The sequence below is a fragment of the Dyadobacter crusticola DSM 16708 genome, from assembly GCF_000701505.1.
Lineage (GTDB): Bacteria > Bacteroidota > Bacteroidia > Cytophagales > Spirosomataceae > Dyadobacter > Dyadobacter crusticola.
Genome location: NZ_JNJB01000001.1, coordinates 576,120 through 633,790, shown reverse-complemented (window position 1 = coordinate 633,790; position 57,671 = coordinate 576,120). Strand labels below are relative to the sequence as shown.

Sequence of the window (57,671 nt, the reverse complement as noted above, 5' to 3'; positions counted from 1 at the left end):
GTTGGTAACTATGATACCAACTTTTCTGAAAACATTGATGCAGACCGCAAAATCCCATTGCCTTTTTTGCCCGACTACTTTGTGGGACTGCGCAGTTCGTGGGAGATTGATATCTGGGGAAAATTGCGTGCGCAGAAGAAAGCCGCTTACCACAGACTGCTCTCCACAGAAAAGGCGCGTCACGCTATTATTACGGGCTTAATTGCACAAATCGCAAGCTCTTACTATGAGCTTGTTGCACTGGATACGGAGCTGGATATTATTCGTAAAAACATCAGCCTGCAACAAACGGCTGTGGAAACGGTGAAGATCCAGAAAGAAGCCGGCCGCGCGAATGAACTGGGCGTGCGCCAGCTTACCGCGCAGCTTCTGAATACGCAAAGTCTTGAATTCGAAGTTCAGCAGAAGATCATTCAGGCAGAAAACAATCTGAACCTTTTGCTGGGCCGGTTTCCACAGTCCATTGTGCGCGGAAATGCATTGGACCAGGTTTTCCCTGAGACGATCAGCGCGGGTATTCCTGCCACAATGCTGAGGAGAAGACCCGATATCCAGCAGGCACAGCTCGACCTGCTCGCCAACTACTCGGAGCAGCAGGCCGCCCAGCTGGCTTTTCTGCCTTCGCTGAACATCACTGCATTCCTCGGTTACAGCGCATTCAAAAGCAGCTTGCTTTTCGCTCCCGGTTCGCTGGCATACAGCGCATTGGGCGGACTGGCTGCGCCACTTGTAAACAGAAAGGCATTAAAAGCCGGACAAAGAAGGGCCGAGGCAGCGAGCCGGGAAGCTCTGCTAGCGTATAATAAATCTGTATTAACCGGATTTCAGGAAGTAAGTACCAGCCTGAAAAAGATTGAAAATACCAGAAAGATCAGTGATTTGAAGAAGCAGGAGGTAGAGGTACTGCAACAATCCATTACCACGTCAAAAGATCTTTTTCAGACCGGGTACGCATCTTACCTGGAAGTGATCACAACGCAAAGAAGTGCGCTGGAAGCCGAATTGAGCCTCACAAATGTTCAGAAAGAGCAGTTTCTTGCATTGATCGAGCTGTACCGCTCGCTAGGCGGGGGATGGGAATAGATATAAAAATTAAGGCTATCGATGCTGCCACCGATAGCCTTAATTTTTATATCTAAGCTGACTTACCTACTGCATTCACGAAGCAACTTCGATCTTAACTTTCAGCAGGAATTCATCCATTTCAATCTCAGTAGCTTCTCCGTTCAGGTCTCCTACCAAATTCAGGTCGAGCGCCTGCACTTCCTGGCAGATGTATTCCTTGTTGGCAGTTACTGCACTTGCGAGCAGTGAGTCGTTGTTTTGCAGCGTGATGCGGATTTTGTCGGTAACCTCAAAACCGCTGTCTTTCCGCAGGTTTTGAACGCGGTTTACAAAATCACGTGCAATACCTTCCAGCCGGAGTTCATCGGTTACGGTAATATCCAATGCGACCGTGAGGCCGCCTTCACTTGCTACTAGCCAGCCCGGAACATCTTCTGCAATGATCTCCACATCGGTCAACGCGATGTCGAGCGGACCACTTGCGCCTTGCAACGTGATCGTTGAGCTGCTTTCGATTGTCTTTATTTCTGCTTCGTTCATCGCCGATATAGCCGCAGCGACTTCCTTCATTTTTGGTCCGAACTTGGGTCCCAAAGTTTTGAAGTTTGGCTTGATCTTCTTTTTCAGGATACCGCTGTCGTCGTGCACGAACTCGATCGTTTTCACATTCACTTCAGTCAAAATAATACCCGATACCTGCTCGATTTGGCTCTTGGTTTTTTCACTCAAAACCGGGATCAAAATTTTCGAGAGTGGCTGACGAACTTTCAGCTTGTGACCTTTCCGGATTGAATGCACCAGTGAGCTGATCCGCTGTGCCAGTTCCATCGACTCTTCAAGGTCTGCGTCAACAGATTCAGTCTCGATCTTAGGCCAGTAAGTCAGGTGAACTGAATCGTACTTATAGGCAGAATCGTGCTGCACTGCCAGCTCACGATCTCCGTCAGTAAGGTTCTTGTACAACCATTCGCCAAAGAATGGAGCGATCGGCGACATTAACTGTGCGACAGTTACCAGGCAATGCTGCAAAGTTTCGTAAGCAGCCAGTTTGTCGTCGGTGAGTCCCGTACCTTGCTCCTGCGACGGGTTCCAGAAGCGGCGGCGGTTAAGACGGATATACCAGTTGGACAGCTGATCTGTTACAAAATCCTGCACCAGACGGCCCGCTTTTGTCGGGTTATAATCGTCAAATTGCTCGCCTACTTCTTTAATCAATGTATTTAGTTTGGATAGAATCCAACGGTCGAGCTCAGTTCTTTTTTCAATTGGAACCGAGTTTACTTCGTGGAATTCGTATCCGTCCAGGTTCGCGTATAATGCAAAGAAGTTGTAAGTATTAACGAGCGTACCGAAAAATTTCCGCTGTACCTCGCCGATCCCGTCGATATTGAACTTCAAATTGTCCCAAGGCTCTGCATTAGTGATCATGTACCAGCGCGTCGCATCGGGACCGTATTGTGCCAATGTTGAGAATGGATCAACTGCATTCCCGAGGCGCTTGGACATTTTGTTTCCATTCTTGTCCAAAACCAAACCCGTCGAAACCACATTCTTGAATGCAACCGAATCGAAAAGCATTCCGGCAATCGCGTGCAGGGTAAAGAACCAGCCACGCGTCTGGTCCACACCTTCCGAAATGAAATCAGCAGGGTAGCTTTTGTTAAATATCTCCTGATTTTCAAACGGGTAATGCCACTGTGCATAAGGCATTGCACCCGAATCAAACCAAACATCGATTAAATCCGGCTCGCGGTGCATGACGTGGCCTTGCTTGGAGACCAGTACTACATTATCCACATAAGGTCTGTGCAGATCCGCTTCTCCGTTTTCCAGTTTCAGCAGGTACTCGGAGTTATGCCAGGCTTGTTCCTTGGTCAAATGGCCCGAGATAGTCGCTTCTTCCAGCAGATCTTTCAACTCTTCTACCGATCCTACACACACTTCATCGCCGTAATCGTTCCGCCAGATCGGCAGGGGAGTACCCCAGTAACGCGAGCGCGACAGGTTCCAGTCAACCAGGTTTTCGAGCCAGTTGCCAAAGCGGCCGGTGCCGGTACTTTCCGGTTTCCAGTTGATCGTTTTATTCAGTTCTACCAGGCGGTCTTTCAATGCGGTAGTCCGGATAAACCAGCTGTCGAGCGGGTAGTAGAGCACTGGTTTATCAGTCCGCCAGCAATGCGGGTAGGGGTGTTCGTACTTTTCGACCTTGAACGCTTTTCCTTCTTCTTTGAGCTTGATCGCGATCAAAACGTCAGTAGCCCTGAATTCAGGATCGTCCTGTTCTTCCTGCGAATAGTATTCGGGTTTTACAAAACGACCTGCGTAATCGGTAATTTCTTTTACAAACCTTCCTGTGCGGTCAACAATAGGTACTTCCTTTCCATTCTCATCTTTTACCATGATCGCCGGTATTCCATTAGCCTGCGCCACCCGGAAGTCATCTGCACCGAAAGTAGGTGATGTATGTACGACGCCCGTACCATCTTCCGTCGTCACAAAATCGCCGAGGATCACACGGAATGCCGGTGCGGCGGGTTGTATGTACGGCATCAGTTGCTTGTACTCCACTCCTTCAAGCTCCTTGCCTTTGAATTCTTTCAGAATGCGCCAGGGAAGCAGCTTTTTGTCGCTTGCTGTATAACCGTCAAAATCTCCGTTCTGACCTTTTTCACTGAAATATTTCCCCAAAAGATCCTTCGCCAGAACTACGGAAACGGGCGCGTGGGTGTAGGGATTGAATGTTTCAACGAGCACGTAGTTGATGTTAGCACCAACAGTCAATGCGGAGTTCGCTGGCAAAGTCCAGGGTGTGGTTGTCCAGGCTAGTATCCGGATATCCTGGTCAGGAAATTCATTCAGAAGCTGCCCGGTTTTCACCTTGAACATCGCCACAATGGTGGTATCCTTTACATCTTTATAGGTACCCGGCATATTCAGCTCATGCGAGGAAAGTCCCGTTCCGGCTGCTGGTGAATAAGGCTGGATCGTGTAACCTTTATAGAGCAAACCTTTGTCATACAGCTTTTTAAGCAAATTCCAGAGGCTTTCGATGTACTCGCTTTTGTAGGTAATGTAAGGATCGTCCAGATCCACCCAGTAGCCCATTTTTTCAGTCAGATCATTCCATTGATCTGTGAATTTCATAACCGTCTGGCGGCATCTTTCATTGTATTCTTCAACCGAAATGGTTTTTCCGATATCTTCTTTGGTGATCCCAAGCTCCTTTTCAACCTGCAACTCAACCGGCAGCCCGTGGGTATCCCAGCCGCCTTTGCGTTTCACCTGAAATCCCTGCAATGTTTTGTACCGGCAAAAAATATCCTTGATCGCCCGCGCCATCACATGGTGAATACCCGGCGTTCCATTGGCCGACGGCGGTCCTTCAAAAAAGGTGAAAGTAGGCGCGCCTTCGCGGGTTTTTACAGACGCTTCGAAGATCTCCTGGTCTTTCCAGAATTTCAGTACTTCGTCACCGATTTGCGGATAACTCAGATTTTTATATTCGTTATATTTCATATAAGCTGTTAGCGTCCGGCCTGAGCCCTGGCTGTTCAAGTAAATGGCATTATTATAACCCTGTACGGATTTTAAGAGTGCAAAATTACTACTTTTTTCTGCTAAAAGGATGTGGCATTTGGAATGAAGCCTTACCTTCGTATCTTGATTCAGTCTAATTAAGATCGCAGGCGTCTATGAAAAAACTGTTAGGCAAACTTCACCTTTACCTGGGACTTGTTTCGGGAGCTCTTGTTTTTGTGATTTCAGTTACCGGATGTATTCTCGCGTTTGAGCATGAAATCAAGAGTTTTACCCAACCTTACATGTTTGTTGACGCTCCGAAGCAGGGCAAGTTGCTCCCGCCTTCGGTACTGGCGGCTGAGGCTGAAAAGTTGCTTCCCGGCAAAAAAGCCAATGGCGTGCTTTATGATGTTCCTGGAAAAAATGCGCAAGTAGGCTTCTATAATCTTGATCCTGAATACTATTACGTCGTTTATCTCAACCCGTTTACCGGAAAAGTAGCGAAGGTCTGGAATGAAGACGGCGACTTTTTCCACTTTATACTGCACGGACATTACTATTTGTGGCTGCCTGAAAAAATCGGCCAGCCCGTTGTGGCGTCGGCTACTTTGGTCTTTTTTGTAATGATGATTACGGGGCTGGTTTTGTGGTGGCCTAAAAACAAAGCGGCTTCAAAGCAACGCTTTTCTATCAAGTGGAATGCAGCCTGGCGCCGGAAAAACTATGATCTGCACAATGTGCTTGGTTTTTACATTATGGCGATCGGTGTAATCCTTTCGCTGACGGGGCTAGTCTGGGGTTTTCAATGGTTTTCTCAGGGTGTTTATACTGCCACAGGCGGAGAGGGTTCTGCCATGTATTACAACCCTACCTCTGATACAACAGCAGTTTCAGCGGTCGATGCACCTGTGCAGGCGGTGGACCGGGCCTGGAACAAGCTGCAAGCGCAATATCCCAAATACGCCAGCCTAAACATTTCCATTCCGCATTTCAGGTCGGAGTCTATTTTCTCTTATGTGAATTTCCGGGAGGGTACTTATTATAACGTAGATTACCATTATTTTGACCAGCATACCTTGAAGGAAATCAAGGCTACCGGGCCTTATTCGGGTAACTATAAAGATGCCAATTTCGGGGAAACGCTGCGGCGGATGAACTACGATATCCATGTAGGCGCCATTCTTGGGTTACCCGGCAAAATTCTGGTGTTCTTCGCCAGCCTTATTTGTGCATCGCTGCCGGTTACCGGCTTTCTGATTTGGTGGGGTAGAAGAAATAAGGCTCCGAAACCTGTGAAGCGGAGCCTGAAAAGAGTAAAACCTGACCTGGTAAGCAGGTAATTCACTTCTGCTGATAAACCCGCACATAGTCGATCTCGTACCTGGCAGGAAATTCGGTGCCGGCGGGATCACCTCCATTGTCGCCACCAACCGCCATTCCGACCAGAATGTAATGCGGCTGGTGAAAAGGCGCCACCTGCTTGTTCGCGAGGTTCATTTTCGGGTCGGTATCCTGTGAAGCCAGCAAATTATCATCCACATACAGCTTGATCGATTTCTCGTCCCAGTCCATTCGCCAGGTGTGAAATTTGGTTGACCAATCCGGATCATTGAACTCCTTAATTGGCTTCTTAACTGAATTCCAGATTGGCTTGTACCTTTCCTTGGAGCCCCAGGCAATGTTTGCCAGCAACATACCACGGTAATATTCCATAATATCAATTTCCCCATTGTCAGGCCACTCACCGGCTGTTCCCAGTGTCCAGAATGCCGGCCACAAGCCAGCTCTTGTATCTATCTTTGCGCGCATTTCGAATCTCCCGTACTGGAAGCTTTGCTTTCCTCTTGTGATCAGACTAGCCGAAGTATACTCAGAAACCTCGCGACTTTCGTTCCATTTCTTGCTGCCTGCCTTGTAAGCAGGGTTTTTCACCTGTTCTTTCTTGGCTTCAATGATGAGATACCCGCCTTTGCAATAAGCATTCTGCGCCTGGTAGAATTGCAGCTCATGGTTCCTGACAAAACCTTCTTCCGAACTCCAGTTCTTATCATCGGGGGCCCCTTCGCTGTCAAATTCATCGGCCCAGACCAGCTTCCATTGGGCAAAACAAGGTGCAGTTAGCAGGAGGAAAATGGCGCTGAGAAGTATATTTTTCATAATTGAATGGAGTTTGGAACCAGTAAGGCCGGCCTGGACGTAAATCTAATAACCAGAGGCGGGATTTTGTTTAATCAACTTTTATCCTTCTTTTGCGGGCAGCGCAGGAGGTCCGGCGAAAGCCTGGAATGAACAACCACACGATGAATAAAATACTTTCAACAGCTAAAAAGGCCGGATTAGATGGTTTCATGCTCGCATTGCTCAGCATGATATTTCTCGCATGGCTCTGGCCCGCGCCGGGGATGAAAGATAGTCCGGTACCACTTTCGGATATCTCCACGTACGCAGTGTCCATTATTTTCTTCTTCTACGGACTCCGGTTAAGTCCCGAAAAACTCCGTGAAGGATTGACCAACTGGCGGCTGCATATCATTGTGCATTTGTCCACTTTCGTCCTTTTTCCATTGGTTGCGCTGGCGTGCCGCCCATTGTTCGTCACCGACGAAAGCCGCACGCTCTGGCTGGGTATCTTCTTTCTGACTTCCCTACCTTCCACGGTATCCTCTTCTGTGGTAATGGTTTCCATTGCGAGAGGAAATATCCCTGCGGCGATATTCAATGCAAGTATTTCAAGTCTGATCGGCGTTTTCATCACCCCGCTTTGGATGGGGGTGGTTATGGATACAGGTTCGGGACAATTTGACCTGCTTTCGGTAGTAGGAAAGCTCGCGCTGCAAGTATTGTTACCGGTATTCGCAGGGATTTTGTTAAATAAACGTTGGGGAGGTGTTGCCGAGAAAAACAAAAAGTACATCCGCTATTTCGACCAATTCTCTATTTTGCTGATTGTTTATACCTCGTTTTGCGAATCTTTCGGAGAGCACCTGTTTAGTTCGCTGGGATTGAAAGAAATCGTATTTTTAGGAATAGGAATGCTGGCGCTCTTTTTCGCAATTTATTTCCTGTTAACATTCATCAGTAGCCTGCTGAAGTTCAACCACGAGGACCGGGTTACTGCTGTTTTTTGCGGATCAAAGAAATCGCTTGTGCAAGGCGCAGTAATGTCCAAAGTGCTGTTTGCTGGTCCACAAGCGGGCATAATGCTGCTTCCGATCATGATTTATCATGCGTTACAACTGATTGCCGCCAGCATTATCGCACAGAAAATGGCGAAAGCGGCTGAGGATCAAGAGAAATTACGAGTGTCGAGATAAAAACAGAATGAAATGCGATTGATATCCTGGTTAATACGATTGTTGGTTTTAGTCTTGTTGATAGCCGGAGTTCAATCATTATGGTCAAATTTCCGCTCAGGCCATTGGGCTCCTGACTGGTTTGGTTTTAAAACGGAAGACCAGACTGAAACAACGCATACGCTCGTCTTGCAGGAGATCAGCGCAATGGGGAAGCTGGAATTGGTGAAGTATAATTTCAAGGATGTAGTGGAGCGGGAAGTGGTAAAAACCTTTCTGCCTAATGCGAAAGCGGTTTTGATCGTGCAAGGCGAGGCGATCGGATGCGTGGATTTGACGCAGGTGGAGATTGCCGATATATCTTCCGAAGACGAAACACTGGTCGTGAATATGCCAGAACCTGAACTTTGTGTTTTCAAGATTGATCATAGCAAGTCCAGGATCTACAATACCGAATTTGCATTCAGTGAAGAAGGGAAGCTGGTGGAAGAGGCTTATAAAGAGGCTGAGAAACAGATCCTGAAATCGGCGCAGGATATGGGTATTTTGGAACAAACGAAAGAGAATGCCCGCAAAATACTGACCCCGGTTTTGGAAAAAGCTTCGGGTAAAAAGGTGGTGTTAAAATTCCCGATGAGTGCAAAGATTGATAAATTACGCTAGCTGATCGCTTAACCCTTTCCAATGGAAAAACGCGGATATCTTACAACGGACGAACTGAGGGAGAAAATTGGTGAGGGCTCGATAGAGACGGTTATTGTAGGTTTTACAGACCATTATGGGCGATTGATGGGAAAGCGCGTCGACGCGGAATATTTCCTCGATTCAATGCTGGAAGATGGTACCCACGCCTGTAACTATCTGCTCACAACAGACGTGACAATGGAGCCGGTACCAGGATATCAGTATGCCAATTGGGAGCTTGGTTACGGAGATTTCCACCTTGTCCCCGACTTTAATACCCTGCGCATCGCCGACTGGCTTGAAAAAACTGCGCTGGTAATCTGCGATGTGTATAATGAAAAGTCGCACATTCCCGAAAGCATAGCCCCGCGATCTATTCTCAGAAAACAGCTGGACCGGCTTGCAAACGACGGAATGCAATGCTTCGCGGCTTCCGAGCTCGAATATTATCTGTTGGAAAATACCTATAAGGAAGCCTTTCAAAAGGGTTACCAAAACCTGTCGCCTGCCGGATATTACCTGGAAGACTATCACATTTTGCAGGGAACACGGAATGAAAAATTTACATCCGTAGTAAGAAAGCACCTTAAAAACTCGGGAATCCCGGTTGAAACATCCAAAGGAGAGTGGGGACTAGGACAGCACGAGCTTAATGTGAAGTATGCGGATGTACTTTCAATGGCCGACAACCATGTGGTATATAAGCAATGCATGAAGGAAGTGGCTGATGCAATGGGACTTTCGGTGACTTTCATGGCCAAGTTTGCGACAGATCAGGCGGGATCAAGCAGCCATATTCACATGAGTTTATGGCAAGATGGCGAAAATGCATTTGCGGGAGATCAGGAGTTTGGGCCGGTAAAAGGATCGGATCTGTTCCGCTGGTTTCTGGGCGGTTGGATCAGGCACGTACCGGATGTAATGCCATTTTATGCGCCTACTGTCAATTCGTACAAACGTTTTGTTGACGGATCCTGGGCACCGACTCGGCTGGCGTGGAGTTACGATAACCGGACAGCCGGGTTCAGAGTAGTAGGGAGCGGGAAGAGTTTGCGTATTGAATGTCGCATTCCCGGCGCCGACTGTAATCCTTATCTGGCATTTGCAGCCTCGCTTGCTTCGGGCCTGGACGGAATCAAAAACAAGATCGAGCCGCCTGAATGCTTTGTCGGGGATATTTATGCAGCGGCGCATTTACCGCGGGTAGCCCATACTTTAGCAGAAGCAGTAAACATGTTTGAGCATAGTGAATTTGCCAAAAATGCTTTCGGAGAAGAAGTAGTGGCACATTACACGCACTTCTTCCGCAACGAACAAAGAGCGTACGATACTTCGGTCACCGACTGGGAACGAAAGCGGTATTTTGAGCAGATATAAAAACTATTATCCGGGCGTCACACCGGTGCGGGAATACAACAAGATCAAAGCAAGCCCCATCAGGGCGACACACTGGTAAAGGAATAAAAGAATATCAAAGCAAGCCCCATCAGGGCGACACACTGGTAAAGGAATAAAAGAATATCAAAGCAAGCCCCATCGGGGCAACACACTGGTAAAGGAATACAAGAATATCAAAGCAAGCCCCATCGGGGCGACACACCGGTAAAAACACAAATCCGTAAATACACAAACCAATGCGTTTAGAAGGTAAAGTTGCCCTTATCACAGGCGGAAGCGGCGGAATTGGCCGAGAGACTGCCATTTTATTTGCAAAAGAGGGTGCCAAAATCGTGGTTACCGATGTGAATGACCAGGGTGGTCAGGAAACTGCCGATGCGATTGTAAGTGCAGGTGGCGAAGCATTTTTCCTTCATTCCGATGTGTCCAAAGCTGCTGATTGCGAGTCCGCTGTGGCTTTTGCAGAAGAAAAATTCGGTAAGCTGAACATTATCTTCAATAACGCGGGGATTATGCACAGTGATGATGACAATGCGATGACAACAGAAGAATCTGTGTGGGATCTTACGATGAATATCAATGCGAAGGGCGTGTTTTTAGGTTGTAAATATGGTATTCCTGCATTGCAGCGTGCCGGCGGCGGATCCATTATCAACACTGCATCCTTTGTCGCAATTCTGGGCGCGGCTACTCCCCAGGTGGCTTACACAGCTAGTAAAGGGGCGGTGCTTGCATTGACCCGCGAACTCGCGATTATTCATGCCCGGGAAAATATCCGCGTCAATGCATTGTGTCCGGGACCGCTTCGTACGGAGCTTTTGATGAAATTCCTGAATACTGAAGAGAAGAAACAACGTCGCCTCGTACATATTCCAATGGGCCGGTTCGGTGAGGCGAAGGAAATGGCCTACGCCGCATTGTTCCTGGCTTCCGACGAATCCTCATTCGTCACCGGCACCGACTTCCTGGTAGACGGTGGAATCACATCTGCTTACGTAACCCCTGTTTAAAAGGGAGGAAAGGGAAGAGGGAGGAAGGGGAGGAAAGGGGAAATTATATATTGAAGTTCAATTTTCCCTTTCCTCCATCCTCCCTTTCTTCCTTCCTCCATTTCGCCCCTTTAAAAAAAATGATTCAAAAAACAATAAGTCCGATTGATGGTTCGGTGTACGTGGAACGTGCATTGGCCGATGATGCTGCGGTTGAAAAAGCGTTGGAAAGCGCGGTTGCGGCACAGAAGTCCTGGCGTCAAACGTCGCTGCAAGAGCGGGCGGCGATTTGTATGAAAGCTGTTGAATACTTCCTGGAAAATGCAGACGAAATCGGACTGGAACTTACCTGGCAAATGGGCCGGCCAATCCGGTATACGGCCAATGAGATCAGAAAAGGTTTTCAGGAACGCGCTAAATACATGATTTCTGTTGCTGAAACTGCATTGGCTGACGTAGAAGTGGAGCAATTACCCGGCTTCAAAAGATTTATCCGGCGTGATCCGCTGGGTGTTGTGTTTGTAGTGGCACCCTGGAATTATCCATATCTTACTTCTGTCAATTCGGTGATACCTGCCATCATGTCTGGTAATGCGGTTATCCTCAAACACGCACAGCAAACACCGCTTTGCGCGGAACGTTATGCGGCTGCATTCGAATATGCCGGACTGCCGCAGGGTGTTTTTCAGTTCTTGCATTTAAGCCACCCGCAGGTAGCGCAGGTGATCGGCGACAGCCGCATTGATTATGTCGCATTTACCGGCTCTGTGGAAGGTGGACATGCAGTACAACGGGCTATTAACGAAAGGTTTATAGTAGGCGGACTCGAATTGGGCGGAAAAGATCCTGCCTATGTTCGCGCTGATGCAAACCTGGCCGATGCTGTCGAAAACCTGGTCGATGGATCCTTTTTTAACTCCGGTCAATCCTGCTGCGGTATTGAGCGCATTTATGTGCATCAGGATGTATATGATGAATTTGTAAGTGAGTTTGTAAAACTGACCAAGACCTACACCCTTGGGAATCCCGCTGAGCAGGATACGACACTGGGCCCGATGGTCCGTACAGCGGCGGCCGAATTTGCTCAAAAGCAAGTAGATGAAGCAATAGCGCAGGGAGCTACTCCGCTGATTGATACTGCATTATTTTCTGCTCACCAAAAAGGAACGCCTTATTTTGCACCACAGGTACTGGTCAATGTGGGTCATTCCATGGAGATTATGACGGAGGAAACCTTTGCTCCGGTGGTCGGGATTATGCCGGTGAGTGGTGATGAAGAAGCAATCAAACTGATGAATGACAGCCAATACGGACTCACTGCTTCTATCTGGACGAGCGACATCGACGCGGCTCTGGCGATAGGAGAGCAGGTGGAGACGGGTACCTGGTTTATGAACCGATGCGATTATCTGGATCCTGCGCTCGCGTGGACAGGCGTGAAAAATTCGGGACGCGGCTGCACCTTATCTAAGATCGGCTACGAAGCATTGACCCGCCCGAAATCATTCCATTTGAAAATTAACAGCTGAATAAATGAAGGTTGGCTTGCTTGAATGCGACCACGTCAGGGAAGATCTCATGCACATTGCCGGGGATTACCGGCAGATGTTTCCTGCATTGTTTTCGCAGGTTGCACCGGAATGGGAGTTCGTTTTCTATGACGTTTGCAATGGAATTTTCCCCGACTCCGTTCATGAATGCGACCTGTATATTTCTACGGGCTCCAAGTTTTCTGTTTACGATCAGGAAGACTGGATATTGCGTTTGAAAGTTCTTGTAAACGACGTCTACGAATCCGGGAAAAAGTACGTCGGGATCTGTTTTGGTCACCAAATGCTCGCAGAGGCGCTTGGTGGAAAAGTGGTACAAGGAAGCCCGGGCTGGCGCGTGGGAGTGCATTCATTTTCATCAATTGAAAACGCAGAATGGATGCAGCCTGAAATGCAGGAATTTAATCTTTTGATGATGTGCCAGGATCAGGTTGTTGCAATGCCGCCAAACAGTACTTTGCTCGCCAAAACGGCCGATTGTTCCGTGGGTATGTTCCAGGTGGGTCCGCATATGCTGGGTATACAGGCACACCCGGAATTTCCCGGGATCTACAACAAGGCGTTGATGGAGCTGAGATTGGAGCGGATCGGGCAGGCGAAAGTGGATGCGGGTATTGCCAGCCTTGCCTTACCTACCCACGAATTCGTAATTGCAACGTGGATAAAGAATTTTGCGATGCTATGAACTCGACTCTTGTATGCTTATTTTTACCTGACATTCCTGTTACGAATCGTATTTTCAATGACAAACAGTACTAATACCCCCCGCCAGATACTTAGTTCTCACCAGACAAATCAGAAGATCAGGAGAATCGCCTTTGAGATTTATGAACATAATTTCGAAGAACAAGGCGTGATCCTGGCGGGTATAGCAGGCGAAGGTTACGCATTTGCCGGCCGCCTCGCTGCTGAACTGTCCACCATATCCCCTTTAAAAATAGACTTGATTGAGCTTCGGTTTGACAAACACCTGCATCACCAGAGTCCGGTTGTTTTTGACAAAGACATTAACATCGAGAACCAAGTGATTATCCTGGTCGATGATGTGCTGAATACAGGACGCACGCTTGCGTTTGCATTAGAGCCTTTCCTGAAAGTACCCATGAAGAAGGTGCAGGTAGCAGTGATCGTCGACAGAAGTCACCATTTATTTCCTGTTCATGCAGATTACGTAGGCTACTCGCTCAGTACCACGTTGATGGAGCATGTGGAGGTGGTTTTGAGCAAAGAAGGAGAGGAGGGGGTGTTTTTGAAATAGCTATCGGCAGTTGGCAGTCAGCTTTCGGCTTTCAGGTATTCTTAACTTTAAGGAATCTTTATACTTGCTTAGAGTAGATAATTGACTTTGCATTTTTCATAAAAGCCGACAGCCGACAGCCGACAGCCGACAGCCGACAGCCGACAGCCGACAGCCGACAGCCGACAGCCGACAGCCGACAACCGACAACTAAGTATAAACTCTCCTCAGCTTCACATTCTCCACTGGTCTGATAATCAGCGGGACTTTCTCGATTTTTACGGAGCTGCTGTCCAAGCCAAACCATTTGTCTTCGGGGGTTGTGAAATCTTTGACGAAGAAGTAGGTTTTCATAACGAGCTGCTCAAATAGCGGCAAGTCATTTTCGAATGAAAGGAATCTTTCCAGAACTACAAACCGGAAGTCGCCCGTGATATTCTGCTTGCTCAGCGATTCGTAGCGGCTGGTAATGTCCACTTCCTTGTTCATTACCATGTCTTCAACCACTTTGCGGAAAAACATATTAATCCGCTGATCAACCCGGAAGCCCAGCCTGAAATTGATCTTAATTACATTATCATTCTTGTCATCGTCGGACAACACTTTGTATTCCATTGTGTACGGATCATCGGTAATATCCACGTGGATAAACCAATATACGTCGGCTCTTTTCGGCCGTTTCTGGAAAATGGAGTAGATAACCTTCGTTTCAATTTCCGTTGCACGTGATGCATTGGTCATAAAAACGAGGTGAGTGGTGTATTTAGGAATGCTGATATCGCGGCTCAGCTCGTGCAGCGCAGGCAGGTACTTTTCGAGTTTGGTGTATTCTGTAAGCCGGAGTTTAATGTAAAATGCCCTGAGCCAAACGGTCATTAGACCCGCTACCAATGTGCCTACCATAATCGTAAACCAACCTCCATGCGTGAATTTCAGCAGGTTTGCGCCGAGGAACATTCCCTCAATGAAAAGGTATAGCAGCATAAATGCGATTACAATCCACAAATTAACCCTCTTGATGTAGAGATAATAGGAGAAGAGGATCGTGGTCATGACCATCGTGAGTGTGATCGCCAGACCGTAGGCAGCTTCCATATTTGAAGATTGACGGAAGTACAGCACTACTCCCGTACAGCCCAGCCACAAAAGCCAGTTGATGCTCGGCACATAAAGTTGGCCCTTCTGATCGCTTGGATAGATAAGTCTCACTTTCGGCCAGAAATTTAACCTGATTGCCTCCGAAATCAATGTAAATGAACCGGTGATAACCGCCTGACTCGCGATAATGGCAGCAAGTGTCGCAATGACGACTCCCGGGAGCAGCCACCATTCGGGCATGATTTCATAAAATGGTTTTCGCGCATTCAGCAGATTACCCATCTCAGTGATCAGCCAGGCGCCCTGGCCAAAATAGTTGAGCAGCAAGCATATTTTTACAAAAATCCAGCTCACGCGGATATTCTCACGTCCGCAATGCCCCAGGTCGGAATACAACGCTTCTGCGCCCGTTGTACAAAGGAACACAGCGCCGAGTATCCAGAAACCGCCCGGGTGTTTGGTGATCAAGTCAAACCCATAAACCGGGTTTACTGCTTTCAGGATCTCGGGATGTTCTATAATCTGGAATAAACCAAGCACGCCGAGCATGACAAACCAGGTGATCATCAGCGGACCGAATGCCCGGCCAACAACCTTTGTACCAAAAGCCTGGATGATGAAAATCAGCGTAAGAATGCCGATTACGATAGGTATTGTCTGGATATTCGGGTAGATCAGCTGCAAACCTTCTACTGCTGAAGAAACCGAGATCGGGGGTGTAATAATACCGTCGGCGAGCAAAGTACTGCCGCCGATAATGGCCGGAACTGTCAGCCACTTGGCATGTTTGCGGACAAGTGCGTACAATGCAAATATCCCTCCCTCGCCACGGTTATCGGCGCGAAGGATCAGGATAACGTATTTAACGGTAGTTTGGAGCGTCAGTGTCCAGAAAATGCAGGATATTGCTCCGTAGATAATTTCTTCTGTGATCCTTTCATTCAGGATAATGGCTTGCATTACGTAGAGCGGCGAGGTGCCGATATCTCCGTAAATAATCCCAAATGCAACCAGCACACCAGCCGCTGTTACCTTATCAATTTTGTGCTTTGATTCCATTCATTTTGCTGAAAAAACAGCGAAAGTTAGGAAACGACGTGCAAAGAAGATATTGTCAAACTCAAATTTAATTTAGTGATCAAAAATCAACCGAAGAAAGTGTTGAAAAGCAGGTAGCCATTTAGTAAAATGATGACCAAGGTAATAATCCAGCTCACCAGGGTCATAGTCTTCGAATTCGCAAATTTCCCCATAATGGAAGATTTCGATGTGAAGAAAACCAGCGGCACCACGGCAAAGCTCAGTTGAAGCGAAAGTATTACCTGGCTGAACACAAGCAGTTCGGCCGTGCCCCTTTCTCCATATAGGGAGGAGACGATCAGTGCCGGAACAATGGCGATCCCCCGGGTGATCAACCTTCTCAGCCACGGTTTCAGGCGAATGTTGAGAAAGCCTTCCATAACGATTTGTCCCGCCAATGTGCCGGTGAGCGTGGAGCTCTGGCCGGAAGCGAGCAGTGCCAATGCAAAGAAAATACTGGCAAGACTCACCCCGAGAACCGGATCGAGTAAACGGTAAGCGTCGGTAATATCGGCAATCTCAAAATGTCCGTTCGCATGGAATGCAGTAGCAGCCAGGATCAGAATGGAGCCGTTGATGAAAAAGGCCAGACCGAGGGAGACAGTGGAATCAATGGTAGCGAATTTAATCGCAGATTTCTTCCCGGCATCGTCCCGCTTGAATGCGCGTGTCTGTACGATACTTGAATGCAGGTACAAATTGTGCGGCATTACTGTTGCCCCTAAAATTCCTATCGCGATATAAAGCATTCCCGGGTTGGTGACGATCTCGGTTTTCGGGATCAATCCGCCCAGCATACCTGCCATTGAAGGCTGTGAGACGATCATTTCATAGATAAAGCTCATCAGAATGATTCCCATTAACCCGGCCACAATGCTTTCTATAATACGAAAACCTTTTTGCTGAAAATATAAAACGAGCAGGACGTCCAATGCTGTAAAAACCACCCCCACGGGCAGCGGCAGGCCAAAAAGAAGGTTTAATGCGATGGCCGAGCCGATTACCTCAGCCAGATCCGTTGCTGCGATTGCAATTTCAGATAAAACCCAGAGTACAAATGAAACGGGACGGGAGTAGTAGTCGCGGCAGGCCTGTGCCAGGTCGCGACCGGATGCAATGCCAAGTTTAAGTGATAAATGCTGCAGTAGCATTGCAAACAGATTCGAGATCAGGATCACAGACAGCAACGTGTAGCCAAATCTTGACCCGCCTTCAATGTCCGTAGCCCAGTTGCCCGGGTCGATATAACCCACGGCCACCATTAATCCGGGACCTGTAAATGCCATCATTTTTTTCCAGAAACCCGCACCTTCCGGAACTGCGATACTGGAATGTACTTCCGACAGTGATGCCAGCTGGTTCTTGTCGTCAAGCGCTTCTTTGCGCAGAAATTCTTTCACTTTTAGACCGTCAATCATTTTACCTGCAACCGAAACAGTAATGAATATTACGAAATCAAATATAAGAAAAATCTCAAAAAAAATTTAGGCTAGGCTAAATTTTTTATTTTCCGCTTTCCAAATTGTACTTTTGCTAATATTCGGATCATATATCCTGGTTTCCGTGCAATGCAGAATTCGTTCACAGAAGAAAATTATCTTAAAATCATACACGCTCTTTCCGGCAGGGACGGCGGTGAGGTGAGCACCAACGCGCTTGCCGAAAGCACCGCCACGCGCGCAGCTTCCGTGACGGATATGTTACGTAAACTGGCTGAAAAGGGATTAATCAACTATAAAAAGTACCAGGGCGTAACACTCACCGAACAAGGCGAGAAGGTCGCGATCAAGGTGATCCGGAAGCACAGGTTGTGGGAGGTTTTTTTGGTGGAAAAGTTGGGATTTGGCTGGGACGAAGTGCACGATATCGCCGAGGAACTGGAACATATTCCCTCCGAAATACTTGTCGAAAAGCTGGATACCTTTCTGGGACATCCCCGGTTCGACCCGCACGGAGATCCTATCCCGGACGCAAAAGGGAATTTAACAGAACCTGATTATAAGGTGCTTACCGATGTGCATATCGGCGAAAAAGTACGTATGATGGGCGTGCTGGACCACGCGCCTTCGTTCCTGCAACATCTCGACCGTTCAGGGATTAAGCTGGGTTCTGTAATTGAGGTAAAGGAAATTAATGAATATGACAAGTCTGCTTCTGTACAAATAGACGGCGGGCAATCGTTGTTTATCAGTCTCGAAGTATCAAAAAACCTATTGGTACAACGCCGATGAGACACCGCCAGCCATGAGATTTAAAATTCTGGATCGTTACCTGATCAAAAACTTCCTGATTACCTACGTTTTCGTAGCGTTTGTGATCGTGCTCATTATCTGCATGATCGACTACACGGAAAAGGTCGACGATTTCCTGGAAAAAAAGGCGCCACTCAGGGAAATCCTGATTGATTATTACCTCAACCTCATACCATACTGGATCAATTACATCAGTCCGCTGATGGTATTTATTGCCACGGTATTCTTCACTTCACGTATTGCGGCCAGAACTGAGATCATCGCCATTCTTAGCAGCGGGATCAGTTTCGGCAGAATGCTGCTGCCATACATGGTGGGTGCAATGATCCTCGGCGCAGTCACTTTTTTACAGGTAGGCTGGATCCTGCCGAAAGCTAACAAAATCCGGAACAGCTTCGAGAAAACGTATGTGAAGGACCAGTTCTATTTCAGCGGGCACAATGTGCATATTACCATCGCACCCGATGTGTATGCCTATCTTGAAAGCTATAACAACAGCAGCATGACAGGCAATAAATTCACAATGGAAACCATCAAGGGTAACCAGCTAGTCCAGAAGTTTTACGCGGATAAAATTGTGTGGCAGCCCAAAAAGGGTAAATGGACCATGCAGAACTACCAGGTACGGACATTGGACAGTCTGGGGGAGAAACTTAGTCAGGGAATGGAGATCGACACGACGATCAACCTTTCACCCAAGGATTTTGAAAGTGACTACAACCTTTTTGAGACATTTACATTGCCGGAACTGAATGCGCACATCGACCTGCTGAAAAGCCGCGGCTCCGACGGACTTGAAGTTTACCTTATCGAGAAATACATCCGTTTCACGCAGCCTTTCGCCATTCTTATTCTCACAGCAATCGGCGTGATTGTTTCTGCGCGTAAGAGCAGGCGGGGTGTAGGCTGGCAAATCGCGCTCGGATTTATGCTTGCATTCATTTATATACTGTTCTTTCTTTTATCAAAAGGTGTGGCTGAGGCAGGTACCATTAACACTTTATTTGCTGTCTGGCTGCCGAATATTGTTTTCTCGTGCATCGGATTGATTTTATATAAAACACTGCCGAGATAGTATGTTCACATCTGCCACGCTGCGCTCGTACTTGCACCTGCATTTTCTGGTTTTGATCTGGGGGTTTACGGCAATTGTAGGTCTGCTGGTCACTATTTCACCCATTGCCCTGGTTTTTTACCGGACACTTTTCGCTTGTCTGGGTTTAGGGATAATCATTCTGTTTAAACAAAAACGGTTACGGGCAGATTCTGCCGATTTGCTGCGCATGTTTGCGGTGGGCTTTATCCTTTCTGCGCACTGGATGCTGTTTTTTGCCTCTGCGCGCGTTTCCACAGCTTCGGTATGTCTGGCAGGAATGGCGACCACTTCTTTGTGGACCAGTATCATTGAACCGCTGGTAAATAAAAAACGCATTCGGCCGCTGGAAGTGGGGTTGGGTATTCTGGCATTTGCGGGGCTCTATGTTGTTTTTCGGTTCGAGTTCGACCACGCGCTCGGATTGATGCTCGCGCTCGCTTCTGCGCTCCTCGCCGCGATGTTCACAGTAGCCAATAGCAGGCTCGTACAGCGTATTGACGCTTATGTGATTACTTTTTATGAAATGGCGGGAGCGACTGTGTTTTCGCTGCTGTCTTTGTTTGTGGCAGAATCATTTCAATGGACTGGCAATGCGCCTTATCTTCCGGAGTCAGGTGACTGGATCTGGATTTTGTTCCTTGCCTGGATTTGCACGGTCTACGCAAGTACAATGGCCACGCAGCTGATGAAGCAGTTTTCAGCTTACCTGATCAACCTGACTATCAACCTTGAACCTGTTTATGGAATTGCATTGGCCTTTCTGTTTTTTGGTGAAAAAGAAAGAATGACGACTGCATTTTACTGGGGTACCCTGCTGATTTTGATGGCTGTACTGCTGTATCCATTGCTTTCAGGAAGTGTGCTGGATAAAGGCAGCCGGAAGATAAGTGAGATCAACAATTGAAGGATAATAGGCGCCTCTGGCAGCGGGGAAGAAGCATATTAACTTATTACTGCTATTTTTGTCGATTCAATCCACACGGTAATATATGAATCCAGCACGACTACTTTTAGTAATACCATGTTACAATGAGGAAGCTATTCTGAATCTTACCTACTCCAAACTGAACATCTATTACAATAGTATCAAGCAGCAGGGCCTTATTGCCGAAGACAGCAGGATTTGTTTTGTCAATGACGGCAGCCGCGACAGAACCTGGAAAATCATCGAAGAACTCTGTCTGACAGATTCCAATGTGATCGGGGTTGGATTATCCAGAAATTTCGGTCACCAGAGCGCTATAATGGCTGGTCTGGAAAAGCACGTGGATCAATTCGACTGCTTTATTACCATTGATGCTGACCTGCAGGATGATATCAATGCGATTACCGGTATGATCGAAAGGCACCGCGAAGGCGCAATGGTGGTTTACGGCGTAAGGAGCGATCGCAGTTCAGACAGCTGGTTCAAGCGTGTTACTGCTGAGAAGTTTTATGTTTTAATGCAGAAAATGGGGGTTCCTGTCATTTTCAATCACGCAGATTTTCGTTTAATGGACCGGAGGGTATTGCAGGAGCTGGGTAATTTCAAAGAAATCAACCTGTTCCTCCGCGGCATTGTTCCCTTAATCGGTTTCAGAAACGACAAAGTATATTACAGCAGACTGGAACGGGAAGCCGGCGAGACCAAATATCCGTTAAGTAAGATGCTGCTTTTTGCATGGAACGGGATTACTTCGTTTTCCACATTCCCAATGCGGCTGGTGCTCTACTTCGGGCTTTTCAACTTTTTGATCGCGATGCTCATCGTGGTTTATATCCTCTTCTCATTCCTGATCGGGCATACCGTGCCGGGCTGGACGTCGACCATGCTGCCGCTTACCTTTTTCAGCGGGTTCAATATGATGGCGCTGGGGTTGATAGGAGAGTACATCGGAAAGATTTACGAAGAAGTAAAAGGCCGTCCGAGATACATTATTGAAAAAACTGTCAATGAATAGATTTTATAGAAAATACAGAACTGTTGGCAACTGGATCAACATTGCATTGATGATCGCGGTGCTGCTTCCGCTGCTTGTGCTGTCCTACTACAATCATCCCTCAGCAGCTGACGATTATTGTTATATCGATACCGTCCAAAAAGTTGGTTGGTTTGGCGCAATGAAGCTGTATTATACCACCTGGACAGGCCGGTACTTCGGTGTTTTACTCAACCACAGCAATCCGCTGCTCTTCCATTCCATCACGGGCTTCAAGGTATTACCCGCGGTTTTGATTGGCGGGACAATCTTCGCGTTATACAGCTTGTTCCGGCATTTGACACCGACATTGTCGAGAGTTGCCCATTTGGGTTTTGCAGGCGCTGTTTTCTTTTTGTTTATATTAAAAATGGCCAGCCTTGCGGAAGGTTTTTACTGGATGGCCGCCTTCGTGACTTACACAATTCCCAACATGCTGACGCTGTTCTGGATTGTACTTGTGCTCAGATGGTACCGGCAGGATACACAATCGGCAAGAATACTCGTAGGAGTGCTGGCTGGTTTTCTCGTTTTTGCGGTAATCGGGTGCAGTGAGCAGAACATGCTCACGATGGTGTTGCTGGTAGGAGCCTGGTGGGTTTACCGGCTGATTTACCACCGCAAAGTGGACGCATTTATGATTTCAATGCTGGTTGTTACTGCATTGTCCTGCTATGCGCTGCTCGGCTCCCCGGGTAACCAGGCGCGGATAGGCGGAAACCCGCTTGGAGGTAACATTCCTTTTTCAGCTGTTTCAACCATCAAAAAACTGGTAGTACTTGGTTACGAATGGATCTTTACAACCCCATTAGCATTTTTTACAGCGATCTGGCTGGTTGTGATGTCGCGACTGTCGGAAGGAGCGCGAAATTATTTTTCGATACCGATTTGGTACGCGGTTCTGCTTTTTATAGGCGTACTATCTGCGCAGCTTTTTCCATCTTACTACGGAGTCGGGATCGAGCCCACTCACCGGGTTGTAAATAGCGCGTACTTCTTTTTCCTGATCGGCTGGTTTTATGTTTTTGGTGTGATCTTCCATTATTTCAAGCAGAAGCGGTTCGGTTTTTTCCAATTTACCGTCGCTCGTTTCGTCGGACTTTATGTGATACTGCTTGCTTCTACTGCACTTTCTTTTTACCGGAGCGGCAATGTAAAGCTGATCTATTCAGATTGGCTCAGAGGAACGGCGGCCGCCTATGATCAGGAAATGTATGCGAGGTATGAGACGCTGAAAAACAGCAAAGAGGAAGTCACGTATCTTCCGCCGATCCAGTCCAAAGCGTTCTCGATTTATGTGCAGGACGACATTACCGCGAATCAAAATCACTGGTGGAACAAATGTATGGCGGGCTATTACGGCAAAGGTGCCATCATTTTGAAGGATGTTTCAAGTGAACAAAACAAATAAGCTTTTCCCGGTTACCATCGCGCTTATACCCATTTTGATCTGGGTATTGGTGATATTATACTACTCGGTGGATCTGCCCTGGCTCGACGATTTCGATCCTTTCCCTGATTTCCTGCACAAATGGATCGGCGCTCCATCGTTGTCGGAACAAGTCAAATTGCTGTTCCAGCCTAATAATGAGCATAGAATGGTGGTCGGTAAGCTGGTCACGCTTGGTTATTACTGGATTACCGGAAAGCTTAATTTTACTTTCCTGCACATTGCCGGCGCTTGCTTCACTTTGGGTACACTGGTTATCTTCTGGCGGGTTTTCAGGCAGACAAAGTTGAATATCTGGTACTTTCTGCCCATTCCTTTCTTGTTGTTCCAACTGCAGTACCATCTTGTTTTTCTTTGGGCAATTTGCAGTTTGCAGCATCAGCCGGTGGTACTGTTCGTTTGTTCATCAATGTACCTGCTTGCAAATAAGCGCTTTACCCTGGCTGCATTGTCCGGACTTTGTGCGACTTACGCGATGAGCAGCGGCATTTTCGTTTGGCCGGCCGGAATTATGGTGTTACTGCTGAGCGGGCGCTACAAGCAGCTCGCAGTCTGGTGTTTGATTGCCGTAGCAGGCGTAGGTCTATATTTCTACGGCATGTCGGCTCAGGGAAATGAGTCCAGTTTCGAGTTTTTTGCAAAATATCCGCATCTGTCTTTCCTCGGCTTTTTCGCTTTTCTGGGTGGTTTGTTCGATCTCTTTCCTGAAAAAAGCATTCAAGTACGTACTGCCTTGCCCATTCTAATGAGCTTTCTCATTATGGTGTGGATAGTGAGGTGGCTGTGGCGGCTGTTCTCGGATTGGACGAATAAGACGTTCGGCTGGCCTAAAAGAACGAGTGGAAGATTTGGCGAAAACGTTGAGAACGAATATAGTCCGGTGCAAATGTTCTTGCTGGGCGTGATTACATTCCTGCTCGTCAATGCGATTATCATTGGTTTGCTGCGGCCACGTTTTGGGTTTTTCGTGATGGTGGTGAGCAACTACAAAATGTACCCTGCGCTGTTCCTGATTGCAGCTTACCTGACATTCATTACCTCAAACCTCGTGGAAACGCGACGCAAGCTGGTATTCAGAGCTGCATTTGGAATAAGTATGCTGATATGGATAATCTCTGCGATCAACTACCTTCCGGTTATCTCGGAGCGGTCAAAATACCTGACAGTCAATGGGTACAATCAGGAGTTTAACGGTTTCGGGCTCGGTCACGTGCCATTTTCGGCAGGTGCCGCTTATGTTGACAGCCTAATGAAGGAAATGGTGGAAATGGGCGTGTACCAATATCCAGCCGGAGGCAGAAAGATCGCACAGCAAGTAAATGGGCCTAACGCAAAACAAGCTAATGCCCATATTCTGGTAAAAGATGAAGACAAGCAGATCTATATTAACGATCCCGCTGGTTCCATTTCGCTATCTAAAGACAAGGGAGAATATGTGTTTTTGAAAAATCCGGAAAGAACTTACCTGTTCAAAATTGAGCAGAAGAAATACGTCGGTCGAAATATTTTCCGACAGTACGAAAAGGGTGCTGATATTGTGATTCCCTATTCTTCTGTGCTTTCCGGGTCTTATGATATAGGAATAATCAGAACTGATAATACGGTTCCAGAAGGCGGCATTCTTCGAAAAATCATAATCCCTTAACTAAGACATTTTTTCGATAATAGCCCGAAAGGTGTATTTTTGCCAATATTGGTCATTGAAAATCCCTGAATATTGAAAACTCCTCAGATATCCATTGTAGCGCCGTTATATAATGAATCCGAGTCACTCCCGCTCCTGGTGCAGCGGATCAATGCATTGATGGATTCGAGTCCCCTGGCGATAGAAGTAGTGCTGATAGATGATGGAAGTAAAGATGATACTGCATTAAAAATCAAGCAGGTTGCCTTAATGGACGAGCGGTACCACGGCGTTTTCCTGTCGCGTAACCACGGACACCAGCTCGCATTGACAGCCGGTATCTCAGCCGCGCGCGGAACCGAGGCGCTGTTTGTGATCGATGGCGACTTGCAGGATCCGCCGGAGCTGCTGCCGGAGTTTTACAAGCTCCTCAAAGAAGGAAATGACGTAGTTTACGCCGTCCGCAAGAAACGTAAGGAAGGGTTGATAAAGCGGACGGGATACCATTTGTTTTATCGCATTTTACGCTCGATTTCGTACGTGGATATTCCGTTGGATAGTGGTGACTTTGCATTGGTAAGTCGCCGCGTAGTGGACGTAATGAACAAAATGCCGGAAGAGAGCCGCTACCTGCGCGGCATGCGTTCGTGGATCGGCTTCAAGCAAACCGGTTATGAGTATGAAAGAGACGCCCGTGCGGCGGGGGAGTCTAAATACTCGTTTAAACAATTGTTCAGACTTGCCTATAACGGGATTTTCAATTTCAGCGAATTCCCTATCAAGTTCATGAGCCGTACCGGCGTAGTCGCTATCCTGATATCACTGGCTTATTTCCTGGTAGTTGTAGCTAAAAAGCTGTTTTTTGCCCACGTGATTGAAGGTTTTACTTCATTACTTTTCGTCATTATTCTATTTAGCGGAGTGCAGTTGCTTGCGCTTGGCATTATCGGGGAATATGTGCTCCGGATATTTTTTCAATCCAAAAACAGGCCTTTGTTTATTATCAAAGAAGAGATAGTCAACAGAGAGTACATTTCGCCCGATGCTGTTTAATACCATTCAGTTCCTGATTTTCTTTTTAGTTGTTACGCTGGCATATTTCAGTTTGTCATGGCGTGGCCGCTGGATCTTGCTGCTTGCTGCGAGCTGTTATTTCTACATGGTTTTCAAACCGGTATTCATACTGATTCTGTTTGGGACCATTGTAATCGACTACTACGCAGGCATCTGGATCGAGAAATCGCAAAATCAAAAACAGAAAAAGTGGCTTCTGATAATCAGTCTCATTTCCAATATTGGCATTCTCGCCTTCTTCAAATACTACGATTTTTTACAGGATTCAATTAACGGTCTGCTGGCAAGTGCCGACTTGCGTCCGCTGGTTCCTCCTTTGGCGCGCCTGATCCCGCCGCAGTTTGCGCAATGGATTACGACCGGGTCCGGCAAAATTTTGCTGCCGATTGGCTTGTCTTTCCACACGTTCCAGGCGATGAGCTATACCATCGAAGTGTACCGCGGACACCAGAAAGCAGAGCGGCACTTCGGGATCTATGCATTGTACGTGATGTTCTACCCACAGCTTGTAGCAGGGCCCATCGAGCGGCCACAAAATATGCTGTTCCAGTTCCATTCGTATTTTAAGTACGATTTTGAGCGGGTAAAAGAGGGTTTAATGCAAATGGCCTTCGGGCTTTTCAAGAAGATCGTCATTGCAGACAGACTATCTCTTTTTGTTGACTATGCCTACGATCCCGGCGTTGAGCATAATGGCCTTACTTTGCTCACGGCAACGGTCTTTTACTCATTTCAGATCTATTGCGACTTTTCAGGTTACTCGGATATGGCAATAGGCGCGGCGCGTGTAATGGGATTTACATTGATGGACAATTTCAAAGCGCCTTATGAAGCCAGGTCTATTAAAGAGTTTTGGGGACGCTGGCACATTTCCCTTTCCACCTGGTTCAGAGATTACTTATATATCCCGCTTGGTGGCAACCGGAGAGGTGAATTGATGAGATACCGCAATCAAATGATTATATTCCTGGTAAGTGGATTGTGGCATGGTACGAGCTGGAGTTTTGTGATCTGGGGCGGGTTACACGGATTCTATCAGATCTCGGCCTCTTTGCGGGATAAATGGCTTGAAAAAGCAGGGATCAGGCTGCCTGACAATGCGTTGACAAGGATGATTAATCTGGTGGTGACTTTTCTGCTGGTTTCCCTGACCTGGGTTTTCTTCCGCAATTCCATCAGCCGCTCTGTTGAGATCTTAAAGGGAATCGGCAATTTGTCTTTATCCGACAAAATTATGTCGCCGCTGAATGCGCTTGAAATGTGGTTTTGCGTGTTCCTGATAGCTTTTCTGCTGATTAAAGAGCACTATTTTGAAAAGATACCAACCCGGAGCACAGTAACTTTTTTCATACTGTTCCCTTTACTTTCATTCCTCACCTACATACTCTGTGTAGTTACTGAAAAGCAGTTCATCTATTTCCAGTTCTAAAAAGGAAGTGAAGAGCAAACAATTGCTTTTAAATATTTGTTAGCTCATTTCGAACGACAGTTCTAGTCCATATTCTATTTTGTTTTAAAATGTACGAAGTAACATCTGACAACCGGTTGAAAAGTCTTATTGTTGTTGGTGACAGGGTTTTGATCCGTCCCAAAAGTCCAAGTGACAGAACAAACAGCGGCTTGTACCTGCCGCCCACAGTCACGGAAAAAGAGCAGGTGCAAACAGGCTATGTGATCAAAGTAGGCCCCGGCTATCCCATTCCCGTAGCAGTGGAGGAAGAACCCTGGAAGGAAACAGAAGAAAAAGTGAAGTATATGCCGCTGCAATCCAAAGAAGGCGATCTCGCGATTTACTTACAGCGCAATGCAATCGAACTGGAATACGATGGCGAAAAGTACGTCATCGTCCCGCAATCCTCGATATTGATGTTGGAGCGCTCGGAAGATCTGTTTGATTAATGAGTGAATGAGTGAATTTTGAATGACCGAATGACTGAATGATTGAATATACTTTTGACGGTTCAAACTTTAAACTCATAAACTCTAAACTCATGCACTCCAAACTCATAAACTTAAAAAACCATGAAGTACAAATTTCTAAGTAATACCGGGGTGCTGGTTTCGGAGCTTTGTTTTGGGACTATGACATTTGGTGGTGAGGGATATTGGGAGGCGATTGGTCGCTTGCAGCAGGAAGAGGGAGCCGCTCTGGTCAAAACCGCACTGGATAGCGGGATTAATTTCTTTGATACTGCCAATGTTTATTCTTATGGTAAGTCCGAGACCATTTTGGGCCAGGCGTTGAAGGACCTCGGTATCAAGCGCAGCGAGGTGGTTATTGCTACCAAAGTACGCGGCAGAATGGCCGCTGGTGCAAACCAGATCGGCTTATCGCGGCTGCATATCATGGATTCTGTTAATGAGAGTCTTGAAAGGTTAGGAACTGATCACATTGACCTGTACTATATCCACGGTGTTGATGTGGAGACTTCACTGGAAGAGACCATGCGCGGGCTGGAAGACATTGTGAGGTCGGGGAAGGTTAGGTACCTGGGTGTAAGTAACCATGCAGCCTGGCAGATCATGAAAGCGAATGGTATTGCGGAGAAAAACGGCTGGACCAAGTTCGTGGCTTGTCAGCATTACTATACAATCGCTGGTCGTGACCTGGAACGGGAGCTGGTACCTATGATGAAGGATCAGAATCTCGCGCTGATGCCTTGGAGCCCGCTTGCAGGAGGGTTTTTGTCAGGCAAGTACACGCGTGATAACCAGTCTACCGGCGAAAACCGGCGTGATAGCTTCGACTTTCCGCCTATTGACAAAGAGAAAGCCTACGATATCATCGATGTTATTCAGCCCATTGCTGACGCTCATTCCGTTTCGGTGGCACAGATTGCATTGTCCTGGCTTTTGCATCAGCAGAGTGTTACCAGTGTAATTATCGGCGCGAAAAAGCCTGAACAGCTCAAAGAGAATATTGCCGCAACTTCCATTGTACTCACTTCGGAAGACCTTGAAAAACTGAATGCAATCAGCGCATTGAAGACTGAGTATCCGCAATGGATGTTCGAGCGTCAGGGCAGAGACAGGATCCCGGGCTGATATGCGCAAAATCCTTTTTGCACTCGTACTTCTGGCATTTAGTAAGGCTAGCTTTGCCCAAAAAAGCGTTGCGATTACAATTGACGACATTCCTAACGTACATATCGTCGAGAAAGACGGTAGTTCGCGCTTGCTCCGTCGGCTCGATTCGCTTCAAATACCCGTCGCGATCTTTATCAACGAGGCCAATCTCAACAAAACTTCGGCGGCGAAGCAAAACGAAAACCTGCTGAAAAGTTGGCTGTTGAATAAAAATGTCACACCTGGTAATCACAGCTTTTCTCATCCCAATTATGGCGAAGTCGGTTTCGAGGCGTTTAGCGAGGATGTAGTGAAAGGCGAAAAGCTCACTCGTGAGATAATCGGGAAGAGCGGGAAGAAGCTGGAATATTTCCGGTTTCCGTTTAATGCAATGGGAAAAGATAGTGCGGCTCATTTACGCATGGAGAAGTTTTTGAGAGACAAAGGCTACCGCTCAATACCTTTCACGGTTGAGAATGAAGACTGGATGTACACTCAGCTTTATGAAAGAGCATTGAAAGATAGAAACCAGACGCTGTCTGATTCGATAGGGGAGCAATACGTAGGTAGCTGCATCAGGTTATTTGCTTACGTTGACAGCCTTTCAACAGCCATGTTCGGCAGGGAGATCAAACACATTTATCTGTGCCATGATAATCAGCTAAATACCGATTATTTGCCCAAACTGATCAAAGGATTGGAACAAAGGAGTTATCAAATGGTGAGCCTGGCTGACGCATTGGAGGATCCGGCTTATCAATCTAAGGATTTCTACTTTGGGAATGCTGGCTTCTCATGGATTTACAGATGGATAAAAGATCCTGTAAAAAGAAAAGCAGCGATGCGTGCGGAGCCTGTGAATTCAGGAATACAGCGCGCATTTGAGGAGATGAACAAAGCGAAATAATAGGGCAACAAAAAAAGCATGCAGTAAATGCATGCTTTCGAAATGTCTTCTTATGACTAAACTTAGATAACGCGAACGTTAACTGCGTTTAGACCTTTTCTTCCATTTTCCACGTCGTAAGACACTTTGTCGTTTTCACGGATATCGTCTTGAAGACCTGAAACGTGAACGAAAATGTCTTTTTCACCTGATGCTGGTTGGATGAATCCAAATCCTTTGGAGTCATTGAAAAACTTAACTGTACCTTCTGCCATTAGAATTGATCTTATATTTTTAAAAATCAAATGTATATAGAAAAAATATATAAACAAGATAAAAATTTAAATTGCTTAGAATTGTTCTTAATAATTTAACATAAAAAGAATGTCTGTAATTGACGTTGACAGCCTGATTTCGCCCTTTTGGTTGCCTAACGGGCACTTTCAGAGCATATATCCGGCACTGTTCCGGAAAGTGAAAGGAGTAAAATATTTCCGCGAAAAAATTGTAACTCCAGACGAAGATTTCCTGAATCTCGACTGGTCAGGCGCAAGTAGTAACCGATCGGGCACGCTTGTGATACTTACGCACGGGCTCGAAGGGGATAGTTCCAGACAATACATGCTGGGCATGATCAAGCTGTTGAATAAAAATGGTTTTGACTGCCTGGGATGGAATTTTCGTAGTTGTGGTGGTGAAATGAACAATGCATTGCGGTTTTATCACAGCGGTGCAACGGACGATCTTGATGTCGTAGTGCAGCACGCACTGCGGCGCGGGTACGAGAATATCTATCTCGCCGGTTTCAGTCTCGGCGGCAATCTGACACTCAAATACCTGGGCGAATACGCTACGCAACTGGATACCCGGATCAGGAAAGCACTTGTTTTTAGTGTACCAATGGATTTGAAAGCGTGCAGTCTCGCGATCATCAAGCCGGAAAACAGGGTGTATATGCAGCGATTCTTAACCACACTCAGCCCGAAAGTTGCAGCGAAAGCAGCACTGTACCCCGATAGTATCTCCATATCTGATTATAAGCACGTGAAAACGCTTTACGATTTTGATCACATTTATACAGCTCCGTTGCACGGGTTTAAAGGCGCAGATGATTATTACGAGCAATGCAGCTCCATGCATTTCCTGAAAGATATCCGTGTTCCCACTCAGATTATCAATGCTAAAAACGATCCGATAGTCCCTTTTGCTAGTCTGCCGCTGGACGAATTACGGGTGCATGAGCACGTTTCACTTCTCGCGAGCGGTCAGGGCGGGCACTGTGGATTCCGGCCTGCGCGGCTGGTGGATGAATTCTACTGGTCGGAAAAGAGGGCTCTGGAGTTCTTCCTGGCGGAAAATGGATGAATGTGGCCGGGGCAAACGCATCTTTGATTTTAAACTGTTCGAATCATTATTTTGTTAGCGTCATATCTAATATGATTCGTAATTTTGCGGCCCGGAGCCTTACACAGGTATTTCTTTTTGACCCGATTATTATCCAGTTATTCCCTGCTTCATGTCCACATTAACACTCAATCCGCTACCGTACATTATCATTGATTTTGACAGCACCTTTACGAAAGTTGAAGGGCTTGACGAACTTGCAGCGATCGCATTGAACGGGCATCCTGAAAAAGATCAGGTTGTTCAGAAGATTATAGATCTCACGAACAAAGGAATGAATGGCGAAATGTCGTTTGCAGAGGGACTTCGTCAGCGCATTGCCTTGCTGAAAGCAAACCGCTCGCATATCGGTGAATTAATTAACCTTCTTAAAACAAAGGTTTCGGATTCGTTTAAGCGGAATGCGCACTTCTTGACGGAGAATTCGGAGCAGATTTACATTGTATCAAGCGGATTTAAGGAGTTTATCGTTCCCGTGGCAACCGAGCTGGGCATCCGCGCGGATCATGTTTATGCCAATGAATTCGTGTTTGATGAAGAGGGAAATATCATTGGAATAGATGAAGAGAATGAGCTGTCGACTGACGGAGGAAAAATAAAAGTATTATCTGCATTGAATTTGCCGGGCGACGTTTATGCTATCGGTGATGGCTATACAGATTATGAATTGAAAGCATCCGGTCTTGCAAATCGTTTTTATGCATTTACCGAAAATATAGAGCGGCCGCGCGTTACAGCTGTCGCGGACCACATTGCGACTTCATTTGACGATTTCCTGTACGATAATAAGCTGAGCAGAAGCCAGTCTTATCCAAAAAGCCGCATTAAAGTATTGTTGCTGGAAAATGTGCATCCGGCCGCACTACGCGCTTTTAAAGAAGAAGGTTTTAGTGTAGAGTTTGTGAAAGGCGCATTGGATGAAGATGAGCTTTGCGAGCGGATTAAAGATGTGTCGATTATCGGGATTCGTTCCAAAACAAATATTACAAAGCGCGTTCTTGACAATGCAAACCGGCTGATGGCGATTGGTGCGTTCTGTATCGGTACCAACCAGATTGATCTGGAAGAAGCGGCAAAAAAAGGGATTGCGGTTTTTAATGCACCTTACAGCAACACCCGCTCTGTAGTAGAGCTGGCAGTTGGTGAAATGATCCTGCTGATCCGGAATATAGTTGGGAAAAGCAACCAGCTGCACCAGGGAATCTGGGACAAATCAGCAAATGGAAGTTTCGAAATCCGCGGAAAGAAACTCGGAATGGTAGGTTACGGCAGCATTGGTACTCAGTTGTCTGTTGTAGCTGAGGCACTGGGAATGGAGGTTTATTTCTACGATGAAGTGGAGAAGCTTTCTATCGGAAATGCTAAAAAATTGAACTCGCTTGAAGAACTGCTTTCCATTGCCGACGTGATCAGTATGCACGTAGACGGACGGAAAGAGAATACAAACCTGATCGGTAAGCGCGAGTTTGACCTGATGAAAAAAGGCGTCATTTTCCTGAACCTGTCACGCGGGCACGTTGTGGATATACAAGCCCTGGCTGACGCTGTAAAAAGCGGGAAAGTAGCCGGCGCCGGTGTTGACGTTTTCCCGAAAGAACCAAAAACCAACGATGAGCTATTTGAAAGCGAGCTGCTGGGCTTGCCAAATGTGATCCTGACCCCGCATATCGGCGGAAGCACAGAGGAAGCGCAGGAAAATATCGGGCACTTTGTACCTTCCAAACTGCTTGAATTTATGAATAATGGTAGTTCCTACGGAAGTGTTAATTTCCCGGAAGTACAATTGCCCAAGCTGAAAGATTCGCACAGGTTGCTGCACATCCACGCCAATGTACCGGGTGTTCTAGCCAAGCTGAACCATATTTTTGGTAAAAACAATATCAACATTACTGGCCAGTATCTGAAAACGAATGAACATATCGGCTATGTAATTGTGGATATCGAAAAAGGATATACGGAGGAATTCATTCAGGAAGTGAAAGAACTTGAAGGTACGATCCGGTTCCGGATGCTTTACTGAAAATACATTTATCCAACACCATGTCGCTAACCTTCTTTACCCCTGGGCCGGCCCAGCTTTATCCTACATTTGAAAAGCACCTGCAGACTTTTGTTTCCAATCAGCTTGGATCGATAAGTCACAGAAGTCAGCAGTACCGCGATTTACATAAATTCACCGTTGATCAGCTGCGGACTTTACTGAATGTACCTGACTCGCATGCGATCCTTTTTCTTGGATCTGCTTCGGAAGCCTGGGAAAGAATCCTTTTCGGCTGCGTGGAACTGGAAAGTTTCCATTTAGTAAATGGTTCTTTTTCAAAAAAGTTTTACGATTATTCCAATGCGCTGAACAAGTACGCGCACAAGTTCGAGAAGCCGATGGGAAGCGGGTTTTCAGCTGCGGAGATCGAGGTGCCTGAGTATGCCGAGCTCATTTGTGTAACGCACAATGAAACCAGCTCGGGGGTTCAAATGCCTGTTGCTGAAATCCACAAATTGAAGCAGAAAAATCCTGGCAAATTCATTGCTGTGGATATTGTATCCTCTGCACCTTACCCGGACCTGGATTATGCATTGATCGATACTGCATTCTTTTCCGTCCAAAAAGCATTCGGTCTGCCGGCGGGACTCGGTGTTTGGATCGTTAGCGAAAAATGCCTCGCAAAGGCAAAGAGCATCAAGAATCAATACTCAATAGGCGCACACAACGATTTGCCCACGCTTTGGAAAAATGCTCAGAACAATGAAACGCCTGCGACCCCGAACGTAATGGGGATATATTTGTTAGGAAAAATTGCAGAGGAGTTCAATCAGATAGGTGCGCAAACAATGCGCAAGCAAACTGAACAGAAAGCCGCCTCGATTTATAAGTTTATAGAGAAAACAGCTGGCTTTTCGGCATTTGTGAAAGAAAAAGCGTATCGCTCACAAACAGTTATCGTGACTGACACAGAGCTTCCTTCGGCCGACATTATCAAAAATGTAAAAGAAAAAGGAATGGTAATTGGCAGCGGATATGGAGAGTTCAAGGCCTCTCAGCTGCGTATCGCAAACTTTCCGGCTACATCAGCGGAAGAAGTTGACAGGCTTCTTCATGAACTAGGCAAATTGTAGGTATCTTATTTTGTGACGAAGCGCTTGTTTGAACGTCTAATAGTCAAACAAGCGCTTTTTTTGTGTACACCAACGATATACTCTGGAAATCAATCCTGGAAGATACTTTTGAAGACTTCCTGATTTTCTTCTTTCCTGACTGTCTTTCAATATTCGATTTCAGCAAGGGCTTTCAATACCTGGATAAAGAGCTCGAACAGCTCTTTCCGGTAGATGATTGCATTAGCGGGGTCAAATTTGTGGACAAGCTGGTAAAGGTATTTTTGCTCGACGGGAATGAAGAATGGATCCTGGTTCATATAGAAGTTCAGGGCTATGCAGACAGGACTTTTGCAGAGCGGATGTTTACTTACTATTACAGGATCTGGGACAACTACCGGCGCCGCATCACTGCATTCGCTATTTTGACAGACGAAAACGCTGCTTTTCTTCCGGATAAATTTGAACAAGACTTTTTAGGAACCCGCTTGACTTTTCGGTTTAATGCATTCAAGGTACTGGATCAGTCGGAAGAACATTTGCTGAAAAGTGCAAATCCTTTTGCGCAGGTTATCTTGGTAGTCAAATCCGCAATGCGGGGCAAGACGCTTGAAAAAGAAGATTTACTCTCACTGAAAATCACGTTAGCCAGGAGATTATTCGCGATGCAAATTCCGAAGAAGAAAATTGGAAAGCTGATGAAATTTCTGAAACTTTATATCAGGTTCGATGATGAAAACTTAGACCAGATCTTTGAACGTGAAATAAGTACGATCACTACAAATCCACGCAGCACTATGGGAATTGACGAATTGTATCTGCAGATTAGAAAGCAAGAGGCGAGAGAAAAAGGATGGACTGAAGGAAAACAGGAGGGCTGGAACGAAGGAAGGATAGAGGGAAGAAATGAAGGAATTAATGAGGGTAGAAATGAAAGAAATGTTGAATTCATAAAGAACTTACTTAAAGAGACTTCTTTTGACGACGCAAAAATCGCCGGCCTTGTGGGTGTTGATGCGGAGCTAGTTCAGCAAATCAAGTCGGAAGGTTCTCTGTAAATCTTATTTATATTGCATTAAAGCGTAGAATCGACGATTCTGCGCTTTTTGTCTTTTTAGTTTATTCACAAATCAAATTATTTAATGACGCTCTACAAAAAACTCCTGGCTGCCACCATGATTTTGTCGACGTTCGCTGAGGCTTTTTCGCAGACTGCGACGACAACAGAGCTATCCTACAAAAACCCGGTTTTTGAACCTATTCTCGCCGATCCCACTGTGGTGAGGGCGGACGACGGCATGTTTTATGCTTACGGAACAATGGACAATTGGGGGGATGGAAATGGCGCACGCTTAGTGCCGGTCATCAGATCGAAGAATCTGGTGCATTGGACCTACGTTAAAGATGCATTTACCAAAAAACCAGCCTGGAAAGAGAAAGGCGGGATCTGGGCGCCAGAAGTCGTGAAAGTGGATGGTAAGTACCACATGTACTATGCATTTTCAACCTGGGGCGATGCCGACCCTGGTATCGGCCTCGCTGTTTCGGACTCAGCTGCCGGGCCATTTACAGACGCTGGCAAGCTTTTCCTGAGCTCAGAAGTTGGTGTTCCCAATTCCATTGATCCGTTTTATATGGAAATTGACAATAAGAAATATGTGTTCTGGGGTAGTTTCAGCGATGCGGCAACTCAGGGAACTTATGGCGTAGAATTGAGCAAGGACGGGAAGTCTGTTCCGGACCTTTCCCAGAAGATCAAGGTTGCCGCCGGAGACTTTGAAGCGGTGATGATCCAGAAAAAAGGAGAGTATTACTACTTCTTTGGCTCAAAAGAAAACTGCTGCGATGGCGCCAAAAGCAAATACAACATTCGTGTTGGCAGATCGAAGAACCCGCTGGGGCCTTATGTTGACAAAGAGGGAAAAGAACTTACGCAACGCGGCGCAGGTACATTACTGATCCATCCCAGCGAACAATACGCCGGTCCCGGGCACAATGCCAGGTTTGTTACCGACGACAATGGTACCGACTGGCTGCTATACCACGCCATTGACAAGAAAAAACCACATGTATCCACAGGCGCGAATCGCAGGGTGCTGATGCTCGACAAACTCACATGGCCAAATGGATGGCCGGAAATTGCAGGTTTGGAGCCAAGTAACTCTGAGAAGAAAGCGCCCTTTTTCAAATAAACCTTTTAGCAAAAAATGAAATTATTTAAATCGACGATCCTGGCAGTTTTTGCCGCATTACTCACTTTTGGCTGCGCAAAAAAAGCAGAAGAAAATAAAGAACAAACTACTGCCGCCGACAGTAGCCAGTCTGCGCGGGAAATCTGGTCTAAGCAACAGGCCAATGACTGGTATGCCAGGCAAGGCTGGCTCGTGGGGGCAGACTTCCTGCCCAGCACTGCGATCAACCAGCTTGAAATGTTCCAGGCGGCTTCTTTCGATACGGCGACAATTGACAAAGAGCTGGGTTGGGCAGAGGAAATCGGAATGAATACAATGCGCGTTTACTTGCACGATCTCTTGTTCCAGGAAGATTCGGCCGGCTTTGTGAAGCGCCTTGATACATTCCTAGATATCGCGGAAAAGCACAAGATCAAACCGATGTTCGTGCTTTTCGACTCCTGCTGGGACCCTTTTCCGAAATTAGGAAAGCAACGTGCACCTAAGCCGGGAGTACATAATTCCGGGTGGGTACAAAGCCCGGGATTGGAAGCATTGAAAGACAGTACGCAATATCCGCGGCTGGAAAGATATGTAAAAGGAACCGTCACAGCATTTGCAAACGACGACCGCATTCTGGCCTGGGATATCTGGAATGAGCCCGATAACCCAAATACGAGCTCTTATGGAAAAGTGGAACTGCCGAATAAAGTTGACTACGTGCTGCCGCTTCTTGAAAAGTCATTCGCCTGGGCGCGCTCGGTAAATCCAAGTCAGCCACTTACAGCCGGCGTTTGGAACGGAGACTGGACTTCTCACGAAACATTGAAACCCATTGAAAAGGTAATGATCGATCAATCAGACATTGTCACTTTTCACAATTACGAAGATGCAGCAGATTTTGAAAAACGCATTAAGCAGTTGCAGCAGTACGGGCGTCCAATGATTTGCACCGAGTATATGTCGCGTGGAAACGGAAGCTTTTTCAAAGGATCATTGCCGGTTGCCAAGAAGTACAACGTAGGCGCAATCAATTGGGGGCTTGTGAGCGGAAAATCCCAAACAATCTATCCCTGGGACAGCTGGAAAAAAACTTACACCAGCGAACCGGAACTATGGTTCCACGACATTTTCAGAAAAGACGGTACACCTTACAAAAAGGAAGAAACTGACCTGATTAAGCAGCTTACTGCCTCCAAATAGGTGTAACCTGAATGGTACCCCCATTGAAATGCTTATGGAGAAAAAAGTTAATGCAAGATTTTTCAAAAATAGCATCGGCTACAAAGTTACCATTACAAAGTAGTAGCGTCTAAAAGCATAAACGCCCAGTTTATGCAAACACTTTACAGCATGTTACAGAAAGCACTAGTCCTGGTGCTTTCTGTTTTTACTATCAGCCAAGCCCAAACCACCTACTTTCACCAGGATTTTGCAACAACCACTTCTCTGGTTAATCCGCTTCCTGACACCGGTCAGTTCAGTCACATTATCCTCACAGCACCGCAGCTTTCGTATCACAAATTTCACAGAGGTTATGTGGAGTTTGTGAGGTCGCAGCAGGATTCTGCTACCGGCGGGATCATTCGTGCAATGCGGGCGACACCATTTCAACCTAATCCGAAAACATTGTTTATTCAGGTAAAACTGGCTGCGGAGTCGGTGCAGTCGGGGGAGGTGAATGCAATCTATTTCTATGCGGGAGAAGATTTCAACCCAGTTAACAATTCATTTCCGGGCAATGGAATTATGTTTTCAAAGTTCGTGATCAATTTCAAAGAAGATTCGATTTGCATCAAAGATTCTGAAAGTCAAAAGACAAGCCGGTGGATTCCGAAAAGAGAGAAGGTAACGGTGACCTGGGTGCTCAATAATGCAGACAAGAATCTCATTTACAGCGCCCCCGAAAGCGGGACAGAAAGTACAGTTGTTCCCGGTACTTACGATTTGTGGCTGAACGGTGAGCCGGTAAGTCTCGGAAGTAAGGGGTATCCCGGCAGCTCCGTTTTCTCCCCAACCAAGCTTTCCAATTTCGAGTTGAGGTTCAGGAATGGGCTGGGTAAAATCCGTATTTACGACATTCTGATCAGAGAAGGGGAAAATAGCGCGCTTTTTTCAAAAGCGATTATAATGCCGAATCCTGTTACGGGTCGGATGTTTCAGATCAGGTCGCCGGATATTGACATAAATACGGTTCGGCTGATTTCCACCTCCGGCAAGTTGGTTTCGGTCAAAACGGAAAGTCTGAAAAATGGTACAGTGCAGGTGCGGATACCTGACGATCTTCCCGCCGGAATATACATTGTCCATTACAACGATAGACAGCTGGTTAAGACCCGCTTGAAAGTGCTGTGCAATAATGATAATTTCAGTTGAAAACCACTTACTCAAAAGCTCACCCGCTTACTCGAAACAACTTTTCTGCCCGCATTACACCTTATACTTTCGTGATTATTTACAATCAAAAACAAATAGTCATGAAAAAAATGTCTCTTAAAAATCTGTCTGCATTGTTGCTCTCTCTTGTACTGGTTGCCGGTGTGTTCTCATGTAAAGACGATTCAAATGATCCAAAACCAAATGAGCCTGTAAATGAAAACAAAGTGGAAGGTTCATGGAAAATAAAGGCGATGACAATTGAACCGGCAGTAAATGGGATTACAGATATGCTGGCTTTCTATGAAGCTTTGGCGGGTAACAACTGCCTTTCCCAAACTACGATTACATTCAATGGCAACGGAAAGGTTACCGGTGCTGTTCCGGCCGGCTGTGTCGAAGATGACGATTCTCCCGTAGCAGGCACAGGCTCAACCTGGAAAGTGGTCGGTAATAAAATCCAGATAACCGAAGACGGAGAAACTGAGGAGTTTGATCTGGAAGTGAAAGGAAACGAAATGAAATGGTCTGTATCAGAAACAGAAGATGGTCAGACATTCAAAACAACATTAGTATTCAGGAAGTAAGAGCATACGGGAGCCGCGGAGTCAGCTTGGCTTTGCACAACTTTCTCTTTAAATTTTTCGAAATTATCAAACAAATAGCCGGTCTTATGTCCGGCTATTTGCATAATATTGCAGATATTCCTTCGAAACCCATATTACTTGAAATGAATTCTGCCACAGCACCTCGTTCAGATGCTTCCCACCTTTTTAGTGCCCCTGTTATTGTTGCCGCACTTGGCTATTTCGTAGATATTTATGATTTGCTGCTTTTCGGGATCGTCCGGATACCCAGTCTGATCGCACTCGGGCTATCAGATTCAGAAATATCTGTTACCGGGGCTAGTATTCTCAACTGGCAAATGACCGGCCTGCTTTTAGGCGGCATTCTCTGGGGAGTTCTGGGCGATAAGAAGGGGCGACTTTCAGTACTTTTCGGCTCTATTATCACTTATTCACTCGCCAACATTGCATGCGGTTTTGTGCAGGATGCGGATGTTTATAAGATTCTCCGGTTCATCGCTGGCATAGGTCTGGCCGGGGAGCTCGGCGCAGGGATTACATTGGTTTCCGAGATTTTACCAAAGCACTTACGCGCGATCGGGACTTCGCTGGTGGCGGGTATCGGTTTGCTGGGAGCCGTTGTGGCTTATTTTACGGTTGAGTTTTTCAACTGGCGCTATGCTTATTTTATTGGCGGCGGCTTGGGAATTTCCCTTTTGCTGCTCCGGATAGGCGTTTTTGAGTCGGGGATTTTCAAAGATATCAAGAATCAGAAGCATGTCGAAAAAGGTAACTTCTTTGCTTTGTTTACGAATAAAGACCGGCTTTTCAGATACCTGAGATGCATTGGTATTGGTCTGCCAACGTGGTTTGTAATCGGTATCCTGGCCACATTCAGTAATGAATTCGGGAAAGCATTGGGCATTGATGAACCCATTAAGCCCGGACTATCCATTATGTGGTGTTATGTGGGCCTTTCGATGGGCGATCTGGCGAGCGGTTTTATCAGTCACTGGCTCGAATCGCGCAAAAAGGCTGTATTTTATTTGATGATCTTTACGTTAGTAGGTAGCTGGATTTACCTGTATGGGGGAATTACGTCGTCGGCTTACTTTTACGCCACTGCTGCATTGCTGGGTTTTGGGATCGGATACTGGGCGATGTTCGTGACGATAGGAGCGGAGCAGTTCGGTACAAACCTGAGAGCAACAGCAGCTACTACCGTGCCGAATATGGTACGTGGAACTGTGGTGTTAATGACAACTTTATTCGCTAATTTTAAAGACTCTTTTTCAGTGATCAATGCAGGTGCGATGGTAGGGGTAATATGCTTCGCAATAGGTATTTACTGCATTTTGACGATACCCGAAACACACGGAAGAGACCTTGACTTTCTGGAAGAATAGCATAGAGGTAATTCTGGCAAATTTGAATTTTCACAATCAAAAATATATGTAATGGAAAGACGCGTAGCGCTGAAAAGCATGGCGTTGGCTGTGGGCGCACTGGCAAATCTGCCAGCTTGGGCATCGGGATGGAGCAAGGAATCATTGAATGGAAACAGCTTCCTTGCTGCCGACCAGTCCAAAACCCTTGCAGCAATTGTTGAGACCATCATTCCCAAGACCGATACGCCGGGCGCAGGGGAGCTGGGAGTCGCAGATTTTGCACAGAAAATGGTAAAGGATTGCTACGATAGCAAGACTCAAACCAGCTTTGCAAGCGGGATATCCAAATTGGACGAGGAGAGTGTACAGAAGTTTGGCAAATCATTCGCCGAAGCCAGCAAAGATCAGCGCCTGCAACTGGTGCAATCGCTGGAAAAAAGCCAGGATTTCGATGACCGCGGCTTTTTTAGTCTGCTAAAAAACCTGACTATCCAAGGTTACATGACCTCAGAATATGTAATGACCAATATAACCCATTATGAAATGGTACCAGCCCGTTTTCATGGTTGTGTACCTGTAGTGAAGGGATAAAAGGGAGGAAAGGGAGAAAGGAGGAAGTATTCTTAATTCCCCTCCTTCATCCTCCCTTTCCTTCATCCTCCCTTTCCTCCATTCTCCCTTACTTAGAAACTATGGCGAATTTTAATATAGACAGTAAAAAGGCCCGGACTTACGATGCGATCGTGGTAGGTTCTGGTATCAGTGGCGGCTGGTCGGCGAAGGAGCTGACTGAAAAAGGAATGAAAACCCTTCTTCTTGAACGCGGCCGGAGTGTAGAGCACATTAAGGATTATCCGACCACGAATATGATGCCGTGGGAGTTTGAGCACCGCGGACGTTTGCCCAAGGAAATCACAGATGCAAACCCGATCGTTAGCAAGTGCTATGCATTTGGAGAGTCGTCAGCGCATTTTTTTGTAAAAGACAATGACCATCCCTATGTGCAGGAGAAACCTTTTGACTGGCTCCGGGGATATCAGGTTGGAGGTAAGTCTTTGCTTTGGGCGCGTCAGACACAGCGTTGGAGCAAATACGATTTTGAAGGACCGGCGCGTGACAAGTTCGCGGTTGAATGGCCGATCAGTTATGATGATATCGCACCCTGGTACAGCCACGTGGAGAAGTTCGCCGGCATTACAGGAAATAAAGACGGGCTGGACGCACTTCCCGATGGCGAGTTCCTCCCGCCACACGAGTTGAACTGTGTTGAAAAGTACTTCAAGGAAAAGGTTTCAAAACAATACAAGGACCGGCATATCATCATTGGCCGTGCGGCGCATATTACCGAACCTAAGCAGGTACACCTGGATCAGGGACGTGCCAAATGCCAGCATCGTACGATGTGCGAGCGCGGTTGTCCATTCGGAGGATATTTCAGTAGTAATTCCTCTACCATTCCCTGGGCTTTGAAAACAGGTAACCTCACCTTACGCCCGCATTCGGTTGTCCATTCTATTATTTATGACGACAAGAAGCAAAAAGCTTCCGGTGTGCGCGTGATCGATGCGACTACCAATGAGATGATGGAGTTTTATGCAGATATCATTTTCGTCAATGCAGCTGCATTGAATACAAACCTGATCCTGCTTAATTCCACATCAAGCCGCTTCCCTGATGGATTGGGTAATGATAGTGGCGTGCTTGGCAAGTATATTGCTTTCCATAATTACCGCGCGAGCATTTCTGGGGAGTATGAAGGTTTCCTTGATTCTACCACAGACGGACGCAGACCAAATGGCGGCTACATTCCACGTTTCCGGAATGTTTACAAGCAAGAGACTGACTTTTTGAGAGGATATGCGGCAGGCTTCACAGCTTACCGGCAGACATACAATGATAAAAGTGGCGTCGGCGAGTCGCTGAAAGAAGGACTGCACCAGACGAAATACGGCAACTGGGGAGTAGGGTCGCACATGATGGGCGAAACTATTCCAAAGGAAAGCAACTATGTAGCGCTTGACAAAACGCAGAAAGACGCCTGGGGTATCCCGCTTCTGAAAATCGATGTGAGTTATGACGACAATGACGAGAAGATGATCAAGGATTACATCGAGCAGGTGAGCGAGATGTTTACCAATGCGGGCTTCAAGAATGTGAAAGCACATGACGGAAAACGTAATCCAGGTAATGACATCCACGAAATGGGCGGCGCGCGAATGGGAAAAGATCCTAAAACTTCCATCCTGAACAAATGGAATCAGGTGCACGCCTGCAAGAATGTGTTTGTTACTGACGGTGCAAGTATGACTTCTACTTCTACGCAAAATCCGTCGCTCACTTATATGGCACTTTCGGCAAGAGCTGTTGACCACGCTGTCAAAGAGATGAAGGCGAAAAATTTGTAGTATTTACATTCGATGAAATCGGGCCGGTACAGCAATGTGCCGGCCTTTTTTTGTGCCAAAAAACTGGTTAAACGAGCGCCAATACACAGAAAAGAAGAAAAGAGCGACACAGCAGGACAGTTGTGTTTTCCGGTTTATCTATGATTAATAAAACTTTTAATTTTTTTAATCCAAGACTAAGGGCATCCCAGTACAAAAAAGTCTTTTCATTATTACATAAACAAAGACTCAATGCACGATCCTTTGCTTAACCAGGAACTGAAACGCTCCGGCCCTTTTGTGTCTCTACTGCACGAAGGAAAGAACGATGTGAGTGAAATTGATTCTGCCTCATTTCTTAAACTGACCTTTGAACAAAATCCGGCAAAAGGCCTGGAATTGCTCTTCAAAAGATTCTATAGCCCGCTTTGCAGCCACGCTGTGCGGTTTGTCTACTCCAAGCAACTGGCCGAGGATCTGGTTAGCGAGGTCTTTTTTCAGTTTTACCGTACCAAAGCGTACGAGAATATCAATACTTCTTATACCAGCTATCTCTTCCGTTCTGTACGGAATGAATGCTTTACGTATATGCGGCGGGAGTTTGGTAAAACGGATACACTGGATGCGACAGAGGAAAACACAATATCGTGCTACCAGCAACTGCCCGATGCCGAGATCCATTACAACAACTTGTTTATCAAAGTCAATGAGGTAATCGCCCGGTTGCCGACGCAATGCCAGAAGGTATTCCTTCTCAGCAGATTTGAGAACAAGAAGTACAATGAAATCGCCTCTGAGCTTCACATTTCACCTAAAACGGTGGAAGTACATATATCCAAAGCATTGAAACACCTGCGCTCGGCGCTCCATGGCGAGTGGATGATTTCACTTGGATTGACCCTGTTGAGTTTTGCCTCTTTCTGACGGGCATTGTGGGTTGGTGTTGTACTTCGAAATTCTAGCAAAATGAAAACACTTATATCAAAACATAGCCTGTTTGAATATCTGGCCGGTCGCGCAAATCCATTGGAAAGGCAGCTGATTGAAGACTGGATCATGCAAAAAGAGAACAGCGAGCAATTTTATCAATGGTTAATGGAGTATGAAATCAACCATCCGCAGTTTGCGCCGAAACAGGAGGCTGCGCTTGAAAACCTGCTCAGGCGGCTGGATGAAGATCTTCCACAGCAGGACGAAAGGGAGATTCCGAATACCGCACAGTTCAAATCTGCATTTCAGAGTTTTGGAAACCGCTTCTGGCTTATTGCAGCTTCGGTGATTTTGCTGGTGAGCAGCTGCCTTTGGTTCAGGGAAGATATTCAATACAAAACCTATCAGACCGGCTATGGAAAAACAACAGACATATACCTGGAAGATGGCAGCAAAGTGGCTTTGAACTCCAATTCAAAACTCAAAATCCCGCGATTTGGATTCGATAGGGCAGTGCGGGAGGTAATGCTGGAAGGAGAAGCCGAGTTTTCGGTAAGTCACACAGTGGACAGCAAAAAGTTTATTGTAAAAACATCGGACAAGTTCAAGGTGGAGGTTTTAGGTACCACCTTCTCCGTGTACGCCAGGCCGCGCGGCACCAAAGTATCGCTTACCAGCGGAAGTGTCCGCATTGATTACTCCCGGGACGAGCAGCACAAGAATCTGATGATGGTACCGGGTGATCTGGTGACGCTGGACCGTGCGGGTGAGGTGCAGGTGGCACGGAAGCAGGATATCAAAACGTTTGCGACGTGGAAAGAGCAACGGTATGTATTCAATGCCACTTCAATGCGGGAAATCGCCGCGCTGATCGAGGAGAATTTCGGAGAGAAGGTAACGTTGGCTGACTCCGCTATCGCACAAAGAACCATCACCGGGAATTTCAGGACCAGGAATGCAGAAGAACTTTTACGGACGATCTCGGAAGTGCTCGATATGAAAATCGAGCGTAATGGAAGCACCATCTCTTTAATGAACAACTGATTATCCTTAACCACTTACTTATGAATCTAATGCTATCAGCTAAGCAATGGGTAAGCGTTGGACTTGTACTCATGACACAGGTCCCACGGCAAGCCCAGTCCCAGGTAATTGCATTTGCCTCCGCACCGGCTAAGCAGCACAATGCTTATGCACAAGAGATGAAACTTAAAAATGTGCTTCTGGACTTGCAGAAGCACTATGGAGTTGAAATCGTGTTTGAAGACCGTTTGGTTGGGTCAATCAATGTTGCTGCCAGCGCGCTCGATCTGAGCCAGTCAGTTGAGAAAAACCTGAGCATTGTTCTGGCTCAGAATGGGTTGAAGTATAAGAGGACGAGAAAAAATACATTTGTTATAACAGAGGAAAAAGCCCGGGAGAACGCTTCAAGAGAAGAAAAGACTACATCAGCTGCTTTGCCGGACCAGCCTGTAAATCATGTAGATCCTATAGCTTCCGGTACTGTGCAGCAGGCAGCTGTTGACCGCACGATTAAAGGTAGGGTTTCAGACGAAGCTGGTACGGGGCTGCCCGGTGTTAGTGTCGTTTTGAAAGGTACTCAGAGAGGTACTTCTACGAATGCAACGGGAGAATTCACATTGGATATTCCGGAAGGTGGCAATCCTGTGCTGGTTCTGAGTTTTGTCGGTTACAAATCTCAGGAGATCAGCGTGGGCAGTCAGGCGGAGGTAGCTGTTTCCATGGCGCCTGATGAGAATGCGTTGGATGAGATTGTTGTCGTTGGATACGGAACCGTTAAAAAGTCTGACCTGACTGGCGCGGTAGGGACCATCAAAGGGGAAGTGTTACAGGAGCGGCCTGCTTCTTCGCTGAACCAGGGCCTTTCAGGCCGCATTGCAGGGGTGAATGTATCGTCTAACTCGGGTCGACCCGGCGGACGGGCAAATATCCGCATTCGCGGAGCCAGCTCCATCAGTGTTTCGAATAATCCATTATATGTTATAGACGGGGTGATTTTGAATGCAGTGGATCTTGCAAACGGCAGTACGCCTATTGATTACCTCAATCCAAATGACATTGCTTCTATTGAAGTTTTGAAAGATGCTTCTTCGACGGCTATATATGGCGCCCGGGGGGCAAACGGGGTCATTCTTGTCACGACCAAACGCGGTACTTCCGGCGGTGGAAAAGTAACTTACGATTCTGATTTCAGCATTGGTGTAGCACCGAAGAAGCTGCCGGTACTGAACTCGCGTGAATTTTTGGCAGTGGAAGAACAAGCTTATGCCAATGCGCAGAAGTATGATCCAGTAGGCTGGGCCACAGGTACCAAATACACAGATCCCAAACTGAAGCGCACGAATCCGCTGCTTTTCGACTCGAATGGAAATCCATTGTACGATACCGACTGGCAGGACGAAACCTTCCAAAAAGCATTTACCCAGAATCACCAGCTTGGATTGACAGGTGGAAGTGAAAAAGGCAGTTACGGCGCATTCTTAAATTATCGTAATGAGAACGGTATCGTGCGCGAATCATGGCAAAAACGGTTTGCTGGTCGATTTGTGTTTGATAGCCAAATCAAGAGCTGGCTGAAAGTAGGTGGTACCCTGGGCTACACGGATCAGAATGAAAAGCAAATTGATCAGCTTGGTGGCGGAGGTATAACTGCAATGCGGCAGGTTTTGGAAGCATTGCCGATTATCCCTGTCAAATACCCGGATGGAAAATGGGCCAGTAACCGCGATTACCCCGGGATGGAAGGCGGAGATAGTCCGTTGCGTGTGGCTGCGGAAAGGTTATCTTACCTGAGAACGCAGACTATGCTGGGCAATATGTATGCGACAATCAGCCTGGCACCAGGTCTCGACCTGCGCTCCACAGTGGGTACCAATGTGATCAATCAGCGGGAAGATTACTTCGCTGCCGCTGGCTTGCAGTACATTTCCAACAATGGCGACGCGTCTGTCCGTAACAAAAGATTCAACTCCTGGCAATTTGAAAACTACCTGACTTACATCAGGGATTTTGGTAAAATACATTCCATTAATGCAATGCTGGGTTTATCGTGGCAGCATGTAGACCAGTTTGAAGATCTGGCGCGTAGCCAGAATTTTACGGATACGTATTTCCAATTCAATAACCTGGGTGCCGGTGCTACTGCGCTTGCTCCGTCTTCCAATGCGCTGGCTTATGGTTTAAATTCCTATTTCGCGCGGCTGAATTATAGTTTGCTCGATAAATACCTGGTAACCTTCACAGGCCGGATCGACGGATCGTCGAAGTTCGGGGACGCAAACAGATATGCATTCTTCCCGTCAGCTGCACTTGCCTGGCGTGTTTCGGAAGAGGATTTTTTAAAATCCAACACAACAATCTCCAACCTGAAAATACGCGCTAGCTACGGTGCAACTGGTAACTCGGAAATCCCCGCCTACCGCGCATTGGCCGGTTTGAACAGTTATGATGTGATTTTTGACGGTGCAAGAAGCGTAGGTATCGGAGCGGGCCGTATGTCGAATTCAAATTTGCAGTGGGAGAAAACTCAGCAGGTTGACCTTGGTATTGAGCTCGGCCTGTTCTCCAACAGGGTAAGCTTCGAGCTTGATTTATACAGAAGAAAAGTGAACAAAATGCTTCTCGACGCACCGCTTCCGTGGAGCAGCGGTTATGGAAGCATTTTTACAAATGTCGGAAGTATGGAAAACAAGGGTGTGGAGTTTGCAGTAAACTCTACCAACCTGAAACTGGGTGATTTCTCCTGGAATACCACTTTCAACATTTCTGTAAACCAGAATAAAGTACTGGCGCTTTCAGGAGGCAGTGACATTTTCTCAGGCAACACGGTAGTAAGAGTAGGGGAGCCGGTGGGATCATTTTTCGGGAGGGTGCACCTGGGTACCTGGTCAACTGCGGAAGCAGAGGAAGCAAAACGCTACAATATGCTGCCCGGGGACGTGAAATACCTCGATTTGAATGAGGACGGTACCATCAATGATAACGACAGGACAATTATTGGCAAAGGTATCCCCGATGGTTTTGGTACATTCCTGAACACATTTCAGTACAGGGCGTGGTCGCTGACAGTAGACCTGCAATATATGTACGGAAACGATGTGCTCGACAGAAGTATCCACTCAGCAGAGGACAGGCAGGGCATTGCAAATAGCTATAAAACTGTACTGAATGCATGGACAGAGACTAACCAGAATACACCAATCGCCCAGGTTCGGCCGATCAATGCTTATTATACCACCAATAACGACAGCCACAAAGTGACAGACGCATCGTTTATCCGTGGCCGCAACCTGCTGCTTGCCTATACATTCCCGGCTGATCTGGTTTCAAAGATCAAACTGGACAGGCTACGGGTTTATGGTTCGGTTCAAAACTTCTTCGTGGCTACGAAATACAGAGGCTACGATCCCGAAGTATCGAACTCAGGCTCTCCATTTGACCAGGGTTTTGGCTTATACGATTATCCAAAGCCAAGAGTTTTCATGCTCGGGTTGAACATTGGTTTATAACAATTTGACTCTTATTCTGAAGTAAAATGAATAGACTATCTAAAAGAATCGGCTTGCTCACCACGCTTTTGAGTGTTTTCTGGGCAACAGGCTGCTCTGACTTTCTTGACGAATCGGATCCGAGCAATTTTACAGTGGACAACTATTTTACGCAGCCGGCACACGGCCGGAGTTCTGTAAATGCGATATATGCGCCTTTGCGGGACCCGTTGAACAGCGGCTTTGGAGGCGGCGCCTGGATGATGACGGAGTTTGCGACCGGGCTCGCTGCGACCGATCTGGGACAGGCAGTGAACAGCTATTTCATCAAAGACCTGCGGAATACATCCGATAATGGTTATGGACAAACTTACTGGACTTCCTACTACCGGGGAATCGCCAACGCAAACCTTTCCATTCAAAAGGTGCCTACTATTCCGGGAATGCCTGAGGCTGATGTGAAAAAGCTGCTCGGCGAAGCTTATTTCCTCCGTGCGTTTTACTATTTCAATCTGGTACGTATGTTCGGTGGCATTCCACTGATCACTGAGCCGGTTAACCTGCAATCGGAACAGCTAAGACCTGGGCAGGCAACTCCCGAAGAAGTTTACAACCTGATCGTTTCAGATTTAACTACCGCAGAGGCGGCGGGCTTACCCTGGACGGACAATACCGGGAAAGTGAGCCTGGGAGCGGTAAAATCCCTGCTTTCTCAGGTATACCTCACAATGGCAGGTTATCCATTGCAAAAGGGTGCCTCTCATTATGAATTAGCCGCGAAGAAGGCAGAAGAAGTGATTGATTCTAAACAATTCAAACTCTTCGCGACTTACGGCGATCTGCACAATCCTGGTAAAAAGAATGTGGAAGAAAACATTTTTATGGTCCAGTTCAAAACGCAGATTCTTCCATCCAACTGGCAGGTTTCCATTATTCCGTATAACAAAAACATCTCGCAGTACTCTGATGAAACCGGCGGTATTTACGCAACAGCGGATTTTGTTAAATCTTACGATCCGGCTGACCTGCGTGCCAAGGAGAAGCAATTTTTCTTCACCAAGTTTACCAATGAAGCTGATCGTAGCAAGGAAGTCGACTTGGGTGGCTACTTTATTTACAAACACTTTGACGTCACTGCGCAGACCAGTACAGCCAACAGCGACCTGAACTGGCCCGTGATCCGGTATGCAGATGTGCTGTTGACCTATGCGGAAGCAGCAAATGAGGTAAGTGGTCCTTCGGCGAAAATCTACGACGCCGTCAATGCGGTACGCACAAGAGCACAGCTGCCCGCGTTGGCAGGCCTCACGAAAGATGTACTCCGCGAATCTATCTGGAAAGAAAGATGGTATGAGCTGTGTTTCGAAAACATCACCTGGTTTGACATGGTACGTTTGCGCAAGGCATTCAATGTTACTACGAGGAAGTTTGAGAATTATGTTGGGCACAAATTCTCATACGGGCCAACCGTCACCGAACGTGAGCTGCTGTTCCCGATCCCGACTGCCGAAATGCGGAACAATACGAATTTGCGTCAGAATAATGGCTATTAAGTCGAGACTTTGCATTTAGGTTAATCATTAAGCTTGTAAAAATTGATAGGTTCCTGATCACATTTCAGGAACCTATTTTTGTAAAATACCCTTTGGCATCACTTTTTTGAACTTACGGTTTTCAAACGAACAAATTCATTGACAACTGAACAACTATGAAAAAGACAGTAAATGTTTGGGTGCTGAGCGCAATGGTCCTAACGGGCGCCACGCTGGCAAGCTGTAATTCGCAAGCCGATAAAGAAAGAAAAGAGCTCGCCAATGCAGAAGAAGAGGCACTTGAAGCTGCTGAGCAAACTTCGGTAGCCGGTGACACCAGTAAGGAAGAACTGGCCGATGCAAAAGAAAATTTGCTGGAAGCGAATGCCAAATTGAATGAAAAGCAACAGGATTACCTGAAATCGCTGAAAGAGCGTGAAGCAAAAATCCAGGAGCGGATTACCAAGCTTGACGAGAAACTCAAATCGGCGGACGGAAATTCCAAAAAGCGCCTGACCGAAAGGAAAGATAAGTTTACAAAAGAACGCGACTTACTTCAGGCAAATATCCTCGAAATGCAAAAACCAATGGAAGATAAACGTCTTGAAACTGTGCAGAAGGAAGTACAGCAGCGCGTTGTTGCCATTGATAAGGAGCTAAGCCAGCAGGATTAATTTTGCGAAGCTTTCAAAAAAGTAAAGGCCGGTTCATCGCCGGCCTTTACTTTTTTGAAATTGCAATCCAACTTAGATAAAACGGTTGATCAGATTTTCCAGATGTTCTTGTCTTCCGGAAGTAATGGCCGGCTCGCCATTTGTTGCTGCCAGATCAAAAAGATCTTCCAGTTTCAATGCGCCTTTTTCAAATTCGGCACCTTTTCCGCTGTCAAAGCTGGCATATCTGTCTGTACGGATCTTGTCGTATTCGCCATTCTGGATGATTTTGTCGGCAACTACCAATGCTCTTGCTACGGTATCTACGCCACCAATGTGCGCATAGAATACATCTTCCATATCTGTCGAGTTGCGGCGACGTTTTGCGTCAAAGTTGATTCCGCCACCTTGCAAGCCGCCTGCTTTGAGGATTACCAGCAATGCTTTGGTCCATTCTGCGATATCGTTCGGGAATTGGTCAGTATCCCATCCATTCTGGTAATCTCCGCGGTTAGCGTCAATTGATCCCAGGATACCTGCATCAGCTGCAACCTGCAATTCGTGCTCGAAAGTATGTCCGGCCAAAGTAGCGTGGTTTACTTCCAGGTTCAGCGCGAAGTCTCCCAGTAAATCGTGCTGGCGAAGGAAGCCGATCACGGTCTCCGCATCGTAGTCATACTGGTGCTTTGTAGGCTCACAAGGTTTTGGCTCAATGAAGAATTTACCTTTGAATCCATTGGCACGCGCGTAAGCGACAGAAGTTTTAAGCATTTGTGCAAAATGCTCCTTCTCTCTCTTCATGTCGGTATTCAAAAGCGTCATATACCCTTCGCGACCGCCCCAGAAAACGTAATTCTCTCCGCCCAATGCGATCGTTGCGTCCAGCGCCATTTTTATCTGTGCACCTGCGTGAGTTACTACTGCAAAGTCTGGGTTGGTAGACGCGCCGTTCATGTAACGGTGGTGACCAAACAGGTTAGCAGTACCCCAAAGCAATTTAACACCCGATTCCTTCTGCTTCTGGCCGAGGTACTCGGTTAAAGTCTGCAGACGTTTTTCGTTTGTTTTAACATCATCTGCATAGTCAACTACATCCACATCGTGGAAGCAATAGTAAGGCAGGCCTAGTTTCGTGATCAGCTCAAATGCCGCGTCAGCTTTGTCTTTCGCACGATCCACCGCGTCTGATTTCTGATCCCATGGATAGAATAGGGTAGGACCTCCGAATGGGTCGAGGCCCGAGCCGCAGAACGTATGCCAGTAGGCCACTGCAAACCGAAGGTGCTCCTTCATGCTTTTCCCCGCGATAATGCGGTTTTCGTCATACCACCGATATGCCAGCGGATTATCCGTTTCGGGACCTTCAAAAGCGATTTTCCCGACTCCTTTAAAGTACTCCTGTTCTCCGAGTAAGATGCTCATTTTAACTATAAGTGTAAGATTGACATTTTATAATACAATACTATTACTTTTTTCTGAATTTATTGTAGTCTAAAACAAAAAGAGGAGCAGAAATGAATTCTGCGCCTCTCGAATAAGATATTTTTTTGATCTCAGAAAAACTTGGCTCTGTTGTCTTCGATCTTCGCATGCTCACGAATTGCTTCGTTTACAAGGTATGACATTCTGCTTTCAAGTGATTGTGTCAATTGTGTCTTGTACTGTGTGAAGTCCGCAATCTTCGGAGCTTCTGTTTTATTAAGAAGTTCAACAATGAAAACCCCGTTTTCACCAGTAAATACATCTGACTTCTGTCCCGGCTTCAAACCGAAAGCTTTACCTAATGCGATCGGATCGAAACCTGCGCTTGTAAGGAAACCTGTTGCGAGTGAAATATCATTTGCAGATTCAACCAATGCACCTGCGCCATACTTCTTGGCAATTGTGTTCAGGTCTCCGCTGGCGCCTTTCAACTTCGCGGTGATCTGTTCTGCCTTGATCTGATTTCTAACCTTCGTCGTAAGTTCGTCACGGAAATCGGCCACTTTCACTTCTTTTGCGTCAGACTTGCCAGTCAGCACTGCTACTACATATTGTTCCTCTGTTTCAAAAACAGGCGAAATGTCATTTACGTCAGAATCATTCTTGAACGCCCATCTCACGATTTCGCGTCCATTCTGGATTGCATTGATATTGGTAGCTGATTCAGGAATGCGGTTGGCAGTAGCAACTACCAATGCTTTGTTTTCTTTCACAGCCTTCTGGAATTGTTCCCTTGTTTTTACGGAATTAACAAACTCGTCTGCTTTTCTGTAAGCTTCGTCACGTGTCGCCTGGCTTGGTGCGATGGTCTTTCCAATTGCGGCAATGTGGTATAATGTATTCGATTTCGGATCTGTTACTTTAATAATGTGGAAACCGAATTGGCTTTCAACTAATCTTGGGATCAAACCTGGTGCAGTGGCAGAGAAAACAGCGTCTTCAAATGGCTTCACCATTGCGCCGTTGTTCTGGAAATAGTTCAGGTCACCACCGCGCTGTGCAGAACCCGGATCTGCGCTGGAAGTAGCTGCAAGTGCTTCGAAGTTCGCGCCTGCCTTGATTTGTGCAAGAATACCTTCCGCTCTCACACGGGCTGCTGCCTTAGCAGAGTCAGATTGGTTTTCAGGACGGATCAGAATGTGACTTGCTCTTGCAGAAGCTACGGTATCCTTTCTGGTACCGCCGTATTTATAGATGTAATAGGTATTTCCTTCGCGGTACGGTCCGTAAACACCACCTGGCACGAAAGTCTTCACAGCTTCTTTCAATTGGTCCGACATGTTAGCCAGCGACATGTTGATCGGTAGCGGAATGTCTGAATTCATGCTTGCAAATGCAGAATCATTTGGTGCAGACGCCAGGCCTCTCGCGAGTTCTTTGATTTCAGCGTAAAGCGCCGCGCTGTCGTCTTTTGCCGGCTGAACCGGGAAAGTTACATACTCGATAGAGCGGGTATCTGTTCCTTTATATTCTTTGCGATGCTTGCTCAGGTATTCTTCAAGCTGCGCATCAGTTACTTTAATGGTGGTATCAACTACCGAGAAATAAGGTACATACAGATAGCGCAAATCGGCTTTGGTATTTTGTGCTACGTATTCTTTCTCAGCCTGCGCTTTCGGAGTGTAAGTAGAAAGTCTCAGCAGGTTTTCATATTTGGTGCGGGTGCGTTCTTCACGAAGGCTGTTTTCGAAGTTCTCCCACGATTTCTGTTGTTCGATCGGAAGTGTTTTCAGGTTTTTCAGATAATTGATAACGGCGTTTTTATCAAATTTGCCCGTTGTAGGATCTGAAAAAGCTTGCAAAATCGAGGGGCTGATGTGATTTCCCTGTACCATATCGTACAGTTCATCATCTGTCACAGTAAGACCGAGCTCATCAAATTGTTTCTTGTATGCAATATCAACCACAAACTGGTTCCAGGCCTGATCTCTCAGTGAAGCCAGCTCATTTTCATTCAGGCTGCGGCCCGACTGCGCTTCATAGTTCTGGCGAAAGCCGTCTACCCTGCTTTGAAAGTCCTTGATATTGATTTCTTTGCCGGCGATCTCACCTACAACCTGATTATTACTTCCGCCCAGCATTGAATTGGGACCTAAAAGATCGCCCCCAACCATAAAAAGAATTAAACTGACAGCGATTACCGTCACGGCAACCCCGGATTTCTCTCTGATCTTGTTAATTAAAGCCATTTTCTCGATTCAAAATTAGTGCGCAAAATAAAATCTTTTCTTCGTGGAAAGCAAGAGCTTACATTCCAATTTCAAGATAATGAATGCGATGTGATTTGCTGCATGTAAGGCGGGTCCGAACGGTGGAATTCAGTACATATGTTTCAGATTGAAAGCATAGAGGATTGCCATAAAAGTACTGATCAGAACGCCTGCCATCGCAGTGATTACTCCGAGCCAGCCGCCGATCAGGAAAAGCGGCGCGAGGAATGCAACTCCGATGCCCGCCAAATAAAGGTAATATCCCTTTTTTTGAAGGTTCCACATCAGGTAAGCGGCATACAGAGATAACGATTCGAAGATCAGCATGATAATGGCTCCCGTTTTGATCGATTCCGGCGTAGTTTGCTCGATTACCGCTTCAAACATCTTGTCCATTGTCTCGGTATCGGCGGTTGTGTTTTGCCTGTCCACACTCTCTCTGACCGTCTCAAATGTTTCCCGGGTCCTGTCCGCCATTATTCCCGGGCTCCAAAGTCTTTCTGATTGTGTCCAAAGCCCTGAAACAGAGCTCATGAAGGTGAGGAAACACAAAATTGTAAGGAAAGTCGGACGTTTTACGGGATCACTCATTGAGTATGATAATCAGCAGATCAGTTCGTTCTGCTTTGTAAAATTTGCGGATTTCGATGAAAACACCAAGGCGATTTGAATATTCTTACAGGCAAATATACTTTTGTCCTTTCAGTCTGACTCAATACATAACAACGAAAAACTATTTCTGATGAGCCTTCAAATTTTGACCGACCGCATTAAAACTATGCTTGGAACCGACAGCGGTCTCGGTGCAACTGCCAAGTTCGTAACCGAAGAAGGCGTAATTTTCGTCGATGGTAAATCCGTTCCGAATACAGTTTCAAATGAGGATAAAGAGGCAGACGCTACCTTCGAGGTTTCTACAAAAAATGCATTAAAACTGATTGACGGCGACCTGAATGCAATGATGGCGGTGATGACAGGTAAGCTGAAAATCGATGGGGATATGGGCGTGGCAATGAAAATAGCTGAAACTTTCGGCGGAAGATAGTAGGGCCTGAAACCGGCTGACTTTTCCGGATGTGCAGGTTGACTTTAAAGCCCACATCCGGAACAATGGAAAACCCGAAATCAAATTCTGCAATTAACACCAGCCGCAGAAAGTTTGTAAAAGCAGGCGCATTGGCGGCTTCTGGCTTTATGATTGTGCCCCGTCACGTTTTAGGTAAAGGATTTATCCCGCCAAGTGACAAGTTGAATATAGCTGCGGTAGGATGCGGAGGAAAGGCCGATGTAAATATCAGGCTGGCTTATAATAATGGAGCGGAAAACATCGTCGCGCTTTGTGACGTTGACGACCGGCAATCTGAAAAGTACAGGAAGCAGTTTCCAAAAGCTCCTTACTACCGGGATTACCGGAAAATGCTTGAAAAGGAATCCCGGAACATTGATGCAGTACTGGTAACAACGCCAGACCACATGCATTTTCCGATTGCCAATTCCTGCATTGAGCTAGGAAAGCATGTATATGTGGAAAAGCCGCTTACCAAAGATATCTGGGAAGCCAGAACATTGACCCAGGCCGCTGCAAAATACAAAGTGGTAACCCAAATGGGAAACCAGGGCAGCAGCAGCGATGGTACCCGGCAGACGGAAGCGATTGTGCAGTCGGGTGTGCTGGGTGATGTGTACAAGATTGAAGTATGGACCGATCGCCCCGTGTGGCCACAAGGTGTAAAGTCACCCAAAGACAGAGGTGAATCGCAGCCGGTCCCGAAGGAAGTTGACTGGGACCTCTGGCTCGGTACCGCACCCAAGCGGGATTACCATGAAGCATATATGCCTTTCAGATGGCGGGGTTACTGGGACTTCGGTACCGGCGCATTGGGCGATATGGGCTGTCACTTTATTGACGTGCCTTTTCGCGCGATGAAGTTAGGGTACCCTACTTGTGTCGAATGCAGTGTAGGTTCAGTATATGCAGATTTTTTCAGTCAGGCTTTCTTCGATGATGTTTGTCCGCCTTCCACTTCCATTCACCTCAAATTTGCTTCAAAAACACCGGGAAAGGAAATCAGTTTTTCCTGGTACGACGGCGGTATCCGGCCGCAGCTGCCCGAGGGTTGTGATTACAAAACGGTGTTCGGCAGCGTAGACGGCGGGATGCTGTTTATAGGTACAAAAGGAATATTAAGTGCGGAAATGTTTGGTGAAAACCCGAGACTCTGGCCTGAGAAGCAGTTTGAGAATGTAAGGCGCAATGTCAAACCCCGGGCGCTCGTACCCGGAAGCTGGCAAGGTCACCAGCAACAGTTTGTGCAGGCTTGCAAAAAAGGATATGGCGCTTACACCAGCTCCGCTTTCGATCAGGCAGGTCCGCTTACGGAGATTGTTTTGATGGGAAATCTGGCAGTAAGATCTTACCTGCACCGGGAAGCCAAAGCCGATGGGAAAGGATTTACATTCCCCGGCCGCCAGAAGCTGATCTGGGACGGCGATAACATGAAAATCACCAATTTTGATGTGGCCAACCAGTTTGTAAGGCGGGAATACAGGACTGGCTGGTAATCATCAAAACAAGCTATCACTACTATCAGAGCTCCAATTCTCTCAGGTACATTTGTATAGTATTTTCCAACCCAAGGTACAATGCGTCGGAGATCAGGGCGTGGCCGATGGAAACTTCGTCTAGCCAGGGGATATTTTGTTTGAGGAAGCGCAGATTATCCAGGCTGAGGTCGTGTCCGGCGTTTAGTCCAAGTCCAACTTCCCTGGCTTTCTCTGCTGCAAGCACAAATGGGAGCACTGCTTTTTGTCTGTTTTCAAAATAACCCGCTGCGTAAGGCTCGGTGTAAAGTTCAACCCGGTCAGCGCCGCAGGCTTTCGCGCCTTCAACCATTCTTTCGTCCGGATCGACAAAAACAGACACGCGGATCCCGGCTGACTTGAAGATTCCTATAAGATCCGTGAGCTCACTTCTGTTTGTAATGGTATCCCAGCCCGCATTGGAAGTAATCGCATGTAAAGCATCGGGTACCAGGGTAACCTGATCGGGTTTATTTGCCAGAACAAGCTCGACAAACTTCTTTTCAGACGGATTTCCTTCTATGTTAAATTCTGTGGTGACTACCTCTTTCAAATCGTATACATCCTGATACCTGATATGTCGCTCATCAGGCCTGGGGTGAACTGTAATCCCCTGCGCACCAAACCGCTCACAATCCAGCGCGACTTTTAAGACATTAGGATTATCCCCACCGCGTGAATTACGAAGGGTAGCAATTTTGTTGATGTTAACGCTTAGGCGAGTCATTTTTTAATGATTGAATGATTGAATGAGTGAATGATTGAATGTGTGAATGTGTGAATGACTGAATGACTGAATGACTGAATGTGTCAGTTTGAATTATACCGGGAGTGCTAAATTAGGGTTAATTGGGAGGATTATTTTAGTTTTGTTGCTCGCGAATTTCGCTACGAGCTAGTCAGAAATACCAAGTACGTACAACTGATTCATTCTGAACCGAAAAATATCCATTCATATCAAAATACCCAAAATATTCACTCACTCACTAATTCAGTAATTCGAAATTCAATCATTCAGTCATTCAATCATTCAATCATTCAACATTAAAAACATGTCTCTAAAAACACAAGTCGA

At 46.6% G+C, this 57,671-nt stretch carries 48 protein-coding genes (2 of these 48 cut by a window edge); 39 read left to right on the top strand and 9 right to left on the bottom strand.

The genetic code is table 11. The annotated features are described in order from the left end of the window. Positions 1-1,083, top strand: the 3' portion of a protein-coding gene (locus tag Q369_RS0102785; protein ID WP_031526238.1) for an efflux transporter outer membrane subunit. Its footprint begins 363 nt before the window's first position; only the last 1,083 of its 1,446 coding nucleotides appear in the window; its start codon lies off the left edge, out of view; its stop codon occupies positions 1,081-1,083. 75 nt (positions 1,084-1,158) lie between these two features. Here Q369_RS0102785 and ileS read toward each other — a convergent pair whose 3' ends face one another. Further along, entirely contained in the window at positions 1,159-4,581 is a 3,423-nt protein-coding gene (gene ileS, locus Q369_RS0102780; protein ID WP_031526237.1) for an isoleucine--tRNA ligase, read from the bottom strand. Positions 4,582-4,757: 176 nt separating this feature from the next. Between ileS and Q369_RS0102775 the strand changes: the two genes are divergently transcribed. Next, positions 4,758-5,924 (top strand): PepSY-associated TM helix domain-containing protein, encoded by a 1,167-nt coding sequence (locus Q369_RS0102775; protein ID WP_031526235.1) that lies wholly within the window; start codon positions 4,758-4,760, stop codon positions 5,922-5,924. A gap of 1 nt (position 5,925) precedes the next feature. Here the strand turns inward: Q369_RS0102775 and Q369_RS0102770 are convergent, their stop codons facing one another. Beyond that, a complete protein-coding gene (locus Q369_RS0102770; RefSeq protein ID WP_031526234.1) occupies positions 5,926-6,741 on the bottom strand; it encodes a glycoside hydrolase family 16 protein in 816 nt (271 codons plus the stop codon). A 143-nt stretch (positions 6,742-6,884) separates the two neighbouring features. On the opposite strand from Q369_RS0102770, the gene Q369_RS0102765 reads away from it, so the two are divergent. The 7 genes from Q369_RS0102765 to Q369_RS0102735 all read left to right on the top strand — a co-directional run bounded on the left by Q369_RS0102765 (position 6,885) and on the right by Q369_RS0102735 (position 13,756). Further along, positions 6,885-7,898, top strand: coding sequence for a bile acid:sodium symporter family protein (locus Q369_RS0102765; RefSeq protein WP_031526233.1), 1,014 nt, complete (start codon positions 6,885-6,887; stop codon positions 7,896-7,898). 12 nt (positions 7,899-7,910) lie between these two features. Further along, entirely contained in the window at positions 7,911-8,540 is a 630-nt protein-coding gene (locus Q369_RS0102760) for a DUF4230 domain-containing protein (protein ID WP_031526232.1), read from the top strand. A 21-nt stretch (positions 8,541-8,561) separates the two neighbouring features. Further along, positions 8,562-9,938, top strand: a complete 1,377-nt coding sequence (locus Q369_RS0102755; RefSeq protein WP_031526230.1) for a glutamine synthetase family protein — start codon at positions 8,562-8,564, stop codon at positions 9,936-9,938. A 257-nt stretch (positions 9,939-10,195) separates the two neighbouring features. Next, positions 10,196-10,969 (top strand): glucose 1-dehydrogenase, encoded by a 774-nt coding sequence (locus Q369_RS0102750; protein WP_031526229.1) that lies wholly within the window; start codon positions 10,196-10,198, stop codon positions 10,967-10,969. 119 nt (positions 10,970-11,088) lie between these two features. After that, a complete protein-coding gene (locus Q369_RS0102745) occupies positions 11,089-12,477 on the top strand; it encodes an aldehyde dehydrogenase family protein (protein ID WP_031526227.1) in 1,389 nt (462 codons plus the stop codon). 4 nt (positions 12,478-12,481) lie between these two features. Next, positions 12,482-13,183 (top strand): glutamine amidotransferase-related protein, encoded by a 702-nt coding sequence (locus Q369_RS0102740; protein WP_031526226.1) that lies wholly within the window; start codon positions 12,482-12,484, stop codon positions 13,181-13,183. A 57-nt stretch (positions 13,184-13,240) separates the two neighbouring features. After that, the gene (locus Q369_RS0102735; RefSeq protein ID WP_031526225.1) at positions 13,241-13,756 is read left to right on the top strand and encodes a phosphoribosyltransferase family protein; all 516 of its coding nucleotides are present in this window, start codon (positions 13,241-13,243) and stop codon (positions 13,754-13,756) included. 189 nt (positions 13,757-13,945) lie between these two features. On the opposite strand, the gene Q369_RS0102730 is transcribed toward Q369_RS0102735, so the two are convergent. Then, positions 13,946-15,892, bottom strand: a complete 1,947-nt coding sequence (locus Q369_RS0102730) for a KUP/HAK/KT family potassium transporter (protein WP_031526223.1) — start codon at positions 15,890-15,892, stop codon at positions 13,946-13,948. A gap of 86 nt (positions 15,893-15,978) precedes the next feature. Next, positions 15,979-17,331, bottom strand: coding sequence for an Nramp family divalent metal transporter (locus tag Q369_RS0102725; protein ID WP_031526222.1), 1,353 nt, complete (start codon positions 17,329-17,331; stop codon positions 15,979-15,981). A 150-nt stretch (positions 17,332-17,481) separates the two neighbouring features. Between Q369_RS0102725 and Q369_RS0102720 the strand changes: the two genes are divergently transcribed. From Q369_RS0102720 to Q369_RS0102670, 11 genes are all read left to right on the top strand, one after another. Then, complete coding sequence (locus tag Q369_RS0102720) at positions 17,482-18,144, top strand: metal-dependent transcriptional regulator (RefSeq protein WP_031526221.1); 663 nt, start codon at positions 17,482-17,484, stop codon at positions 18,142-18,144. A 13-nt stretch (positions 18,145-18,157) separates the two neighbouring features. Then, positions 18,158-19,240, top strand: a complete 1,083-nt coding sequence (locus Q369_RS0102715) for an LptF/LptG family permease (protein ID WP_031526220.1) — start codon at positions 18,158-18,160, stop codon at positions 19,238-19,240. Position 19,241: 1 nt separating this feature from the next. After that, positions 19,242-20,165, top strand: coding sequence for a DMT family transporter (locus tag Q369_RS0102710; RefSeq protein WP_031526218.1), 924 nt, complete (start codon positions 19,242-19,244; stop codon positions 20,163-20,165). Between the two features lie 85 nt (positions 20,166-20,250). Then, on the top strand, positions 20,251-21,201 hold the full coding sequence (locus Q369_RS0102705; protein WP_031526217.1) for a glycosyltransferase family 2 protein: 951 nt from the start codon (positions 20,251-20,253) through the stop codon (positions 21,199-21,201). Further along, positions 21,194-22,630 carry a DUF6056 family protein gene (locus Q369_RS0102700; protein WP_031526214.1) on the top strand — a complete coding sequence of 479 codons (1,437 nt, stop codon included), beginning with the start codon at positions 21,194-21,196 and terminating at the stop codon, positions 22,628-22,630. Before Q369_RS0102705 ends, Q369_RS0102700 begins: the two co-directional genes overlap by 8 nt. Continuing rightward, positions 22,614-24,314 (top strand): hypothetical protein, encoded by a 1,701-nt coding sequence (locus tag Q369_RS0102695; protein WP_229206719.1) that lies wholly within the window; start codon positions 22,614-22,616, stop codon positions 24,312-24,314. Before Q369_RS0102700 ends, Q369_RS0102695 begins: the two co-directional genes overlap by 17 nt. 72 nt (positions 24,315-24,386) lie before the next feature. Next, positions 24,387-25,346, top strand: coding sequence for a glycosyltransferase family 2 protein (locus Q369_RS0102690; RefSeq protein ID WP_031526210.1), 960 nt, complete (start codon positions 24,387-24,389; stop codon positions 25,344-25,346). Beyond that, the gene (locus Q369_RS0102685) at positions 25,336-26,796 is read left to right on the top strand and encodes an MBOAT family O-acyltransferase (protein ID WP_031526209.1); all 1,461 of its coding nucleotides are present in this window, start codon (positions 25,336-25,338) and stop codon (positions 26,794-26,796) included. Before Q369_RS0102690 ends, Q369_RS0102685 begins: the two co-directional genes overlap by 11 nt. Positions 26,797-26,885: 89 nt before the next feature. Further along, on the top strand, positions 26,886-27,266 hold the full coding sequence (locus Q369_RS0102680; protein WP_031526208.1) for a co-chaperone GroES: 381 nt from the start codon (positions 26,886-26,888) through the stop codon (positions 27,264-27,266). Positions 27,267-27,389: 123 nt separating this feature from the next. Then, positions 27,390-28,412 carry an aldo/keto reductase gene (locus Q369_RS0102675; RefSeq protein WP_031526206.1) on the top strand — a complete coding sequence of 341 codons (1,023 nt, stop codon included), beginning with the start codon at positions 27,390-27,392 and terminating at the stop codon, positions 28,410-28,412. A gap of 1 nt (position 28,413) precedes the next feature. Then, the gene (locus Q369_RS0102670) at positions 28,414-29,340 is read left to right on the top strand and encodes a polysaccharide deacetylase family protein (RefSeq protein ID WP_031526205.1); all 927 of its coding nucleotides are present in this window, start codon (positions 28,414-28,416) and stop codon (positions 29,338-29,340) included. Positions 29,341-29,402: 62 nt separating this feature from the next. Here the strand turns inward: Q369_RS0102670 and Q369_RS0102665 are convergent, their stop codons facing one another. Continuing rightward, positions 29,403-29,594, bottom strand: coding sequence for a cold-shock protein (locus tag Q369_RS0102665; RefSeq protein WP_031526203.1), 192 nt, complete (start codon positions 29,592-29,594; stop codon positions 29,403-29,405). Positions 29,595-29,703: 109 nt separating this feature from the next. On the opposite strand from Q369_RS0102665, the gene Q369_RS0102660 reads away from it, so the two are divergent. The 16 genes from Q369_RS0102660 to Q369_RS0102585 all read left to right on the top strand — a co-directional run bounded on the left by Q369_RS0102660 (position 29,704) and on the right by Q369_RS0102585 (position 50,345). Continuing rightward, a complete protein-coding gene (locus Q369_RS0102660) occupies positions 29,704-30,684 on the top strand; it encodes a YheT family hydrolase (RefSeq protein WP_031526202.1) in 981 nt (326 codons plus the stop codon). 151 nt (positions 30,685-30,835) lie between these two features. Next, positions 30,836-32,743 (top strand): phosphoglycerate dehydrogenase, encoded by a 1,908-nt coding sequence (gene serA, locus Q369_RS0102655; RefSeq protein WP_031526201.1) that lies wholly within the window; start codon positions 30,836-30,838, stop codon positions 32,741-32,743. A gap of 20 nt (positions 32,744-32,763) precedes the next feature. Continuing rightward, a complete protein-coding gene (locus tag Q369_RS0102650; protein ID WP_031526200.1) occupies positions 32,764-33,837 on the top strand; it encodes an aminotransferase class V-fold PLP-dependent enzyme in 1,074 nt (357 codons plus the stop codon). A gap of 62 nt (positions 33,838-33,899) precedes the next feature. After that, entirely contained in the window at positions 33,900-34,874 is a 975-nt protein-coding gene (locus Q369_RS0102645) for an RpnC/YadD family protein (RefSeq protein ID WP_031526198.1), read from the top strand. An 84-nt stretch (positions 34,875-34,958) separates the two neighbouring features. Then, complete coding sequence (locus Q369_RS0102640; RefSeq protein WP_031526197.1) at positions 34,959-36,008, top strand: family 43 glycosylhydrolase; 1,050 nt, start codon at positions 34,959-34,961, stop codon at positions 36,006-36,008. Between the two features lie 15 nt (positions 36,009-36,023). Continuing rightward, positions 36,024-37,190: a cellulase family glycosylhydrolase gene (locus tag Q369_RS0102635; RefSeq protein ID WP_031526196.1), complete on the top strand. Its 1,167-nt coding sequence runs from the start codon at positions 36,024-36,026 to the stop codon at positions 37,188-37,190. 132 nt (positions 37,191-37,322) lie between these two features. After that, on the top strand, positions 37,323-38,363 hold the full coding sequence (locus Q369_RS0102630; RefSeq protein ID WP_229206718.1) for a T9SS type A sorting domain-containing protein: 1,041 nt from the start codon (positions 37,323-37,325) through the stop codon (positions 38,361-38,363). Between the two features lie 101 nt (positions 38,364-38,464). Beyond that, positions 38,465-38,950 (top strand): lipocalin-like domain-containing protein, encoded by a 486-nt coding sequence (locus tag Q369_RS0102625; protein ID WP_157488012.1) that lies wholly within the window; start codon positions 38,465-38,467, stop codon positions 38,948-38,950. A 143-nt stretch (positions 38,951-39,093) separates the two neighbouring features. Continuing rightward, entirely contained in the window at positions 39,094-40,335 is a 1,242-nt protein-coding gene (locus tag Q369_RS0102620) for an MFS transporter (protein WP_031526191.1), read from the top strand. 51 nt (positions 40,336-40,386) lie between these two features. After that, the gene (locus Q369_RS0102615; RefSeq protein ID WP_035332842.1) at positions 40,387-40,908 is read left to right on the top strand and encodes a gluconate 2-dehydrogenase subunit 3 family protein; all 522 of its coding nucleotides are present in this window, start codon (positions 40,387-40,389) and stop codon (positions 40,906-40,908) included. A gap of 101 nt (positions 40,909-41,009) precedes the next feature. Continuing rightward, complete coding sequence (locus Q369_RS0102610; RefSeq protein ID WP_031526189.1) at positions 41,010-42,722, top strand: GMC oxidoreductase; 1,713 nt, start codon at positions 41,010-41,012, stop codon at positions 42,720-42,722. A gap of 231 nt (positions 42,723-42,953) precedes the next feature. After that, positions 42,954-43,625 carry an RNA polymerase sigma-70 factor gene (locus Q369_RS0102605; protein WP_035332839.1) on the top strand — a complete coding sequence of 224 codons (672 nt, stop codon included), beginning with the start codon at positions 42,954-42,956 and terminating at the stop codon, positions 43,623-43,625. 42 nt (positions 43,626-43,667) lie between these two features. Then, the gene (locus tag Q369_RS0102600; protein ID WP_031526185.1) at positions 43,668-44,675 is read left to right on the top strand and encodes a FecR family protein; all 1,008 of its coding nucleotides are present in this window, start codon (positions 43,668-43,670) and stop codon (positions 44,673-44,675) included. 20 nt (positions 44,676-44,695) lie between these two features. After that, a complete protein-coding gene (locus Q369_RS0102595) occupies positions 44,696-48,160 on the top strand; it encodes a SusC/RagA family TonB-linked outer membrane protein (RefSeq protein WP_031526183.1) in 3,465 nt (1,154 codons plus the stop codon). A gap of 26 nt (positions 48,161-48,186) precedes the next feature. Beyond that, positions 48,187-49,692: a RagB/SusD family nutrient uptake outer membrane protein gene (locus tag Q369_RS0102590; RefSeq protein WP_031526182.1), complete on the top strand. Its 1,506-nt coding sequence runs from the start codon at positions 48,187-48,189 to the stop codon at positions 49,690-49,692. 155 nt (positions 49,693-49,847) lie between these two features. Continuing rightward, a complete protein-coding gene (locus Q369_RS0102585; RefSeq protein WP_031526180.1) occupies positions 49,848-50,345 on the top strand; it encodes a hypothetical protein in 498 nt (165 codons plus the stop codon). 72 nt (positions 50,346-50,417) lie between these two features. On the opposite strand, the gene xylA is transcribed toward Q369_RS0102585, so the two are convergent. The 3 genes from xylA to Q369_RS0102570 all read right to left on the bottom strand — a co-directional run bounded on the left by xylA (position 50,418) and on the right by Q369_RS0102570 (position 54,550). Continuing rightward, the gene (gene xylA / locus Q369_RS0102580) at positions 50,418-51,746 is read right to left on the bottom strand and encodes a xylose isomerase (RefSeq protein ID WP_031526178.1); all 1,329 of its coding nucleotides are present in this window, start codon (positions 51,744-51,746) and stop codon (positions 50,418-50,420) included. 131 nt (positions 51,747-51,877) lie between these two features. Continuing rightward, positions 51,878-53,995 (bottom strand): peptidylprolyl isomerase, encoded by a 2,118-nt coding sequence (locus tag Q369_RS0102575; RefSeq protein WP_031526177.1) that lies wholly within the window; start codon positions 53,993-53,995, stop codon positions 51,878-51,880. A gap of 129 nt (positions 53,996-54,124) precedes the next feature. Continuing rightward, on the bottom strand, positions 54,125-54,550 hold the full coding sequence (locus Q369_RS0102570) for a hypothetical protein (protein ID WP_031526175.1): 426 nt from the start codon (positions 54,548-54,550) through the stop codon (positions 54,125-54,127). A gap of 208 nt (positions 54,551-54,758) precedes the next feature. Here Q369_RS0102570 and Q369_RS0102560 point away from each other — a divergent pair, with 208 nt between their 5' ends. Beyond that, the gene (locus Q369_RS0102560; protein WP_031526174.1) at positions 54,759-55,061 is read left to right on the top strand and encodes an SCP2 sterol-binding domain-containing protein; all 303 of its coding nucleotides are present in this window, start codon (positions 54,759-54,761) and stop codon (positions 55,059-55,061) included. Between the two features lie 65 nt (positions 55,062-55,126). Continuing rightward, positions 55,127-56,578 (top strand): Gfo/Idh/MocA family protein, encoded by a 1,452-nt coding sequence (locus Q369_RS0102555; RefSeq protein ID WP_031526173.1) that lies wholly within the window; start codon positions 55,127-55,129, stop codon positions 56,576-56,578. Between the two features lie 25 nt (positions 56,579-56,603). Here Q369_RS0102555 and Q369_RS0102550 read toward each other — a convergent pair whose 3' ends face one another. Continuing rightward, a complete protein-coding gene (locus Q369_RS0102550) occupies positions 56,604-57,323 on the bottom strand; it encodes a pyridoxine 5'-phosphate synthase (protein ID WP_031526171.1) in 720 nt (239 codons plus the stop codon). Between the two features lie 325 nt (positions 57,324-57,648). Here Q369_RS0102550 and Q369_RS0102545 point away from each other — a divergent pair, with 325 nt between their 5' ends. Next, positions 57,649-57,671 carry the start of a GatB/YqeY domain-containing protein gene (locus Q369_RS0102545; protein ID WP_031526169.1) on the top strand. It continues 427 nt past the right edge of the window, so 23 of the gene's 450 nt are visible here — the first part of the coding sequence; it begins with the start codon at positions 57,649-57,651; its stop codon lies off the right edge, out of view.

Excerpts from the sequence above, each read along its gene's own strand:
- ileS (WP_031526237.1), bottom strand. The coding sequence starts at position 4,581 with ATGAAATATAACGAATATAAAAATCTGAGTTATCCGCAAATCGGTGAC.
- Q369_RS0102775 (WP_031526235.1), top strand. The coding sequence starts at position 4,758 with ATGAAAAAACTGTTAGGCAAACTTCACCTTTACCTGGGACTTGTTTCG.
- Q369_RS0102770 (WP_031526234.1), bottom strand. The coding sequence starts at position 6,741 with ATGAAAAATATACTTCTCAGCGCCATTTTCCTCCTGCTAACTGCACCT.
- Q369_RS0102765 (WP_031526233.1), top strand. The coding sequence starts at position 6,885 with ATGAATAAAATACTTTCAACAGCTAAAAAGGCCGGATTAGATGGTTTC.
- Q369_RS0102760 (WP_031526232.1), top strand. The coding sequence starts at position 7,911 with ATGCGATTGATATCCTGGTTAATACGATTGTTGGTTTTAGTCTTGTTG.
- Q369_RS0102755 (WP_031526230.1), top strand. The coding sequence starts at position 8,562 with ATGGAAAAACGCGGATATCTTACAACGGACGAACTGAGGGAGAAAATT.
- Q369_RS0102750 (WP_031526229.1), top strand. The coding sequence starts at position 10,196 with ATGCGTTTAGAAGGTAAAGTTGCCCTTATCACAGGCGGAAGCGGCGGA.
- Q369_RS0102745 (WP_031526227.1), top strand. The coding sequence starts at position 11,089 with ATGATTCAAAAAACAATAAGTCCGATTGATGGTTCGGTGTACGTGGAA.
- Q369_RS0102740 (WP_031526226.1), top strand. The coding sequence starts at position 12,482 with ATGAAGGTTGGCTTGCTTGAATGCGACCACGTCAGGGAAGATCTCATG.
- Q369_RS0102735 (WP_031526225.1), top strand. The coding sequence starts at position 13,241 with ATGACAAACAGTACTAATACCCCCCGCCAGATACTTAGTTCTCACCAG.
- Q369_RS0102730 (WP_031526223.1), bottom strand. The coding sequence starts at position 15,892 with ATGGAATCAAAGCACAAAATTGATAAGGTAACAGCGGCTGGTGTGCTG.
- Q369_RS0102725 (WP_031526222.1), bottom strand. The coding sequence starts at position 17,331 with ATGATTGACGGTCTAAAAGTGAAAGAATTTCTGCGCAAAGAAGCGCTT.
- Q369_RS0102720 (WP_031526221.1), top strand. The coding sequence starts at position 17,482 with ATGCAGAATTCGTTCACAGAAGAAAATTATCTTAAAATCATACACGCT.
- Q369_RS0102715 (WP_031526220.1), top strand. The coding sequence starts at position 18,158 with ATGAGATTTAAAATTCTGGATCGTTACCTGATCAAAAACTTCCTGATT.
- Q369_RS0102710 (WP_031526218.1), top strand. The coding sequence starts at position 19,242 with ATGTTCACATCTGCCACGCTGCGCTCGTACTTGCACCTGCATTTTCTG.
- Q369_RS0102705 (WP_031526217.1), top strand. The coding sequence starts at position 20,251 with ATGAATCCAGCACGACTACTTTTAGTAATACCATGTTACAATGAGGAA.
- Q369_RS0102700 (WP_031526214.1), top strand. The coding sequence starts at position 21,194 with ATGAATAGATTTTATAGAAAATACAGAACTGTTGGCAACTGGATCAAC.
- Q369_RS0102685 (WP_031526209.1), top strand. The coding sequence starts at position 25,336 with ATGCTGTTTAATACCATTCAGTTCCTGATTTTCTTTTTAGTTGTTACG.
- Q369_RS0102680 (WP_031526208.1), top strand. The coding sequence starts at position 26,886 with ATGTACGAAGTAACATCTGACAACCGGTTGAAAAGTCTTATTGTTGTT.
- Q369_RS0102675 (WP_031526206.1), top strand. The coding sequence starts at position 27,390 with ATGAAGTACAAATTTCTAAGTAATACCGGGGTGCTGGTTTCGGAGCTT.
- Q369_RS0102670 (WP_031526205.1), top strand. The coding sequence starts at position 28,414 with ATGCGCAAAATCCTTTTTGCACTCGTACTTCTGGCATTTAGTAAGGCT.
- Q369_RS0102665 (WP_031526203.1), bottom strand. The coding sequence starts at position 29,594 with ATGGCAGAAGGTACAGTTAAGTTTTTCAATGACTCCAAAGGATTTGGA.
- Q369_RS0102660 (WP_031526202.1), top strand. The coding sequence starts at position 29,704 with ATGTCTGTAATTGACGTTGACAGCCTGATTTCGCCCTTTTGGTTGCCT.
- serA (WP_031526201.1), top strand. The coding sequence starts at position 30,836 with ATGTCCACATTAACACTCAATCCGCTACCGTACATTATCATTGATTTT.
- Q369_RS0102650 (WP_031526200.1), top strand. The coding sequence starts at position 32,764 with ATGTCGCTAACCTTCTTTACCCCTGGGCCGGCCCAGCTTTATCCTACA.
- Q369_RS0102640 (WP_031526197.1), top strand. The coding sequence starts at position 34,959 with ATGACGCTCTACAAAAAACTCCTGGCTGCCACCATGATTTTGTCGACG.
- Q369_RS0102635 (WP_031526196.1), top strand. The coding sequence starts at position 36,024 with ATGAAATTATTTAAATCGACGATCCTGGCAGTTTTTGCCGCATTACTC.
- Q369_RS0102630 (WP_229206718.1), top strand. The coding sequence starts at position 37,323 with ATGCAAACACTTTACAGCATGTTACAGAAAGCACTAGTCCTGGTGCTT.
- Q369_RS0102625 (WP_157488012.1), top strand. The coding sequence starts at position 38,465 with ATGAAAAAAATGTCTCTTAAAAATCTGTCTGCATTGTTGCTCTCTCTT.
- Q369_RS0102620 (WP_031526191.1), top strand. The coding sequence starts at position 39,094 with ATGAATTCTGCCACAGCACCTCGTTCAGATGCTTCCCACCTTTTTAGT.
- Q369_RS0102615 (WP_035332842.1), top strand. The coding sequence starts at position 40,387 with ATGGAAAGACGCGTAGCGCTGAAAAGCATGGCGTTGGCTGTGGGCGCA.
- Q369_RS0102610 (WP_031526189.1), top strand. The coding sequence starts at position 41,010 with ATGGCGAATTTTAATATAGACAGTAAAAAGGCCCGGACTTACGATGCG.
- Q369_RS0102605 (WP_035332839.1), top strand. The coding sequence starts at position 42,954 with ATGCACGATCCTTTGCTTAACCAGGAACTGAAACGCTCCGGCCCTTTT.
- Q369_RS0102600 (WP_031526185.1), top strand. The coding sequence starts at position 43,668 with ATGAAAACACTTATATCAAAACATAGCCTGTTTGAATATCTGGCCGGT.
- Q369_RS0102595 (WP_031526183.1), top strand. The coding sequence starts at position 44,696 with ATGAATCTAATGCTATCAGCTAAGCAATGGGTAAGCGTTGGACTTGTA.
- Q369_RS0102590 (WP_031526182.1), top strand. The coding sequence starts at position 48,187 with ATGAATAGACTATCTAAAAGAATCGGCTTGCTCACCACGCTTTTGAGT.
- Q369_RS0102585 (WP_031526180.1), top strand. The coding sequence starts at position 49,848 with ATGAAAAAGACAGTAAATGTTTGGGTGCTGAGCGCAATGGTCCTAACG.
- xylA (WP_031526178.1), bottom strand. The coding sequence starts at position 51,746 with ATGAGCATCTTACTCGGAGAACAGGAGTACTTTAAAGGAGTCGGGAAA.
- Q369_RS0102575 (WP_031526177.1), bottom strand. The coding sequence starts at position 53,995 with ATGGCTTTAATTAACAAGATCAGAGAGAAATCCGGGGTTGCCGTGACG.
- Q369_RS0102570 (WP_031526175.1), bottom strand. The coding sequence starts at position 54,550 with ATGAGCTCTGTTTCAGGGCTTTGGACACAATCAGAAAGACTTTGGAGC.
- Q369_RS0102560 (WP_031526174.1), top strand. The coding sequence starts at position 54,759 with ATGAGCCTTCAAATTTTGACCGACCGCATTAAAACTATGCTTGGAACC.
- Q369_RS0102555 (WP_031526173.1), top strand. The coding sequence starts at position 55,127 with ATGGAAAACCCGAAATCAAATTCTGCAATTAACACCAGCCGCAGAAAG.
- Q369_RS0102550 (WP_031526171.1), bottom strand. The coding sequence starts at position 57,323 with ATGACTCGCCTAAGCGTTAACATCAACAAAATTGCTACCCTTCGTAAT.